We start from the raw sequence: 56,743 nt of genomic DNA, 5'->3' as shown, positions 1-56,743 counted from the left end.
TGGACACGCCGACGATGCACAGCCCCTGGACAAGGTTCGGCGCCGTGATGCCCGCCCCGGCAAGGGCCAGGACCAGCAGCGGCCAGTGCCAGAGGTACAGCGCATAGGAGTTGTCTCCCAGCGACACCAGCGGCTTCCAGGTCAGGAGACGGTCCACGCCGAAGCGGCTGCCGCTTTGTCCGGCGGTAATGATCGCGGCGGCGGCCAGCGTGGGCCACAGCGCGATGAAGCCGGGAAACGAACGGTCCACGGTCAGCAGCAACCCGCAGGACAGCATGGCCACCAAGCCGGCCCAGCCCAGCACGACGCGCAGGATCCTGCCGGGCTTCAGATATGGCAGGGCGAGGGCCAGGAGGGAGCCGAGGGCGAATTCCCAGAGTCGGGCGCCGGTGTCGAAGTAGGCGTGGGCCTGGTTGGTGGTGGTCTGCTGGATCGAGTAGACGAGCGACACGGCGAAGATGGCGCCGAAGGCAGCGGTCAGCAGGGACCGGTAACTAAGCAGGGCGCGGTCCTCGCCGGTCCAGCGCCGGAGTAGTCGGGAAAGAAGAGCCGTGCCGGCAAATACGAGGGGCCAGAGCACGAACACCTGTCCCTGGATCGACAGCGACCAGAAGTGCTGGAGCGGGCTCGCGCCCGAATGGTCCTGGGCGTAGTAGTCGACTGCGCTGTCGGCCAGGAGCCAGTTCTGCCGGTATAGCAGGGAGGCCCACGCCTGATCGAGGATGTCCGGCCAGCGGCTCTGAGGCAGGATGGCCCAGGTGCCGGCGAGTACGGCGAGCACCACCACGACGACGGCGGGCAGCAGTCGCTTGAGCAGGTGCAGCCAGTGGCTCAGGAGCCGCAGGGGGGCGCCGGATTCGACCTTCCGCGTGAAGCTGAGGGTCATCAGGAATGCTGAAATGAGAAGGAAGATGTCCACACCGCCGGAGACCCGGCCCAGCCACACGTGGTACGTGACCACCATGAGGACGGCAAGGGCGCGAAGGCCCTGGACCTCGGGTCGGTAGCTGGCTTTTCGGCTCGCCGGAGAACCCGCATCCGCTGTTGGCGGGGTGGCTATGGTTCGCTCGTTCGACACTAAAAAACCCTTCAGGCCGGCTTCCAAAGGATCAATGTTACCGAACCGTAACTTTCTTTGCCAGTCACAGGGCGCTAGTGGGAGCGCGGGCGGGGGCGTCCACGGGGTGCTTCGTTGGAGTCCTGGGGCGGCTGCGGGCGGCGTTGGACTCCACCGGAGGCGGCGCGGAAGCTAGGCTGGTGCGAGTCTGAGGAGGCCGCTTAGTGATTGTGCAGCTGCGCATTTGTGTTCCGGGTGATTTGTCCGGAGTTGTTGTCGAAAGATGTGCCGATCATCTCGGCGTCGCGGAAATCGCCGTGGACAAGGGCGCCTCGGTCATGCCGCCCGGGGACGTTGTCCAGGTCCTGCTCGCCCGCGAATCCGTGGAGACGCTCATGGAGAAGCTCCAGGTCCTCGACATCCAGAAGCGCGGATCGATTTCGGTCAACCTGCCGGATCTTGTGCTTTCGGACCGGGCCGACCGGGCGGAGGCCGAGGCCCCCGGTGAGGGCGCGGACGCGGTCATCTGGGAAGAGGTGTCGCGCCAGAGCGGCGAAGATTCGCGCCTCACGTGGAGTTTTCTGGCATTCCTGGTCCTGGCCACCCAGCTGGCGGCCATCGGCATCGTCACGGACTCCACAATCGCGATTGTCGGCGCCATGGCCGTGGGCCCTGAGTTCGGCCCGCTGGCTGCGCTGGCTGTGGCTCTGGTCCGGCGCGAGCGACGGCTCGGACGCGACGCGGCGCTGGCCCTCGGCGTCGGCTTTCCGGTCGCGATGCTGGCCGCGGCACTGACCGCGTGGCTGTCCGTGCCGCTCGGGCTGTTTCCCAAGGACGCGCTGGACCACGGTTCTGCGGTTGAATTCATCTACCATCCGGGGCCATACTCGCTGATTGTCGCGGTGCTGGCTGGAACGGCCGGGATGCTGTCGGTGATCAGCCGGCGCTCGGCAGCGCTGATTGGCGTGTTTATCTCCGTCACCACGGTGCCGGCGGCGGGGTTTGTGGCCGTGGCACTGGTCCTGGGCGAGTATCAGAAGGCGGCCGGTTCCGCCCTTCAGCTGTTCCTGAACCTGGTGGGGATTGTGGTGTCCGGCGTCGGGGTGTTGCTTTTCTACCGGGTGGTGGCCAAACGGCGGCCGCCGGAGGCTACGCTGCGGCGCAAGTCTGCGGGCACCCGCCGCTGACGGACTGGCTGACGGCCCGGTGCTGACGGACTGACCGCCAGACTGGCTGGCGGCCGGGCCGGGCCGGGCCGGGCCGGGGTCAGCCAGTCAGTTAGGCAACGGCAGCAGGTTCCTCACTCGGCGGCCCACCCGGTAGCAGCCGAGAACTGAGCCTCAAAGTAGGGCGTGAGGCTCTCCATGTAGGTCCTGGTGACGTGGTTGTCATCCTTGTAGACCATCACGTTGCCGATGACGGCCGGGCAGACCTCGTCCTGGCAGAAGTACTGGCTGAAGTCCAGAAACTTGGTGGCCGGCAGCTGCGCGGCCACGGAGGCATCGGGCGACGCGGGCTGGTAGTTCTCCGCCGTCTTCGATCCGCAGGCTGCGTAGTTGTTGGGGTTCTTCTCCAGGCAGGCCGGGACGGCCTCGTGCATGCGCGGGGTGTCGCGCAACGCCACGACGGGGATGCCGGCGTCGTTGATGGACTTGATCGGCGGAACCCACCCCGGGTCCATGAACTCCGTGGACGTCGGATCCGGGTCGGTCCGGGTGCTGGTTGTCACCACAAGGTCCGGCTTCATGGCCAGCACCTTCTTGAGGGTGTCCTTGTTGAAGTCCAGGCAGCCTTCCGAGAGCCCCGGGGCCGGGCCGACCGTCACAGGGCAGTAACCCTTGGTGATGGCTTCGACCTTCCACCCGTACTTGTCGGCCAGAGTGAGAATGGGGGTCGCCCAGACGTGGGCGTGCGAGTTGCCGATGATCACCACGGTCTTGGCGGCGTTCTGTTTGCCGTTGGTGCAAATGTTGGTGAGGGCCTTCTCATCCGACGTGCAGCCGCCTGCGTAGCGGGGCCATTCATCAGCCGCCGTGGCGAGGGTGGGAAGGAGGGGAGCGGACTTGTCGGCCCCGCCGACGTAGGCCGGGTCCAGCGAACGTGCACCCGGATTATTGACCCAGGCCTGGCTTGACGCCGCGGCAAGGGCGTAGTTGATCTGGAGTTGCCAGGCCGCCAGCGGCACGGCGGCGATGGCCGCGGCCGCGGCAATGGCGATGAGGGCGCGGCGGCGTTTGAGCTCCGGCCACTTCCACCCCCGCCAGGGCTTCTCAACGAAGCGGGTGGTGAGGTAGGCGAGCACCATCGAAACGGCCACGATGATGCTGCCCGTGATCGGCCCCGCGCGGTCCTTGTCCGTCGCGGTCAGCGAGATGACCAGGACCGGCCAGTGCCACAAGTACAACGCGTAGGACATGTCTCCCAGCCGGACCAGAGGCCCCGAGCTGAGGAACCGGTCAACGCCAAGCTTGCTGCCGGTCTGGCCGGCGACGATCACACAGGCCGCGGCCAAGGTGGGCCAGAGTGCCACGAACCCGGGGAAGGAGGCCTGGACATTGAGCAGGAGGCCGCAGCTGAGCATGGCCACAATGCCCAGCCAGCCGAGCGCCAAGCGCCAGCTCCGGGGAAGCCGCAGGGAGGGAAGGGCCAGAGCCACCAGGGTGCCCAGCGCAAACTCCCATAGCCGCGCGCCGGTATCGAAGTACGCTTCCGTCTGCTCCGCCTTGGTGAAGAGGACGGAGTAGATCAGCGAACCGAGGAAAATCAAGGCGAAGATGTAGCACAGCAGCACGCGGTAGCGGAGCCGGAAGCGCCTGGCGACGAGTGCGGCTCCCGCGAAGATGAGCGGCCACAGGATGAAAATCTGCCCCTGGATCGAGAGGGACCAGAAGTGCTGGAAGGGGCTGGCCTGGCTGTGGTCCGAGGCGTAGTAGTCCGTGGCCTGGGACTGCAGGAGCCAGTTCTCGACATAGGACAGGGAGGCCCAGCCCTGCGAGATCACTTCCAGCCAGCGGGTCCGGGGAAGGAACAGGATGCTTGCGGCAATGACGGCCACGATGACGGTGACGGCAGCCGGGACGAGGCGCCGGAAGAGGTGCAGCCAATGCTTGAGCAGGGCCATGGGTCGGCCCTGCTCGTAACGGCCGACGAACTGCAGCGTCATGAGGAAGGCCGAGATCAGCAAGAACACGTCCACACCGCCGGAGACCCGCCCCAACCAGATGTGGTAGCTCATAACCATCAGCACGGCCAAGGACCGGAGCCCCTGAATCTCGGGCCTGAAGGTGGACTGTCGGCCGGCCTGGGGCGCGCCGTCGGATCGGGCAGGTGCGGGTAGGGTTCTTTGCTGTGTCATAGAAAAACCCCTCAAACCGGTAACCAAAACGTCTATGTTATCCAACCGTAATGTTCATGGCCAATCGTCGCGGTGGGCATAGAACTCTATTCAGTCATGCCAAGGTGTGAGTTTCCAGTGAATTGTCAGCATGGAGGCAGCACGTCCCGGCTGAGTCGCGCCTGAGTCGCGCCAGGACTTGGCGCACTTCGGGAGCATTTTCGCGGCAGTCCCCGGGCGCAAAAGCAGGACCCGGGCACAAAAAAGGGACGGCCCGGCAAGTTGCCGGGCCGTCCCCTGTGCGGGCCGAAATTAGTGCTGGTGGCCTGCGTGCTCGTCTTCGTCGGCCGGCTTCTCCACCACGAGGGTTTCCGTGGTGAGGACCAGCGCAGCGATGGAAGCCGCGTTGCGCAGGGCCGCACGGGTCACCTTGACGGGGTCGATCACGCCGGCGGCGATCAGGTCTTCGTACTCGCCGGACTTGGCGTTGAAGCCCTGGTTGACGGCGGATTCTGCCACCTTGGCAACAACCACATAGCCGTCGAAGCCGGCGTTCTGGGCGATCCAGCGCAGCGGCTGGGTCAGGGCCCGGCGGACGATGCCGACGGCGGCAGCCGCGTCACCTTCGAGAGCCTGGACGGCTGCGTCCTCGTCGAGGGCCTTCAGCGCGTGGATGAGGGCGGACCCGCCACCGGCGACGATGCCTTCTTCAAGGGCGGCGCGGGTCGAGGACACTGCGTCCTCGATGCGGTGCTTCTTTTCCTTCAGCTCAACCTCGGTGGCAGCGCCGACCTTGATCACGCCGATGCCGCCGGCCAGCTTGGCCAGGCGTTCCTGCAGCTTTTCCTTGTCCCAGTCGGAATCCGTGCGGGTCAGCTCGGCGCGCAGCTGGGCAACACGCGCGGCTACGTCCTCGGCCGAACCGGCGCCGTCGACGATCGTGGTGTTGTCCTTGGTGACCGTGATGCGGCGGGCGGTGCCGAGCACCTCAAGGCCAACGGAATCCAGGCTCAGGCCCAGCTCCGGGGAGACAACCTGTGCACCCGTGAGAGTCGCGATGTCCTGCAGCATGGCCTTGCGGCGGTCGCCGAAGCCCGGGGCCTTGACGGCGACGACGTTCAGGGTGCCGCGGATGCGGTTGACGATGAGCGTGGACAGGGCCTCGCCCTCGACGTCTTCGGCAATGATGAAGAGCGGCTTGGAGCTCTGCAGCGCCTTTTCCAGCAGCGGCAGGAATTCCTGCACCGAGGAGATCTTGCCCTGGTTGATCAGGATCAGGGCGTCCTCGAGGACAGCTTCCTGGCGTTCCGCGTCCGTGACGAAGTACGGGGACAGGTAGCCCTTGTCGAACTGCATGCCCTCGGTGAGGACCAGTTCTGTCTGTGTGGTGGAAGATTCCTCGATGGTGATCACACCATCCTTGCCGACCTTGCCAAACGCCTCGGCCAGGAGCTCGCCGACCTCGTCGCTCTGGGCGGAGATGGCGGCAACGTTGGCAACCTGCGTGCCTTCGACCGGACGGGCGTTTTCCAACAGGCGGGCAGCGACGGCCTCGACCGAAACCTCGATGCCACGCTTGATCTCGCCCGGGGCGGCGCCTGCCGCAACATTGCGCAGGCCTTCCTTGACCAGGGCCTGGGCCAGCACGGTGGCGGTGGTGGTGCCGTCGCCGGCAACATCGTTGGTCTTGGTGGCGACCTCCTTGGCAAGCTGCGCGCCAAGGTTTTCGTAGGGGTCGTCCAGCTCGATTTCACGGGCGATGGTCACACCATCGTTAGTGATCGTGGGAGCGCCCCACTTCTTGTCCAGCACGACATTGCGGCCGCGCGGGCCCAGCGTGACCTTGACGGTGTTGGCGAGCTTATCGATGCCGGCTTCAAGCGACCGGCGGGCAGCGTCGTTAAACGCAAGCTGCTTTGCCATGGTTTTGTCCTTTCAAGACAGAACCCCGCGCAACTGATCCGTTCATGGCGAAGGATCGGCTGCGCGGGGGACCAAGAGAGTTACTTTACGACGATCGCCAGAACGTCGCGGGCGGAGAGTACGAGGTACTCCGTGCCGCCGGTCTTGACTTCGGTTCCGCCGTACTTGGAGTAGATAACGACGTCGCCGACGGCAACGTCAACGGGAACGCGGTTGCCGTTGTCGTCAAAGCGGCCGGGGCCTACTGCAACAACTTCGCCTTCCTGCGGCTTCTCCTGTGCGGAGTCCGGGATAACCAGGCCTGAAGCCGTGGTCTGCTCGGCTTCGAGCGGGCGGACAACAATACGATCCTCAAGAGGCTTAATAGAGACCGACAAGGACCTCTCCTATTCGTCAGCAAATTCGTGGACTATGAAGCGGTGATGCCATGGCGTACAGACCGTCGTCGCGGTGCCGGCAGCAGCCTGGCTGTGAAGCTTCAGGTGTTAGCACCCTCCTAGGGAGAGTGCTAATGACGACTCTATGTAAATGGTTAGCACTCGGTCAAGGCGAGTGCCAGAAATTCATCTCGGGTGAACAGCTCCCCCGCGCGGGACATGCTCATTCTTTGCTGCAGCCAGTGGACACTTCGGCATCATGCTCCTTGCCCGCGCCAAGCGAGGGACATGTCCAACGGATGAAGGCTGCCCAAGAGGACATGCCCATTCTTTGCTGCAGCCAGCGGACACTTCGGCATCATGCTCTCTGTCTGCACCAAGCAAGGGACATGTCCAGCGCATGCTGCCTGCCCAAGGGGGGCATGTCCACCGGATACTGTCTGCCCAGGAGGACGTGCCCAACAGGTACTGGCTGCCCGAGAGGACGTGGCCAACGGATGAAGGCTGCTCCGTGGGAGATGCCCATTTATTTGCTGCAGCCAGCGGACACTTCGGCATCATGCTCCCTGCCCGCGCCAAGCGAGGGGCATGTCCAACGGGTAGCGGGCACTCAGGAGGGCATGTCCAGTGCATGCGGGCTGCCCGAGAGGACATGTCCAACGGATGAAGGCTGCTCAGTGGGAGATGCCCATTCTTTGCTGCAGCCAATGGACGCTTCGGCACCATGCTCCCGGTCCGCGCCAAGCGAGGGGCATGTCCATCCGGGCCTGCTGGGTCCATGGGGCCCGGCGCGTGCGCCTACTCGCCGGCGAGGTCCTCGAAGTCCACGTCTTCGCCTTCTTCGTCGTCGCGGTCACTGCCTTCGTCGTTCCGATGCCGGTACATCACCAGGGCTCCGCCGCCGGCCAGCAGGACGCCGGCGATGAGGAAGATGATGCCACCGAGCCTGGCCGTGGCATAGGTGTCGCGGATGGCCCGGGCCTCGTCCGTGGCGTCCTGTACGTTCTTGCCGCCGACGGAATAGACCGTCGCGTTGAAGGAATCGAGGAAGAAGATGATCACCAGCAACGCGATGCACACGACGGCGATCACCGCTCCGGCGATGATCGCCGGCCGTGCGTAGCGGGCCAGTCCCTGGTGATGGCTATGGCGCACCCGCCCGCCGTCGTCCCGCCCGCCGTCGTCCTGCCCGTCCACGTCCTGCCCAGCGTCGTCCTGCCCGTCCGTATTCTGACCGCCCGTGTTCTGCCCGGATGTTTCCTCTGACGTGCTGCCGCCTGTACCGCTGTCTTCCATGTCGTCAAGCCTAGTCCCCGCGGTCCGGTCGCAGCGTGCCCGCGGCGCTGAACTACGCTGGAAGGCATGACTGACGCACCGCAGGAACACATTGCACCGATCCTCACGCCCGAGGGCTGGGAGCTGCTGGCGTCGCTGGGCCCGTACCGCGAGGACGAGGCCTTCCGCCTCACCGCGGCGCTGCGCAAGGCCGGCCATTCCCCCGAGCTGGTCTCGGCGGTGCTCACCCAGTCCCGGTTGCGGACCAAGGCCGAGGCCAAGTTCGGTGAGTTCGCCCGGCAGATGGTCTTCACCAAGGCCGGCCTGGAGCAGGCCACCCGGCTCACGGTGGCGGCCCGGCACGCGCAGCGGTTCGTCGAGGCCGGAATCAGCCATGTCGCGGACCTCGGCTGCGGGCTGGGAGCCGATGCCATGGCCCTGGCGTCCATGGATCTCGTGGTCACCGCGGTGGAAATGGACGAGACCACGGCCGCCTGCGCCACGATGAACCTGATCCCCTTCCGCAACGCCACCGTGGTCCACTCCGATGCCACCGCGGTTTCCCTTGAGGGGGTCGACGGCGTCTGGCTGGACCCTGCCCGGCGCACCACGTCCACTTCGGGAACCAAGCGGATCTGGGATCCGGAGGACTTTTCCCCGCCGCTGTCCTTCGTCGAGTCGCTGGCCGGCTCCGGGCGCGCCGTCGGCGTCAAGATGGGGCCGGGCATGCCGCACGATTCCGTGCCGGCGGACTGCGAAGCCCAGTGGGTCTCCGTCGGCGGGGACGTCACCGAGGTGGCGCTGTGGTTCAACGCCGTCCGGCGCCCCGGCGTCCGGCGTGCTGCCCTGGTGCTCGGGCCGCTCGGAGCCGCTGAACTCACCAGCGGCGAGGACTTCGGGGGCGGCCCGGCCGCGCCCGTGGGCCCGGTGGAGGGCTACCTGTACGAGCCCGACGGTGCGGTCATCCGCGCCGGACTCGTGGCCGACGTCGCCCTCCAGCTGGGCGGGCACCTCGTGGACGAGCACATCGCCTACATCTGCGCCCCGGAGTTGCGCGAGACCCCGTTCGCCAAGGCCTACAAGGTCCTGGACGTGATGCCGTTCAACGTCAAGGCGCTCAAGGCTTGGGTCAAGGACCAAGGGATCGGCGTCCTGGACATCAAGAAGCGCGGCACGGCCGTCACCCCGGAAGAGCTGCGCAAGCAGCTCCTGCCCGGCGGAAGACCGGCAGGGTCCAAGAGCAAGGGTAAGAAATCGGCCACCCTGGTCCTCACCAGGATCGGCGAGGACCGGGTGGCCATCTCGGTGGAGCCCGTCTAACTTGGGCGGCCGGGGCTACTGGGCCCGGGTGAACTCCTCGGCGGCCTTGATCTGCTCGTCGGTCGGCCGGATCCCGGTGTAGAGCACGAACTGCTCCAGCGCCTGGATCGTGGCTACCTCGGCTCCCGTGATCACGGTCTTGCCGGCCGCGCGGGCTGCCTTGATGAGCGGCGTTTCGGCCGGGAGGGCGACGACGTCGAACACCACCTTTGCTGCGTCGATGGCCTGCTGCGGGAAGGACAGCGCCTCCGCGTCGGGGCCCCCGGCCATGCCCACTGGGGTGACGTTGATGATCATGTCGGCCGTGCCCGTTCCGGACCTTGCGGAGCCCAGATCCGGGCTCCAGGCGAACCCGTATAGCTCGGCCAGGCCGCGTCCGGTGTCCTCGTTGCGGGCCACGACCGTCACGTCCTTGAAACCGGCATCCCGCAGCGCGGCGACAGTGGCCTTGGCCATGCCACCGGAGCCCAGGACCAGCACCGAGTAGTCCGTCGGGACGGCATTGCGCTGCAGGAGCTGCTCGATTGCCGTGTAGTCGGTGTTGTAGGCGGTGAGCCGGCCGCCGTCGTTGACGATGGTGTTGACCGAATCGATGGCCCTCGCGGAGGGGTCCATGACGTCCACCAGGGCGATCACGTCCTCTTTGTAGGGCATGGACACCGCGCAGCCGCGGATGCCGAGTCCGCGCACTCCGGCGATGGCCTGGGCGAGGTCGGTGGGGGCGAAGGCCTTGTAGATCCAGTTCAGGCCCAGCTGTTCGTACAGATGGTTGTGGAAGCGTGTCCCGTTGTTGCTCGGCCGGGCCGAGAGCGAGATGCACAGGGTCATGTCTTTGTTCAGAATGGGCACAGCTCCATTAAACGCCAGGAGCGGCCCGCTCCCCCGCAGCCCCGCCTGGGCCCGGGCCCGAACCTCAACGACGCCCGGCGCCGGAGCCTCCCCTGACCAGCGCCGTTTGTGAATACACTCACGCATCAGCGGTAACTTTGGCACCGTCCGGGCCCAGCCCCTGCACTAGACTTGGACCACCCGTAGCCCTGCCAGCCGCCTGCCCGGCGCTGTGGCGGGAAATGGCACGCGACACCGCCGGTGCCGCGTGCAGGGGCACGTCCGAGGGTGTTTGCCAGCGCATTCCCGCCAGGACGACGGCCAGGACAGCAGAACAGTGAAGGGACCACATGAAGATCGAGTTCGCTTCATCCAGGCAGTCGACTCTTGGCGTGGAATGGGAGCTGGCCCTCGTCGACGCCGAGACCGGTGAACTGGCCTCCGTGGCGAACCAGGTGCTCCGCGGAGTCGCTGCCCGGCATCCCGAACTCAACGAGGACGACGAGCACCCGCACATCAAGCAGGAGCTGCTGCTGAATACCGTGGAACTCGTCACCGGAGTCTGCACCACCGTGGCGGAGGCGAAAGCCGACCTGAACAGTTCGTTGGCCGCGGTCCGCGAGGTCACCGACCCCATGGGCGTGGAGGTCTTCTGCGCCGGGAGTCATCCGTTCAGCCCGCCCCAGCTGCAGCCCGTGACTGATAAGGAACGCTACGCGAAGCTCATCGACCGGACGCAATGGTGGGGCCGGCAGATGGTCATCTACGGCGTCCACGTCCACGTCGGACTGGACAGCCGGGACAAGGTCCTTCCGGTGCTGGACGGCCTGGTCAACTACTTCCCGCATTTCCAGGCGCTTTCCGCCTCCAGCCCCTTTTGGGGCGGCGAAGACACCGGCTACGCCTCGCAACGCGCCCTCATGTTCCAGCAGCTGCCGACCGCGGGGCTGCCGTTCCAGTTTGCCCGCTGGGAGGACTATGAGGCCTACGTCCAGGACATGTTCACCACCGGGGTGATCGACACCCTGTCCGAGATCCGCTGGGACATCCGTCCCGTCCCGCATTTCGGCACCATCGAGATGCGCATTTGCGATGGCCTGGCCACCCTTGAGGAAGTCGGGGCCATCGCCGCCTTGACCCAGTGCCTGGTCGACGAATTCTCCACGACACTGGACAACGGCGGCACCATTCCCACGATGCCGCCGTGGCATGTCCAGGAAAACAAATGGCGTGCGGCCCGGTACGGCCTGGACGCGATCATCATCCTCGACGCTGAGGGCAACGAGCAGCTCGTCACAGAGCACCTCCGCGAGACGCTCAAGCGGCTCGAACCCGTCGCAGTGAAACTGGGCTGCAGCGCCGAACTGGCCGACGTCGACAAGATCATCCAGCGCGGCGCCGGCTACCAGCGCCAGCGCCGGGTGGCTGCCGAGCACGGCGGGGACTTGCGCGCCGTCGTCCTGGACCTCGTCAAGCAGATGCGGCAGGGTCCGGAAGCCTAGCTCCGGCGCGGGGCGTGGCGTCCACGGGAGCGGACAATCGCAGGCGACGCCGGCGCTAACGGCGCCCCAGCCGCACCAACGTCAGTCGGACGCCTCCTCAGGCGGAGACAGTGGTGACCGGCATCGAGGAGTCAGGGGCAAATCCGATCCCACTCGGCTCCACTCCGGCCATCACCAGCTGCGCCCCGAGGGCTGCGACCATGGCGCCGTTGTCCGTGCACAGCGAGAGCGGCGGCACCGTCAGCCGGATCCCGGCGGCGCTGCAGCGCTGTTCGGTGAGCTGGCGCAGCCGCGAGTTGGCGGCAACGCCTCCGCCCAGGAGGACCTCCGTGATGCCGTTTTCGCGGCAGGCGAGCACGGCCTTGGACGTGATCACATCCACCACGGCTTCCTGGAAGGCCGCGGCGATGTCCGCGACGGGAACCGTCTCGCCGCGGGCCTCGAACTGCTCCACGCAGCGGGCGACGGCGGTCTTGAGTCCGCTGAAGGACCAGTCGTACCGGTGCGGGCCGGGTTCCTCGGCGGTGCCCATGTACTTCGACTGGGTGAGGCCGCGCGGGAACCGGATAGCTTTGGCGTTGCCGGTGCGCGCGAGCTTGTCGATGGCCGGGCCGCCGGGATAGCCCAGGCCCAGGAGCCGCGCCACTTTGTCGTAGGCTTCGCCGGCGGCGTCGTCGATCGTGGAGCCCAGCAGCTCGACGTCGTCGGTGATGCTCCGGATCCGCAGGATCTCGGTGTGGCCGCCGGACACCAGGAGCGCACCCATGTTGTCCGGGAGGGTTTCCGGCGGCGACCCGGCGGGCGGCGTCGACACCGACGTCGCAGTGCCGGTGCCCTGCTGGAGGAGCCCGACACCGACGTGCGCCACCAGGTGGTTGATGGCGTAGAGGGGTTTTCCGGTGGCGACGGCGAGCGCCTTGGCCGCGCAGACGCCCACCATGAGCGCTCCGGCCAGGCCGGGTCCGGAGGTGACGGCAATGGCGTCAATGTCCGCCAGCTGAACGTTCGCCTCCGCAAGCGCCTCCTGGAGGGTGGGGACGAAGGCGTCGAGGTGGGCGCGGGAGGCGATCTCGGGAATCACGCCGCCGAAGCGGACGTGTTCCTCCATGGAGGAGGACACGGTGTTGGTCAGCAGTTCGGTCCCGCGGACAATGCCGACGCCGGTTTCGTCGCAGGAAGACTCGATGCCGAGCACGAGCGGCTGGGTGCGGTTCATGGTCGGCCTGCTTCCTTAGGCTGGGGGCTGAGTGGTTCGCGGGGCAGCTGGAGCCGCATGATCAGGGCGTCGACGCCGTCGCGGTAGTAGCGGGGACGGATGTGGATCTGTTCGAAGCCGAAGCGCCGGTAGAGCTGCTGGGCCCGGGGATTGTCCGCCCGGACCTCCAGCAGCACATCCTGGGCGCCGCGGACCCGGCTTTCCGCGATCAGCTCGGTAAGCAGGGCCGAGCCGATGCCCTTGCCCTCCTGTTCAGGCACGACGGCAATCGTCTGGACGTCCGAGATCGGTTCAATGCACATCAGCCCGGCATATCCCACGATCCGGCCGTGGAACTCCGCGACGAGGTAGCGGCGGGTATCCGTCTGCGCGAGCTCGTCGCGGAACATCTGCAGCGGCCATGCGTCCACCGGGAACAGCCGGCATTCGAGCTCGTGGACGGCGGGGATGTCCGCGGCGTCCATCTCCCGCAGCGTGACCCCGCCGGGCAGAGTGCGCGGTGTGGTGTGGTCAGCGTTCACAGGGCACGCTTCCGGGGTCCGGGCACCTGGGCATCGGACTCGCGGAGGTACAAAGGGGTGGAGTCCAGGAGCTGCTCCCCCGCCGCGAGCCGCGCGAGCGCGAACTGGCCCAGCGAGAGGGCCTCGGGCTGCCGTGTGCTGAATTCGGCGACAGCTTTGACGACGTCGGAGTAAATTCCCGCTCCGGCGCCGTAGACGGGCAGATCCGGAAGATCCGCGGCGAATCCGACGTGCGGGCCGCCGGCAAGGTGCGGCAACTGGGCGTCAGAGAGCGTGTACCGGGCCCAGTACACTTCCTTGCGGCGCGCATCGGTGGCCACGATGAACTCCGCGGCCGAGTCAGTGGATTCGGCGACTTCCAAGGCGATCGCGTCCAGGCTCATGACGCCGTACAGCGGCTTGTCCCAGACAAAGGCGAGGGTGCGGGCGGTGACGATCCCGGAGCGCAGTCCCGTGAACGGTCCGGGACCCACGCCGGTGACGATTGCGTCGACGTCGTGGCCGCTGACGCCGGCCTCGGCCAGGAGGGCGTCGATTCCCGGGGCCAGGACTTCCGCGTGCGTGCGCGTATCTTCGGTGGCGAAACTGGCCAGCACGGACTCCGGCGCGTCATCGGAGACCAGCGCGGCGCTCGCGACGGCCGAGGTGTCGATGGCGAGAATCAGCATCAGGAGTTCCGTTCCGGGGTCTGGGGCAGTGGTTCGGCGGGCGTCGCTTCGAAGCCCGGCAGCGCCGGGGGTTCTGCCCAGCGCGGGCCGAAGCCACGGATCACGACGGTCCGGGGCTCGTCGTCGTCGTCCGTGTCGAAATCCAGCACGCCGGGTTCGACGGCGGGGTCAGCGGCCGTGCGGTCGGCGCCGGCTTCGGAGGGCACACCGGCGCCCGGGGCTGGGGCGCCTGGGGCGCCCGGGGCGCCCGGTGCTCCTCCTCGGGTGCGGTGGAGTTCCACCTCCAGGCGGCTGTCGCTCAGGTGTTCGACCCGGTCGCGGCCCCACTCGACCACGGTCACGGCGCTGTCCATGGTGTTTTCAAGGTCGATGTCATCGATTTCGGCGGCTGATTCCAGCCGGTAGGCGTCCACGTGCACCAGGTCCGGACCGCCCGGCCGGGGTCCCTCGGGCAGGTTGGGGTGGATGCGCACCAGGACGAATGTCGGGGAAATGATGCCGGGCCGGACGCCCAGGCCCTCGCCCAGCCCCTGCGTGAAGGTGGTCTTCCCGGCGCCCAGTTCGCCGGTGAGGATGAGCAGGTCGCCGGTCTCCAGGTCGGCGCCGAGGGCCGCGGCGAGCGCGTGCGTCTCCGCTGCCGTCCGGACCTCAACGCTCCGTTCCCATGCGGGCCCGCTCACGGCCGCTCTTCGCCGGTCGAGGGCTCTTCGTTGATGTAGCGGCGCGGCACCCGCGGGCTGATCCGGGTGACGATCTCGTAGTTGTTGGTGCCGGCGGCCCGGGCCCAGTCGTCGGCCGTGGGTCCGCCGTCGGCGCCGTCGCCGAACAGCACCGCCTCGGCGCCAAGGATGCTCGGCCCTCCGGCTGTGACGTTGCGGGGTCCGAGGTCGATCACCATCTGGTCCATCGCGATGCGACCCACCACGGGGTAGTTGACGCCTTCGACGCGGACCGGGCCTCCGGTCGCGATGCGCGGGACGCCGTCCGCGTAGCCCAGCGGGATGAGCCCGAGGGTGCTGACGCCGTCCGTGCGGTAGTTCAATCCGTAGGAAACGCCCTGCCCGGCGGGCACGTCCTTGCAGTGCGACACCACCGTGCGGACCGTCATGGCCGGACGCAGCCCGAGCTCGGCCGGGCTTTGTCCTTCGAAGGGCGACAGCCCGTACAGGCCCAGCCCCACGCGGACCAAGTCAAAGTGCGTGTCCGGACGGGACAGGGTGGCAGGGGTGTTGGCCAGGTGGCGGACCTCCGGGTCCACGCCGGCGTCCTGGGCGACGGCGAGGATCTGGCGGAACGCGGCAAGTTGTTCGTCGGTTTCGGGCCGTTCGGGTTCGTCGGCGACGGCGAGGTGGGAGAAGATGCCCACGACCCGCAGCAGGCCCTGGTCCTGGTACTCCATGGCTTCACCCACCAGGCTGTCCCAGGCGTCGAGGGTCGCGCCGTTGCGGCCGAGCCCGGTGTCGACCTTCAGGTGGATGCGGGCCGGCCGTTCCTGCTCCCGGGCGGCGGCCACGATCCGGTCGAGTTCCCAGCCCGAGCAGCCGATGTCGATGCCGGCGGCCACGGCGGCGGCGAAGTTGCTGTCCGGTGTGTGCAGCCAAGCCAGCAGCGGCGCCTCGATGCCGGCGGCGCGGAGGGCCAGGGCTTCGGAGATGTGGGCGGTGCCCAGCCAGCTGGCTCCTGCACCGAGGGCCGCCCGGGCCACCTGGACGGCGCCGTGCCCGTAGGCGTCGGCTTTGACCACGGCCATGATCTTCGCCGGTGAGGCCACCGCCGCGAGGTGGCGGACGTTGTGCCGGATGGCCTCGAGGTCGATTACTGCGGAGCGTTCCTCCGCGCGGGCCGGCACTGCCGCCGATTCGGGCAGGAGATCGCCTGTTGCTGCTTGGTAAGTCACTTAACGATTCTAGGGGCGCCGCCGCGGGCCGGATAATCCGCGGGGCCACGCCCACCGCTGGACATGTACTCCGGTCCCATGGGACATGCTCATTCTTCGTACTCAGGACCGGGCACACCGGGTCCATGTCCATGCCTCGGCCTCAGAGAAGGACATGTCCGGTGGCCAACGAGAACCTACCGGACACTGCCCGTGGGACATGCTCATTCGTCGCACCCACGACCGGGCACACCGGGTCTATGTCCATGCCTCGGCCTCAGAGAACGACATGTCCGGTGGCCAACGAGAACCTACCGGACACCGCCCATGGGACATGCTCATTCTTCGCACCCACGACCGGGCACAACGGGTATCTGTCCACGCCACGATCCGGGAGGAGGACATGTCCAGTGACGGCAACCGCCCGCACCGGCACCTCCCGCAGCACCTACGCGTCGGACAGGTGCGCGATGGTCGCCGTCGCCCGCCGCTGCGCCTCGGGCGGAACATCCCGCACGATCTCTTCCAGGAAGCGGTAGCGGCGCAGCCATTGACTGGCCTGCCGTTCCTTCCGGGCGTTGGCCCGCTGCCACCAGTCGGCAATGTCCCCCCAGCCGGGTGCCGCCAGCGAGCCGCCAACCTCCTGAACGGCCAGAGCCGCGCAGAGATTCGCAAACCGCAGCCGGTCCCCGAGCGGCCAGCCGGCCAGGCAGCCGACGATGAAGGCGGCCCCGAAACAGTCCCCCGCGCCTGTGGGATCGTAGGCGGACACCGGCAGCGACGGCACCCACTCCTCTTCGCCCGTCTCGGAGTCCACGGCCATGGCTCCCTGGGGTCCAAGGGTCACGACGGCGACCGGCACCCGGTCGGCCAGCGCGTAGAGGGCCGCCCACGGGTTGTCGTGGCCAGTGAAAGCCATCGCCTCGTGCTGGTTCGGCATGAAAGCGTGGAAGTACTGCAGGTTGTCCAGCCGGGTGGAGGACCAGACACCGGACGGATCCCAGCCGACGTCGCCGAACAGCCGGACGCCGTTCTTATGCGCATCGACGGCCCAGGGCTCGAGTTCCTCCCCCAGCTCCGCCACGGCCGCGAGCGCCGGCGGCGGACAGCCGATCAGCTCGGTGGCGGAGACGGGCGCCGGGTGGCCGTGCGTCACCATGGACCTGTCCTTCTCCACGCTCAGGGATACCGTGACGGGCGAATGCCAGCCCGGCACCCGCCGGGACAGGGACAGGTCCACATGTTCCTGCCCGGCCAGGATCTTCCAGTTGTAGTCGCCGTAGCCGTCGTCGCCGAACGCGGCGGCCAGCCCGGTCCGCAGCCCCAGCCGGGCCGCGGCGATCGCCTGATTCGCGACACCGCCGGGGCAACTGCCCATCCCGTCGCTCCAGATTTCCGTTCCCGGCTGGGGTGCGTGCGGCAGCCCGGTGAAGATGATGTCCTGGAATACGGTGCCGGTCAGGAGCAAGTCGAACCCGTCCGCGGCCGAGCTGCGGACGGCAGACAGCGGGTCAAAGCGCCGCGTCGGGTTCGCGTCCATATACGGCACACTACGCCGTACCGCAGCCGAGCGAAACAGCCGCCTGCAGCGGCCCGACGGCGCCATGACCGGACCGCCAGCAGCGGCCCGACGGCGCCATGTCCAGCACCTCAGTGGCGCCCCCGGCCCGCGCCACACCCGCCGGCACTGGCCCACACCGGCCGCGCCGAGACGTGCGAAGAAGAGCGCGGAGAATAGACTGTCCGCATGCGGCTCACGATCGCCGGCGGGGGCGGGTTCCGCGTCCCCCTGGTCTACCGGGCGCTCTCTGCCGGCCCCTTCGCGGGGCTGGTGCGGGAGCTGGTGCTCTACGACGTCGATGCCGGCCGGCTGGCCGCCATCGAAGCGGTCCTGGCCTCCCTTGCACAGCAGGGTCCGCCCGGTTCCGGGCCGCAGGTCCGTACCGCATCGTCGCTCGCCGAAGCCCTCGACGGCGCCGACATGGTCTTCGCCGCGATCCGGCCCGGCGGCACGGCAGGGCGGACGGCCGACGAGCGGATCGCCCTGGACCTGGGCATTCTGGGCCAGGAAACCACCGGTGCGGGCGGCATTTCCTATGCCCTGCGGTCCATTCCGCCCATGCTGAAACTCGCGGAGGAAATGCGGAACCGCTGCCCCGAAGCCTGGCTGCTGAACTTCACCAATCCCGCCGGCATGGTCACCGAGGCCCTGGTCCCGGTACTCGGGCCCAGGGTGATCGGGATTTGCGATTCCGCCGGCGGCCTAGTGCACCGCGCGGCCCGGGCTGCCGGAGTCATGCTGTCCGAGGGCAGACTCGACGGCGTGGGCTACTACGGCCTGAACCACCTCGGCTGGCTGTGCCGGCTGGAGTCGGGGGGCCGCGATGTGCTCCCGGAACTCCTGGCGAACCCGGCCGCGCTGGCGGAGTTCGAAGAGGGTCGGCTGTTCGCGCCCGGGCTTCTTGGGGGCCTTGGCTGCCTGCCGAATGAGTACCTCTTCTACTACTACGACACCGAACGCGCAGTGGCCGGCATGCGCGGCGCGGCCCTGACCCGGGGGGAATCAATCGCCCGGCAGCAGGCCGAGCTCTATCCCCGTCTCGCAGCCGCCGGGCCCGGGGCCTTTGCGCTCTGGGAGGCCGCCCGCCGGTCACGCGAAGAGGGCTATCTCGCGGAAGCCCGCACCGGGGGCGAACGCCGTGACGAGACCGACCTCGCCGGCGGCGGCTACGAGCGGGTGGCCCTGGCGGCCATGCGCGCCTTGTCCGGGGGCGGCGAGGCCCAGCTGATCCTCAACACGGTCAACACCCTCCAGGCCGACACCGCAGTCAACACTGTCGCTGGGCCGGCCCCGGACAGCCCCGCCGCCGGCCGCGCGGCCGGGTCCGCAGTGCCGGCCGTGTCGGGGCTGCCGGCGGACGCCGTCGTCGAGGTTCCCTGCACGGTGACCCCCGACGGCGCTGTACCGGTTCCGCAGGATCTTCCGGGACCGGAGCAGCTGGCGTTGATGCGGCGGGTCAAGGACGTCGAACGGCTCGTGGTGGAGGCGGCGACGACCGGCCGCCGGGAGTCAGCCCTCGCCGCGTTCGCCCTCCATCCGCTCGTGGATTCGGAGGTCCTCGCCGGCAAACTGCTCTCCGGGTACGAGGCCGCATTCCCGGAGCTGGGCCGCCTGTGGCACCGCGGGCCGTGACGACCGCACCGTAAGTGAAGACCCGCTGGCAGCCCGGCAGCCCGGCAAGGCCGGTCAGCCCGGTTTCTACGGCCAGCCCGGCTAGAGCTTCCGATACATCACGTGGAGTCCCACATAGCCCAGTTTCGGGTGGTTGAAGGCCTCGGGAATGGTGGCGAGCACCTCGAAGCCCATGGACTTCCAGGCGGCGACGGCCCGGACATTGCTTTCCACGACCGCGTTGAACTGCATGGCCCGGAAGCCGGCGTCGCGTGCGGCGCCGAGCGAGTAGGCGCAGAGGGCCCGGGCCAGTCCGCGGCCGGCAGAGCCGGGATGGACCATGTAGCCCGCGTTGGCCACATGGCTGCCGCCGCCGCCCTGGTTGGGGTGCAGTTCGCCGGTGCCCAGGACGGCGCTGGTGTCGGAGGCGACCGCGACGAACGTCTGCCCCGGCGCCTGCTTGAACCAGCGCCCGCGGGCTTCGTCCTCGGTGGTGTCCCGGTCCCAGGTGAAGGTCTCCCCCGCCCGGATGACGGGCTCCAGGATCGCCCAGATGCCCGGCCAGTCCTCCGGTCGGGCCTGCCGGATTGTCCAGCTGCCTGCAGCATCGTGTTCTGTGGTTGCGCTCACAGCCGCCACGTTAGCAGGAGGCCGTGACTCGAGGACGGGGCAGTGAACCGGACGGTGAACGGAACCCGGAACCGTCCTCTGACCGGGCCCGCGAAAGGAACTGTGAAACCGGGCCGCAAAACGAGCTGTGAACCCGCCGCCACTTCAGGAGTAATGTTTTATCGACATGCATTTGGCAGAGAGAAATCTGCAGAGGAAAGGGGAACCGTGTCGCTGATCCGCCGCGTCGCTTTCCTTTCCCTGCACACCTCGCCCATGGAGCAGCCCGGCTCGGGTGATGCCGGTGGCATGAACGTGTACGTCCGGGCGCTGGCCGCGGCCCTTGCCGAGACCGGCGTGGAAGTGGAGATCTTCACGCGGTCCACCGCAGCCGGGCAACCCGCCGTCGAACATCCCTCCCCCGGCGTCTGCGTCCACAACGTCCTGGCCGGGCCGCCGCGGAAGCTGCCCAAAGAGGAACTCCCGGAACTGCTGCACAGCATGGTCGCCGAGATCGACCGCATCCGGCACCTGCAGCCGCACGGCCGGTACGACGTCGTCCATTCCCACTACTGGGTCTCCGGTGTGGCCGGTCTCGAGCTCGCGGAATTGTGGCGGCTCCCCCTCGTCCACACCATGCACACCATGGCCAAGGTCAAGAACCAGCTCCTCGAGTCCGGCGAACAGCCCGAACCGCGACGGCGCGAGGACGGCGAGCAGCAGATTGTCGACGGCGCCGCCCGGCTGATCGCCAATACCGGCACCGAAGCCGCGGAGCTGGTCTCGCACTACAACGCGGACATCGACCGCATCGACGTCGCGCCGCCGGGCGTAGACCTGGCCGTCTTCACGCCGGCGTTCCGGAACCGCGACAGGGCCGGGCATGGCGTGGCCCCGGGCAAGTTCCATCTCCTGTTCGCGGGACGAATCCAGCGGCTCAAAGGGCCGCAGGTCCTGATCAAGGCGGCCGCCCTCCTGCGGTCCCGGCGCCCCGACATCGACCTGCAGCTGACCATCCTGGGGGCCGTCAGCGGCGCGAAGGACTTCAATCTCAAGGCGCTGATCAGCGCCGCCGGAATGGACGACGTCGCCACCCACCACCCGCCGGTCAACGCACCGGAGCTGGCCGGCTGGTACCGGTCTGCCGACGTCGTGGTGATGCCTTCCTACAGCGAATCCTTCGGCCTGGTGGCGCTGGAGGCGCAGGCCTGCGGGACACCGGTGCTTGCCACGAAAGTGGGCGGCCTGTCCCGCGCCGTGCAGGACGGGCGCACTGGGATGCTGGTCGAGGGCCACAAAGCCAGCGACTGGGCGGATGCCCTTGAAGCTCTCTATGACGACCCCCAGACGCGCACCGACATGGGGCGCGCCGCCGCGATCCATGCGCAGGATTTCGGCTGGCAGCGCACCGCCGCAATTACGCTGGAGAGCTACCACACCGCAGTGAGCCAGTATTTTGGTACCCTGACCATCCCGGTGGGCCACACACCCTGAACCGGACCCCTCCGCCGAACCCGGGCCGGCAACACCGGGCCGGGACACCCGCCGACGCCACGAGCCGAAGGACAACGATGTCTGAGACCACCACTGCCGGGAACAACGTACCCAGCGATCTGGAAATTGCCCAGCGGGCCGTCATGAAGCCCATCGGGGAGATCGCGGCGGCTGCCGGAATCAACCCCGAGGCCCTGGAGCTCTATGGACCCTATAAGGCCAAGATCGACCCTTCGAAGCTAAACGTCGCAGCGGGCGCTGCCCCTGGAAAAGTCGTGCTCGTCTCGGCGATGTCCCCCACCCCGGCCGGCGAGGGCAAATCCACCACCACCGTCGGGCTCGCCGATTCCCTGGCCCGGGCCGGGCACCAAGTGATGATCGCGCTGCGCGAACCGTCGCTCGGGCCCATCCTTGGCATGAAAGGCGGCGCCACGGGCGGCGGCTACTCCCAGGTGCTGCCGATGGACCAGATCAACCTGCATTTCACGGGTGACTTCCACGCCATCACCTCGGCCAACAACGCGCTCATGGCCCTCGTGGACAACCACATTTTCCAAGGCAACGAACTGAACATCGACCCGCGGCGGATGACGTTCAAGCGGGTCCTGGACATGAACGACCGCTCCCTGCGCGAAGTGGTGATCGGCCTCGGCGGGCCGGCCCAGGGCATCCCGCGGCAGGACGGCTTTGACATCACCGTGGCCTCGGAGATCATGGCGGTGTTCTGCCTGGCCACGGACCTCAACGATCTGCGCGAGCGGCTGGGCCGGATCACCTTCGGGTACACCTACGACCGCCAGCCCGTCACCGTGGCCCATCTCGGTGTCCAGGGAGCCCTGACCATGCTGCTCAAGGACGCGATCAAGCCCAACCTCGTGCAGACCATCGCCGGCACACCGGCACTCGTGCACGGCGGACCCTTCGCCAACATCGCCCACGGCTGCAACTCCCTCATCGCCACCCAGACGGCGCGCAGCCTGGCGGACATCGTGGTCACCGAGGCCGGTTTCGGCGCGGACCTCGGTGCCGAGAAGTACATGGACATCAAGGCGCGGATAGCGGACGTCGCCCCGTCCGCCGTCGTCCTCGTGGCGACCGTCCGGGCGCTCAAGATGCACGGCGGCGTGGCGAAGGACCGGCTCAAGGAGCCCAACGTGGAGGCGCTGGCCGCCGGCGTCGCCAATCTCCAGCGCCACATCCGCAACGTGGAGAAGTTCGGCATCGTGCCGGTCGTGGCGGTCAACAAATTCGCCACGGACACCGCCGAGGAGCTGGACTGGCTGCTCGAGTGGTGCGCCGCGGAGGGCGTCCAGGCCGCGGTGGCCGATGTCTGGGGCCGTGGCGGAGGCGGCGACGGCGGGGACGAGCTCGCGGCGAAGGTGGCGGTCGCGCTGGACGCCCCGCACGCCTTCCGGCACCTGTACCCGCTGGACATGTCCGTCGAGGACAAGATCCGGACCATCGTGCAGGAGGTTTACGGGGCCGACGGCGTTGACTTCTCGGTGCCGGCGCTCAAACGGCTGGCCGAGATCGAGAAGAACGGCTGGTCCGGGATGCCCGTGTGCATGGCGAAGACGCAGTACTCCTTCACCGACGACGCCACCCGGCTCGGCGCCCCCAAAGGCTTCACCGTCCACGTCCGGGACCTCATCCCCAAGACCGGTGCCGGCTTCATCGTGGCCCTCACCGGCGCGGTGATGACCATGCCGGGCCTGCCCAAGGTCCCGGCAGCGATGCGGATGGACGTCGACGACGCCGGCAACCCCGTCGGCCTCTTCTAACCCGCCCCTTAAACGCCTGTTGCCCTATCACTTATGGCGGCTAAACCGGGGTTTTAAGGGCCATAAGTGATAGGGCAACGGGGGACGGGGAGGTGCGGGAGGGGTTAGCGATCCAGGTCGCCGCGGATGAAGGCCTCGACCTTTTCACGGGCGAGGTCATCGTTGAACTGCTCCGGCGGGGACTTCATGAAGTAGCTCGACGCCGAGACCAGCGGGCCGCCGATGCCGCGGTCCAGGCCGATCTTGGCGGCGCGGATGGCGTCGATGATCACGCCGGCGGAGTTGGGCGAGTCCCAGACTTCGAGCTTGTATTCCAGGGACACCGGGGCGTCACCGAAGTTGCGGCCCTCGAGTCGGACGAAAGCCCACTTGCGGTCATCGAGCCACTGGACGTAGTCCGACGGGCCGATGTGGACGTCCTTGGCTGCGAGCTCAGCCTCGACGTTGGAGGTGACGGCCTGGGTCTTGGAGATCTTCTTGGACTCGAGGCGGTCGCGCTCCAGCATGTTCTTGAAGTCCATGTTGCCGCCGACGTTCAGCTGGTACGTGCGGTCCAGCGTGACGCCGCGGTCCTCGAACAGTTTGGCCATGACGCGGTGCGTGATGGTGGCGCCGATCTGGCTCTTGATGTCATCGCCCACGATCGGCACGCCGGCGGCAGTGAACTTGTCCGCCCACTCCTTGGTGCCGGCAATGAATACGGGCAGGGCGTTGACGAACGCCACGCCGGCGTCGATGGCGCACTGGGCGTAGAACTCGGCGGCCTGCTGGGAGCCGACCGGGAGGTAGCAGACCATGACGTCAACTTTGGCGTCCTTGAGGGCCTGGACGACGTCGACCGGCTCCTCCGGGGACTGCTCGATGGTCTCGAGGTAGTACTTGCCGAGGCCGTCCAGGGTCGGGCCGCGCTGGACGGTGACACCGGTCGGCGGGACGTCGGCGATCTTGATGGTGTTGTTTTCGCTGGCCAGGATGGCGGCGGACAGGTCCTGGCCGACCTTCTTGCCGTCGACGTCGAATGCGGCGACGAACTCCACGTCGCCCACGTGGTACTGGCCGAACTGCACGTGCATGAGGCCGGGAACTGTGGCCTTGGGGTCGGCGTCCTTGTAGTACTGGACGCCCTGAACCAGCGAAGTGGCGCAGTTACCTACGCCGACGATTGCAACACGAATCGGATGTGAAGACACGGAACTCCTTTGAGGAAAGGGTGACCGGCGCGGCCGCACTCTGTTGTACTGCATCAGTTGTGCGGGCGGCAGGCGGACACGGCGCCGTAAGGCGCCCTTAGTAGTCTAATCAACACCGCCGGGACCGCGGTTGTTCCCGCGGCCCCGGCGGAGCGGACTGGTCCGCATGATTACATGACGGGCCGGGCTACTTCTGGGCCCACAGGTTGATGTCGGATTCGACGGCGAACTCATCGATCGCGTCCAGCTCATCGGCCGCGAACTCCAGGTTGTTGATCGCGGCCAGGGTGTCCTCGAGCTGCCGGACGCTGGACGCGCCGACGAGTGCGGACGTGACGGGCGAGCCCTTGCCCTGCTCCCGCAGGATCCAGGCGATGGCCATCTGCGCGAGTGTCTGGCCGCGGCCCTCGGCGATCCTGTTGAGGCCGCGCACGCGGTCCAGCTTGTCCGTGGTGATCATGGATTCGTCCAGGGACTTGTCCTGGGCAGCACGGGAGTCGGCCGGGATGCCCGTGAGGTAACGGTCGGTGAGCATGCCCTGGGCCAGCGGCGAGAACGCGATGGAACCCGCGCCCACCTGCTCCAGCGCCTCGAAGAGGTTGGGGCTGCCGTTCTCGGTCCAGCGGTTCAGCATCGAGTAGCTGGGCTGGTGGATCAGCAGCGGCGTGCCCAGCTCCTTCAGGATCCGCGCCGCCTCAAGGGTCTGTTCCGGGGTGTAGGAGGAAATGCCGGCGTAGAGCGCCCTGCCGGAACGCACGGCCTGGTCCAGGGCGCCCATGGTCTCCTCCATCGGCGTCTCCGGGTCCGGGCGGTGGCTGTAGAAAATGTCCACGTAGTCCAGGCCCATCCGGCCCAGCGACTGATCCAGGCTGGCCAACAGGTACTTGCGGGAGCCGAAGTTACCGTAGGGACCGGGCCACATGTCGTAGCCGGCCTTGCTCGAGATGATCAGCTCGTCCCGGTACGGGGCGAAATCGTCCTTGAAGTGCCGGCCGAAGTTGGTCTCGGCGCTGCCATAGGGCGGCCCATAGTTGTTGGCGAGGTCGAAGTGGGTGACGCCGAGGTCGAAGGCGCGGCGCAGGATGGCGCGCTGGATCTCGAACGGCTTGTCATCGCCGAAGTTGTGCCACAAGCCCAGGGAGATGGCCGGGAGTTTCAGGCCGCTGCGCCCCACGCGGCGGTAAGGCATGGAGTCATAGCGGGTATCAGCTGCCAAATAAGTCATACGTCATATCCTGCCCTAGTTTGTAAGGATCGCGGCGCTGTGGCCGGGGAGGTGGAGGCGTCCGGCGGCCGGCTCCCCGCCCGAAGTCGGGCCGGCACCCGGATCCAGCCGCACGCCGTCGTCGGTCGCCAGGGCGATGGCGCCCGCGCTGACCGGGACGCGCCGCGCCTCGCCGGAGAAGTTCATCGCCACCTCGGTGCCGCCGCGCCGGAACAGCAGCCAGCCCTCTTCCTCGCTGACTACGGTGACGGTGTCCTGGAATCCGGGCTCCGTCAGGTCCGGCGTCGTGCGGCGCAGCGCGATCAGCGCCCGGTACAGCTCCAGGAGCCGGGCATGGTCCCCCTCGGAGGCCTCGGCCCAGTTGAGCTTGGACCGGGTGAAGGTTTGCGGATCCTGCGGATCGGGCACGACGGAGGGGTCCCACCCCATGCGCTCGAACTCCCTGATCCGGCCTTCGGCCGTCGCCTTGCCCAGTTCCGGTTCCGGGTGGGAGGTGAAGAACTGCCACGGGGTGCTGGCCCCGTATTCCTCGCCCATGAAGAGCATGGGCGTGAACGGCGACGTCAAGGTGGCGACGGCGGCGAGCGCGAGCTGCCCGTAGCCCAGGGTCTGGGACAGCCGGTCCCCGGTGGCCCGGTTCCCGATCTGGTCGTGGTTCTGGCTGCACACCACCAGCGCAGCGGGGTGGACCAGGGCCGGGTTGATGGGCCGTCCGTGGTGCCGGCCGCGGAAGCTGGAGAAACTGCCGTCGTGGAAGAACCCGCGTTCCAAAACCTTGGCGAGCGCTCCCAGCGAGTCGAAGTCCGCGTAGTAGCCCGTGGTTTCGCCGCTGACGTTGACGTGGACGGCGTGGTGGAAGTCGTCGCTCCACTGCCCGGCCAGCCCGTAGCCGTTGACGTCCCGCGGGTAGAGCAGGCGCGGGTTGTTCAGGTCCGATTCCGCGATCATGGTGGCCGGGCGGCCCGTCTCCGCCGAGACGGCGTCCGCGAGGGCGCCGAAGTCCTCCAGGAGGTGCACGGCGCGCTCGTCCTTGAAGGCGTGCACGGCGTCCAGCCGCAGGCCGTCCACATGGTAGTCGCGCAGCCACATGGCGGCGTTGTCCAGGATGTAGCGGCGCACCTCGTCGGACTCCGCGCCGTCCAGGTTGACGGAGTCGCCCCACGTGTTGCCCTCCCCCGACTTCAGGTAGGGCCCGAACCGCGGGAGGTAGTTTCCGCTGGGTCCGAGGTGGTTGTAGACCACGTCCTGGATAACGCCAAGGCCGGCGACGTGCGCGGCGTCCACGAAGCGCTGGTACGCCGCGGGTCCGCCATAGCCTTCGTGCACGGCGTACCACTGAACGCCGTCATAGCCCCAGTTGTGGGTGCCGTTGAACCCGTTGACCGGCAGGAGTTCCACGAAGTCGATGCCCAGCTCCGCCAGGTACTGCAGCCTTCCTGCCGCGGCGTCCAGCGTTCCTTCCGGGGTGAAGGTGCCCACGTGGAGTTCGTAAATGACGGCGCCTTTGAGCTCCCGTCCCGCCCACTGGCCGTCCGCCCATTGGTGATGGCCGGCGTCGAACGTGCGCGAGAGTGCGTGCACGCCCTCCGGCTGGCGGCGGGAGCGCGGGTCCGGCAGCGGAATGGAGTCCCCGTCCAGCAGGTACCCGTAGTCCACGTCCCCGGAGGCGGGCGCCCCGGGGACGGTCCACCACCCGTCACCGGCAGTGCCGCCGCCGCTGTCAGTGCCGCCGCCGGGCCGCCGGGTCATGGGGTACTCCCGACCATCGGCAAGCAGCGTCACCGTGCCCGCTTCCGGCGCCCAGAGGTCGAAGCGCGCGCTTCCGTGTGCAGGCAAGGTCATCGTCATGCTCCGTTCCGCTGTCCGGGGAATCAGCTTTTCGGGAAGATCGTTTTCAGGAATACCGTCGCAGGAATACGTCAGGCCGCCGGCACCAGCAGAGCTACAGGGTAGTCCCGCAGGATCTCCCCCACCGCTACGGGGCCGGGGCCGAAGGTCCTGCCGGTCAGTTCGTCGGTCATGGCGGCGGCGAACCGGACGGACGTGTCCTGCCATCCGCCGCGCTGCTCAAGTCCGCGGGGCAGCCGGGTGGCAAGCGTGAGGGCACCCGGGGTTGAGGCGGTTCCGCGGTCAAAGGCGAGCAGGTGCGCTGCTGCGGCGCCGGTGGCGGTAACCGGCACGTACCCGGTGAACAGCTCCGGCCGGTCCCGCCGCAGGCGCAGGGCCCGGGAGGTGACGAGGAGTTTCGCCGCGTCGTCCAGGAACGACGCCGGCCGGTCACCGGCGTCGAGGGCGGCGAGGGCACGCCGGCGCTCACCGAAGTCGAACGGCCGCCGGTTGTCCGGATCCGTCAGCGACCGGTCCCAAAACTCGGTGCCCTGGTACACGTCCGGCACCCCGGGCATGGTGAGCTGGACGAGTTTGGCGCCCAGCGAGTTGACGGCACCGTACGGCGCCAGCAGCGCCACCAGGGACTCCAGCTCAGCCGTCACCTCCGGGGTGTCGAACGCGGCGTCGACGGCGGCGGCCAGCTTCGCTTCGAACGCCTCGTCCGGATCGATCCAGTTGGTCGAGTTCCCGGCTTCGCGGGCGGCTTTTTGCGCGTAGGACTGCAAACGGTCGCGGTCCGCGGGCCATACGCCTGCGACGGCCTGCCACAGCAGGTTGGCCAGGGGCCCGTCCGGCAGGGGCGCCAGCTTCTGCAGCCGCTTCAGGGAGGCCTGCCACTCTGGCGCCAGTTCCGCCAGGACCGAGATCCGGGCGCGGGTATCCTCGCTGCGCTTGGTGTCGTGGGTGCTGAGCGTCGTCATGGACAGCGGGAGCTCGGCCTGGCGGCGGGCCATCCGGGTGTGGAACTCCTCCGGGGCAACGGCGAATTCCGTGGGGTCGGCGCCCACTTCGGTCAGGGTGCCCAGCCGGGTGTAGCGGAAGAACGCGGTGTCTTCCACGCCCTTGGCCATGACCATGCCGGAGGTCTGCTGGAAGCGGAGGCCGAGCTCGGCATCGGGTTCAGGGCCGGCCTCCAGCAGCAGCGGAAGGAGGATTCCGACGGCTTCCCCGAGGTCCGGGCGGCGCCGGACAGCCAGCTCGCAGGCCTCCCGGAGCACGTCGGCCCCTTCGGGCAGGTAGCTGCGGTAGACAGGGAACGCCGCGATGATCTCGGAGAGAGCATCCGCCGCGGCATCCTGGGCCAGCCCTGCAGCAGCCGGAACCAGCCGCGCCAGCCGGAGCATTTCCGAGTGCAGGATCCCGTCGGTGATCCTGCGCTTGGTGCCGCGGATCATGTCGTCGTAGTCGGCAGCCTGCCCGCCGCGCAGTTCGGCGTCGAGCGCGTCGAGCACCCCCTGGCCGGCGGGGTCGACGAACACCCGGTCCACGTCCGCGAGGGCGTCGTAACCGGTGGTGCCCTCGCACTCGAAGCCGGCCGGCAGCACCTCGCCCGGTTCCAGGATCTTCTCGATCAGGAGGTAGCTGCCGTCTGTGGCCTTGCGCAGCCGGTGCAGGTAGCCTTCCGGGTCGGCGAGGCCGTCCGGGTGGTCGATCCGCAGCCCGTCAACGAGTCCCTCCCGGACCCAGCGCACAACTTCAGCGTGGGCTTCATCGAAGACCTCGGGGAGCTCCACCCGGATCCCGGCCAGGCTGTTGACGGCAAAGAACCTGCGGTAGTTCAAGTCCTTGTCCGCCCGGCGCCAGCCGATCAGCTCGTAGTGCTGCCGGTCGTGGACCTCGCGGGGATCATCCCCCTCCGTGTAGCTGCCCTCGGCGAGCGGGAAGCGGTGGTCGTAGTAGCGCAGTTCACCGTCACGGATCTCCAGCGCGTCCACGTCCGAGTCCTCCCCGAGCACGGGGATCCGGACCCGGCCGCCGCCAAAGTCCCAGTCGACGTCGAACGCCTGGGCGTAGCGGGACTGCTGCCCTTCCTTCAGGAGGGACCACCACCATGGGTTCTGGGCCGGGGTCGCGACGCCGACATGGTTGGGCACGATGTCCACGAGCACGCCCATGCCGGCTTCCCGGGCCGCGGCGGAGGCCGCCAGCAGGCCGGCCGCGCCGCCCCGGTCCGGATCGATGGCCGAAGGATCCGTGACGTCGTAGCCGTGGTCCGAACCTTTTTCCGCCGTCAGGATCGGCGAAAGATAGATCCAGTCCACGCCCAGGGACTTCAGGTACGGCACGGTCTGTGCGGCGTCCTGCAGGGTAAAGCCGGGACGGATCTGGAGCCGGTACGTCGAGACGGGCGTCCTCATGAGGCAGGGCCCTTCCTGGACCGCGGCTTCTTGGCCGGGGCCGCCTTGGGGTTTGCGGCCGCCTTGGACGAGCCGCGTTTGGCCGGAGCCGCCTTCGCCGGTGCGGGATCGGCCGGAGCGGGATCGGCCGGAGCGGGATCCTGCTCGGGCGCCGGGTCCGGCTCAGGCGTCGGATCGGCCTGCGAGGCCTCAGGCTCGGGCGCGACCGCGACCTCCTCGGCCGGAGCCTCGGGAGCAGCAGGCGCCGCCGGAACCTCCGCAGCCGGGACCTGGGCTGCAGCGGGTGCAGCCGGAGCCGCTTCCGCGGGGGCCTCGGCCCGGGCGGCCAGGGATGCCGCGGCGGAGTAATCCACCTCAACCTCCGGGCCCGAGTAGGCGCGCAGGACCACGAGGGACTTCGCCGCCAGCTTCAGGGCGGACCCGGCCTTGAGCGGCTGGTCCGTGTCTGCCTGGTCGGCGGTGTCCACCACGACGTCCCAGAACGGCGAGTACTCCTCGGCCGGGAGCAGGAAGTCGACGTGGTCGTCATGGGCGTTGAACGCCAGCAGGAAACTGTCGTCAGTGATCCGGCGTCCGCGGGAGTCCTGTTCCTGGATGCCGTGGCCGTTGTAGAACACGCCGATGGTCCGGCCGAAGCCGCTGTCCCAGTCCTCCGGCAGCATTTCCTTGCCGTCGGTGTTGAGCCAGACGATATCCGGGAGCTTCTCGCCCTCGCCGCGGCGGACGGGGCGGCCGTCGAAGAAGCGGCTGCGCCGGAAGATCGGGTGGTCGCGGCGGATCTTGTTGACCACGGCGGTGAACTCCACCAGCGGCTGGTCCATGTCATCCCAGTGCACCCAGCTCAGTTCCGAGTCCTGGCAGTAGGTGTTGTTGTTGCCCTGCTGGGTGCGGCCCAGCTCGTCGCCGTGCAGGATCATCGGAACGCCCTGGGACAGCAGGAGGGTCGCAATGAAGTTCCGCTGCTGGCGGGCGCGCAAGGTCAGTACGGCGTCGTCCTCGGTCTCGCCTTCCGCGCCGCAGTTCCAGGAGCGGTTGTGCGATTCGCCGTCGTTGTTGCCTTCACCGTTGGCGTCGTTGCGCTTCTCGTTGTAGGACACGAGGTCGCGCATTGTGAACCCGTCGTGGGCGGTAACGAAGTTGATGGAAGCCACCGGGCGCCGGGCAGAGCTCTCGTAGAGGTCGGCCGAACCGGTCAGCCGCGAGGCGAACTCACCGAGCGTGGCCGGTTCGCCGCGCCAGAAGTCACGGACGGTGTCGCGGTATTTGCCGTTCCATTCGGTCCACTGCGGCGGGAAGTTGCCCACCTGGTAGCCACCGGGCCCCACGTCCCACGGTTCGGCGATCAGTTTGACCTGGGAAACGATCGGATCCTGCTGGATCAGTTCGAAGAAGGTGGAGAGCTTGTCGACGTCGTAGAACTCGCGGGCCAGGGTGGACGCGAGGTCGAAGCGGAACCCGTCCACGTGCATTTCCGTGACCCAGTAGCGCAGGGAGTCCATGAGCAGCTGCAGGGAGTGCGGGTGCCGGACGTTGAGCGAGTTTCCGGTGCCGGTGTAGTCCATGTAGTGCTTCAGGTCGCCGTCCACCAGCCGGTAGTAGGCGGCGTTGTCGATGCCCTTGAAGGACAGCGTGGGGCCGAGGTGGTTGCCTTCTGCCGTGTGGTTGTAGACCACGTCCAGGATCACTTCGATGCCGGCCTTGTGCAGGTCCCGGACCATCGCCTTGAACTCCTGGACCTGATGTCCGACGTCGCCGGAGGAGCTGTAGGTGTTCTGCGGGGCGAAGAAACCAATGGTGTTGTAGCCCCAGTAGTTGGTGAGGCCCTTCTCCACGAGGGTGCCGTCATTGACGAACTGGTGCACGGGCATGAGCTCGACCGCGGTGATCCCGAGCTTCTTGAGGTGCTCGATCACGGCGGGATGGGACACGCCGGCATAGGTGCCGCGCTGCTCCTCCGGGACCTCCGGGTGCAGCTCGGTCAGGCCCTTGACGTGGGCTTCGTAGATGACCGATTCGTGGTACGGGATGCGCAGCTGGCGGTCGCCGTCCCAGTCAAAGAACGGGTTGATGACGACACCGTGCATGGTGTGCGGAGCCGAATCGGTGTCATTGCGGGACATGGGGTCACCGAAGTTATAGGAAAACAGTGCCGGGTCCCAGTCGATCTGGCCCTGGATGGCCTTGGCGTACGGGTCCATCAGCAGCTTGCTGGGGTTGAACCGGTTGCCTTTGTCAGGATCGTATTCTCCGTACACCCGGTAGCCGTACTTCTGTCCGGGCTGGACTTGCGGCAGGTAGCAGTGCCACACGTAGCCGTCCACTTCGGTCAGTTCGATCCGGGTTTCGCTCAGGTCGTCAGTCAGGAGGCACAGTTCCACGCGCTCGGCGCGCTCGCTGAAAAGGGCGAAGTTGGTGCCAGTGCCGTCAAAAGTGGCTCCCAGCGGGTAAGCCGTTCCGGGCCAGACTTCCATGTGTACTCCTCGTGCGTGACGAATATTCTCTAGACAGACTACTTGTAAGTAAGATTAGTATTTGTCCGGGCGCACTGAACGCGCCCGATTGTTACAGCTCCCGCATCACCTCCCGCGCCGCATCGGCAATGCCGCTGGCCGTTACCGGTCCCCCGCCGGAGGCCCGCACGCCGGCGCGGCCGTGGATGCTGGCCGCCATCGCCGCGATCGCGGCCCATCTGGCGTCAGGATCGATGCCTTGGTCACCGAAGCGCCCGACGTCGGCACCCACCTGGGCAAGCAGCCCGCCGATAATTCCCGCCAGGACGTCCCCGCTGCCGGCCGTGGCCAGCCACGGGGTGGCTTCCGCTTGGCTGAAGAAGTCCTGAAAGGGGGAGGCAACAAGGGTCGTGGCGCCTTTGAGCAGCACCGTCGCTTCGGTCAGCCCCGCAGCGCGCCGCACCGCGCTGAGCGTGGATGCTTCTACCGCGGAACGGTCCAATGAAACCCCGAGGCGCTCAAGCAATGCGGACAGTTCGCCGGCGTGGGGTGTGAGGATCACTTGCGGGGCCAGCACTTCAGGCAGGGCGGGCAACGCGCCGGCGTCGGCGATCGTCGGCAGGCCCGAGTCTGCGGCGTCGCGGGCGCGCTGCAACTGCTGTTCATCGGAGTCATCCAGTCCGGAGCCAACGAGCCAGGCCTGAACGTGCGTGTCGGCCACGGCGCCTGCGCTGCAAACGACCTCGGGGCAGGATTGCCGGACGAGGTCGGCGACGTCCGGCGGCCCAAGGTAGCGCACCATTCCGACGCCGGCAGCCAGGGCGCCCTTGCAGGCGAGCACGGCGGCGCCGGGGTAGGCGCTGGAGCCTGCGACCACCCCAAGCACTCCCCTGGAGTACTTGTGGGCCCGCCGCTCCGGGCGCGGGAGGAGAGCCGAAAGGTCTCGGGCCTCAAGCCGTCGCAGGGCCGGCCATGGCAGCGCTAATTCGATTCCAATCGGTATGACCCGCACGCGGCCTGCTGAGTCGGCACCGGGGTCCGCGAGCAGACCGGCCTTGGCGGCACCGAATGTGACCGTCAGATCGGCGGCGAGGACCGGCGCGTGCGCCTCTCCGGAGTCCGCGTCGACGCCGCTGGGGATGTCGCAGGCCACCACGAGGTCCGGCCGGGAGCGGCTCAGGGCCTCGATCAGCGCGGCGGCCGGGCCGCGCAGTCCGCCCTGGGCGCCGGTTCCCAGGATTGCGTCGATCACGACGTCTGCGCCGCCGGCCATCGCGGCGAGTTCGGCCGCGTTATCCCCGGTGAGGGTCACGGCGTATCCGCCGGCCTTCCGGAAGGCCGCCAGCCCCGCGTCGTGGGCGTCGCCGGCGGTGAGCACCGCCGTCGTCCGCATGCCGCGGCCGGCCAGCAGCGCGGCGGCGAAGAGCCCGTCGCCGCCGTTGTTGCCCTTGCCCGCCAGCACGGCCACGCTGGAGCCGTACAGCCGCTGACCGCGGCCGCGCAATGCGCTGATGACGGCGTTGGCGAGGCCGTAGGCGGCCCGCTGCATGAGAACAGCGCCCGCACCGGGGCCCAGGGCGTCGTCGAGAAATGGTTTCTCGGCTTCTCGTACCTGTGTTCCGGTGTAGGCGCTGATCATGGTTTCAGTCCGTTCGCGGTGCGGTCGCTGGGGAATGCCTGGCGCGCAGGCTGGTCCTGGCGGGCGGCCGGCTCAGCCTTCCGCGATCACGGTCGCGGTGGCGATCCCGCCGTCGTGGCTCATCGACAGGTGCCAGCGTTTGACGCCCTTCGACTCCGCCACGGCCAGCACCGTGCCTTTGACCTGGACCGTGGGGCCGTTCTGGTCCAGCCCGATCCAGCAGTCCTGCCAGTTCATGCCGGCCGGTGCCCCGAGCACTTTGGCCACGGCTTCTTTGGCGGCGAACCGTGCGGCGAGGGACCGCGTGTTCAGTTCCCGCTCGGCCGGGACGAACAGCCTGTCGCGCAGCCCGGGGGTGCGCTCGAGCTGCCGCCCGAACCGCTCAATGTCTACGACGTCTACGCCAATGCCAACGATCATGGCGTTATTCTACGGTCACGCTCTTGGCCAGGTTGCGCGGCTGGTCCACGTCGTATCCCTTGGCTGAGGCGAGTGCGAGGGCGAAGATCTGCAGCGGAACCGTTGCGAGAAGCGGCGCCAGGAGCGTGGGGGTCTCCGGGATGTAGAAGACGTGCTCGGCATACGCCTTGACGGCCTCGTCCCCTTCTTCCGCGATCACGATGGTCCGGGCACCGCGGGCGCGGACTTCCTGGATGTTCGAGACCACCTTGGAGTGCAGCGAGTCGCGGCCGCGCGGGGACGGGACCACCACGAAGACCGGCTGGCCTTCCTCGATCAGTGCGATCGGGCCGTGCTTGAGCTCGCCGGCGGCAAAGCCCTCGGCGTGGATGTAGGCGAGCTCCTTGAGCTTCAGGGCACCTTCCATCGCTACCGGGAAGCCGACGTGGCGGCCCAGGAACAGCACGGACTTGGCGTCGGCCATGGACCGGCCGAGTTCCTTGATCTGGGCCTCGTTGTCCAGGATGTGCTGGATCTTGGCCGGAATCTTGCCGAGGTCGGCCAGGATGTCCTTGATCTCGCCCTGGAACTTGTTACCGCGCAGCTGTGCCAAATAAAGGCCCAGCAGGTAGGCGGCGGTGATCTGGGCGAGGAACGCCTTAGTCGAGGCCACGGCGATCTCCGGTCCGGCGTGTGTGTAGAGCACGGCGTCGGATTCCCGCGGGATGGTGGATCCGTTGGTGTTGCAGATGGAGACCGTCTTGGCGCCCTGTTCCTTGGCGTAGCGGACGGCCATGAGGGTGTCCATGGTCTCGCCCGACTGGGAGATGGAGACAATCAGGGTGTTCTCGTCCACGATCGGATCCCGGTAACGGAATTCGTGCGAGAGTTCGACCTCGGTGGGGATCCGGCACCAGTGCTCGATCGCGTACTTCGCCACCTGTCCGGCGTAGGCGGAAGTGCCGCAGGCCAGGACGATGATCTTGTTGACGTTCTTGAGCAGTTCCGGGTCAACCCGGAGCTCGTCGAGCGTCAGCCGGCCGTGGATGTCGGAGCGGCCCAGCAGGGTCTGCAGCACGGCGTCCGGCTGGTCGTGGATTTCCTTTTCCATGAAGGACGGGAAGCCGCCCTTTTCCGCGGAGGCCGGGTCCCAGTTGACGTGGTATTCCTTGCCTTCGGCGGGGGCGCCATAGAAGTCCGTGATCTCCACGGAGTCGGCGGTGATCGTGACGATCTGGTCCTGACCGAGTTCCACGGCACGCCGGGTGTAGTCGATGAAGCCGGAGACGTCGGAGCCGAGGAAGTTCTCGCCGTCGCCCAGGCCCACCACGAGCGGAGAGTTGCGGCGCGCTGCGACCACTACGTCCGGCTGGTCGGCGTGGACGGCCAGGAGGGTGAAGGCGCCTTCGAGCCGCTGGCAGGCAAGCTGCATGGCCCGGGTGAGGCCGCCCTTGGCAGCGTCACCGCCGATCTGGTTCCGGTAGATGTCGCCCAGCAGCGCGGCGGCCACCTCGGTGTCGGTCTCGGACTGGAAGATGACGCCCTTGCGCAGGAGTTCCTGCTTGAGTTCGGCAAAGTTCTCGATGATGCCGTTGTGGATCAGTGCCAGCTTGCCGCCGTCGGACAGGTGCGGGTGGGCGTTCTGGTCCGTCGGGCCGCCGTGCGTTGCCCAGCGCGTGTGGCCGATGCCTGTCAGCGATTCGGGCAACGGGCTGGTCTCGAGCTCGGCGATCAGGTTGCTCAGCTTGCCCGACTTCTTCCGGGAAGAAATGGTGCCGTCGGCAACCACTGCAATTCCCGCTGAGTCGTAGCCGCGGTACTCCAGGCGCCGCAATCCTTCAAGGACAACGTCCAAGGCATTGTGTCCAGCATTTACCCGGCCATCTGAGTGGCCCACATATCCAACGATTCCACACATGGGGTCAAGCCTAGCGGGTTTCCGGGAGGAAGGACGTGGGACAGGGCCGTGCGGACGCTTCGACGCGGGGCCGGTGCTGCGCCGGTGGTGCGCCGTGGCAGGGCCGCCGCGGGCCCGCGGCGGCCCCGTTCCGGCTCCCACCGGGCCGTCCATTTCGCTCTCGGCGTCGTGAGGGGCAGAATCTCTAGGGTGACTTTGCAACGCAATGAAGCGACCGGGGAAGGTGTCTCCCCGTTCGTGGAGCTGGACCGGCAGACCTGGTCCCGGCTCGCTGCCCAGATGGAGCAGCCCCTTAATGAAGAGGACGTGGTCCGCCTTCGTGGCCTCGGGGACCCCCTCGATATCAAGGAAGTGCGCGAGGTCTACCTGCCGCTCTCCAGGCTCCTGCACCTGTACGTGGAGGCCGCCGGCCAACTGCATGCCGCCACCACAACGTTCCTTGGCGAGACCACCCAGCGCACGCCGTTCGTGATCGGTGTTGCCGGTTCGGTGGCCGTCGGCAAGTCCACCATCGCCCGCGTGCTGCGGGAAATGCTCCGGCGCTGGCCGGGCACCCCCAACGTGGAGCTCATCACGACGGACGGGTTCCTCTATCCCCTGGCTGAGCTCAAGCGCCGGCAGCTGCTGGAGCGCAAGGGTTTCCCGGAGTCGTACGACCGCCGCGCTCTGCTGCGTTTCGTGAGCGAAATCAAGGGCGGCGCCGAGGAAGTCCGGGCGCCGTGGTACTCCCACGTGACCTATGACATTGTCCCGGGCAAGGAAGTGGTGGTCCGCCGGCCGGACGTCCTGATTGTCGAGGGACTGAACGTCCTGGCCCCGGCCCGGGCACGGCAGGACGGCCGGCAGGGCCTCGCTCTGAGCGATTTCTTCGACTTCTCCATCTACGTCGACGCCAAGACCTCGTATATCGAGGAGTGGTACGTGGACCGCTTCCGCAAGCTGCGGAGCACCGCCTTCGCGCAGCCGGAATCCTACTTCCACCGCTACGCCACGCTCTCCGATGCCGAGGCTGAACAGACCGCGCGCGAGATCTGGAAGCGCATCAACGAGCCCAACCTCGAGGAAAATGTCCTCCCGACCCGGGGCCGGGCGCAACTGGTTCTGACCAAGGATGCCGACCACTCCATCCGGCGGATGCTGCTGAGGAAGGTCTAGCACACATGTGCTACGACGGCGGGGGCGAATCGATCGGACGGCAATCGGCCGGACCGGATTCGCCAAGCCGCCGGGCGTTCAACCGCCTCCTGATGGCAGGCACCGGTCTCACGGCCCTGAGCGCCTGCACTCCGGCCCCGGCATCCGCGCCCGCTTCAGCACCGGCCGGCATACCGGCACCGACGCCGGGGCTCAGCCCGGGCATCGGCACCGGGGCGCCGACAGCTGCGACGTCGAGCTCTCCGTCGCCAAATGCGCCGTCGGCGGCACCCGTTCCGGAAAGCACGACGGCGGCGGCCACGCCTCCGACGCCGGCGGCCGCACCGTCGTCGAAGGCAGCGCCGTCGAAGGCACCGCCGTCGAAGGCACCGCCGTCGGCCTCAGCGCGGGGGCCGCAGCATTCACTGACGGACCCCGGCAGCCCGTGGGTAATCGTCAACAAGCACCGGCCGCTCTTCCCCGCCACCTTTGTGCCGCCGGACCTCGTCCGGCCGTCCGTCCGCTTGGCCACCTCCGGCGAGGCGGCACTGCTGAATAGCACGACGGCGGCAGCGGCGGAGAAGATGTTCGCTGCCGCGGCTGCCGACGGCGTCATTATCACCCTGGCCAGCGGGTACCGTTCGTTCAGGACGCAAACGGCAACATACGGCAGCTACGTGCGCACCCGGGGCCGGGCCGAGGCCGACACCGCTTCGGCGCGGCCGGGCTACTCCGAACACCAGACCGGCTGGTCCTTCGACATCGGCGACGGCGGCGGGGCATGCAGCTTCCAGCCCTGCTTCGCCCAGCAGCAGGCGGCGGTCTGGGCCAAGGCCAACGCGCACCGCTTCGGCTTCGTGGTCCGCTACCCGTGGATGCTCCACGAGATCACGGGCTACTACTACGAGCCCTGGCACCTGCGCTACATCGGCGTCGCGGCTGCAACGGACATGTCCACCCGTGGAATTGCCACCTTGGAGCAGTATTTCGGCCTGGAAGCCGCACCGGGGTATCTCTAGAGGTATTAAGGAGTGCCGACACAGCACACGGCCGCGCCGATTTTCCCCACTTTTGCCACCACGACGGCGGTACACGCCGGCGCTATCGGCCGACACGCCGTCGAAACCCGGGCAAGTGGGGAAACCAGGCGCCAGAACCATTCCCGACGGCCTAGTCGGCGACGAGTTCCAGGGCGAGCTCGGTCCGGACTACCTGGGCCAGTCGCTCCGCGACGTCCTGGGCTGTCTGGTGGTCTCCGGCTTCCACCATCACGCGCACGACGGGCTCGGTGCCGGAGGGGCGCAACAGCACGCGTCCGGTGTCGCCAAGTTCTGCTTCGGCGACGGCCACGGCAGCGGCCACTGTTTCGTCACCCTTCACGCGGGTGCGGTCCACGCCCCGGACGTTGATAAGGACCTGGGGCAGCTTGGTCATCACGGTGGCCAGCTCCTTCAGCGGGCGCCCGGTGAGGGCCACCTGGGCTGCGATCTGCAGGCCGGTCAGCACGCCGTCGCCGGTGGTGGCGTGGTCGGCGAAAATCACGTGCCCGGACTGCTCGCCGCCAAGGCTGAAACCGCCGTTGCGCATTTCCTCGAGGACGTAGCGGTCCCCCACGCCGGTTTCACGCAGGCTGATACCGGCCTCGCGCAGGGCGATCTTCAGGCCGAGGTTGCTCATCACGGTGGCCACCAGCACATCGTCCTTGAGCTTTCCGGAGGCCTTGAGGGCCACGGCCAGGATCGCCATGATCTGGTCGCCATCCACTTCGTTGCCTTCGTGGTCCACGGCGAGGCACCGGTCGGCGTCGCCGTCGTGCGCGATGCCAAGGTCTGCCCCGTGGTCCAGGACGGCGCGCTGGAGCGGGCCGAGGTGGGTGGAGCCCACCCCGTCGTTGATGTTGAGTCCGTCCGGTTCGGCGCCGATGAGGATCACGTCAGCGCCGGCGTCCTTGAACACCTGCGGGGAACAGCCGCTGGCTGCACCGTGGGCACAGTCGAGGACCACCTTCAGGCCCTCCAGACGGTGCGGAAGCGTGCCGAGCAGGTGCACGATGTAGCGGTCCTCGGCGTCGGAGAAGCGCTGGATCCGCCCCACCTCGCCGCCGACGGGCCGGAAGGGTTCCTTGCCGAGCTGCTCTTCGATGGCATCCTCGACGTCGTCGGGCAACTTCTGGCCGCCGCGGGCGAAGAACTTGATGCCGTTGTCCGGCGCTGGATTGTGGGACGCGGAGATCATGACACCGAAGTCGGCGTCGAGGTCCGCCACGAGGTAGGCGGCGGCCGGGGTGGGAAGCACACCGGCGTCGTAGACGTCGATCCCGGAACTGGACAGCCCCGCTTCCACGGCGGCGGCGAGGAACTCACCGCTGGCCCGCGGGTCCCGTGCCACCACGGCGCGCGGCCGCTCCCCGCTCGTGTTGCGGTCGTGGCCAAGCACGACGGCTGCGGCCTGCGCCAGCTGCAAAGCGAGCTCGGCGGTCAGCAAACCGTTCGCCAGGCCCCGGACTCCATCTGTTCCAAATAATCTAGACATCGGGTCAAGTTTAGTCGATGGCCAGCCGCGCGCGGTGGCACGCCCGTTTCGATGCCCCTTCAGACCCACCTGCGGGCGGGCTGAACCAGCCCAATTCCGGCTGGAGGGGCGGTCGACTACTTGGTTTCGTACTTCTGTGTACTCTACTTTTGCCAAAACTCTCGCGTCGCTTCCAGCGTCCATTTATGCTTCGAGACATGACACCTAGCTCTGGGGGCTTGGCGCTCGAAATCGTTGTACCGGTCTTTAACGAACAATTGGTACTCGAAAACAGCATCACTAAGCTCGCGACGTACTTAACGCAAGAAATGCCATTGACGTGGCAAATCACCATTGCCGACAATGCGAGTACTGATGGTACTGCCGCTATTGCGACGCGATTGGCTGTCCAATTGCCTAACGTCGTTTATCGCAGGCTTGACGTTAAGGGCCGCGGTTTCGCCTTGCGCGACGCCTGGGCCGCATCTTCGGCCAAAGTGCTTGCTTACCTGGACGTTGACCTCTCGACGGATTTGGCGGCGCTGCCACCGCTGGTAGCTCCCCTGCTGTCCGGACATTCGGATATTTCCATCGGGACCAGGCTGCGCCAGAGTTCCCGGGTGAGCCGTGGCCCAAAGCGCGAGTTCATTTCCCGGTCATACAACTATCTGCTCAAGCGGACCATGCAGGTAAATTTCTCCGACGCGCAATGCGGGTTCAAGGCTATCCGCGCCGAAGTAGCCCGGAGGCTGCTCCCTCACGTCGAGGATAACGGATGGTTTTTTGACACGGAATTGCTGATTATCGCGGAGCGTTCCGGTCTTCGAATTCATGAAATTCCTGTGGACTGGGTTGATGACCCCGACAGCAGAGTCAATATCCAACAGACAGCGTTGGATGATCTCCGCGGTTTGGTTCGCGTTGCCGGCTCGCTGTTGAACGGGAGCATTCCAGTTCAGGCGATTTACGCCGAACTGGGACGCAGGCCCATCGTTCCTCCGGGGCGGCCTAGCTTCTTCGGCCAGGTGCTCAGGTTCGGGGTGGTCGGCGCAGCTTCCACCATCGCGTTTGCCTTGCTCTATCTGGTCTTTCAAGCAGCCTTTGGCGCGCAACAGGCAAACTTCCTGGCGCTGCTTCTGACTGCCGTTGGAAACACCGCAGCCAACCGCCGGTTCACTTTTGGCATCAGTGGCCCGGCACGGCTGTTCACGCAGCAGTTCCAAGGGCTCATGGTCTTCCTGTTGGCGTGGACTATTACGTCGTCGTCGCTGACCGTTCTCCATGCCGTCAATGTCGACGCTGCTCCCAGCCAGGAACTCCTCGTCCTCACGGGGGCGAACGTGCTCTCCACCCTCCTACGGTTCGTCCTTCTTCGCATCTGGGTCTTCCGGGTCCGACACGCCGATGAGCTGTCTTTCAACCTCCCCCTCGCTCCAATCAGAGGGCCAGCACAGTGACGCTATTCACGGAGTTGTGGAGTGCCATGAGTGGGCCGGCGCGAGGTGTCCCTGACACAATCATCCCGGCGTCCGTGGACTCTGAAGCCAGAGCTTCCTCACTGCCTGCCCAAATGCGAGCTGCAATTAGAATCATCTGGCGGGGGCCCACGGACCACCCGCGCTGGGAGCGCCCAGTACTTCTCGGGCTGTTGCTGTGTGCAACGCTGGTGTACGTCTGGAAGCTCGACCAAAACGGCTGGGCCAACGCCTACTATTCAGCTGCAGTCCAGGCCGGTCAGCAAAATCCGGCTGCCTTCTTTTTCGGTTCCTTGGACTGGGGCAACTCAATCACCGTGGACAAGCCGCCACTCAGCCTGTGGGTCATGGGTGCCTCCGTTTGGCTGTTCGGCTTGAACTCCTGGGCACTGCTGCTCCCGCAGGCCCTCCTGACACTTGGAAGCACCTGCCTGGTCTATGCGTTGCTACGCAGGTCTTTTCCGGCCTATGTTGCACTGCTGGCCAGCGGAATCATGGCGTTCACACCCGTTACCGTGCTGATGGCGCGCTACAACAACCCCGATCCTTTGATGATCTTCCTGATGTTGTCGGCCCTTTACGCCGGTGTCCGAGCAACAGAACGGGCCACGCCCAGATTGTTGTTTCTTGCGGCGTTTCTGCTGGGCTTTGGGTTTCTGGCAAAACAGCTCCAAGCATTCCTGGTTCTCCCCGCGCTCGTCTCAGTGTTTCTCGCCTTCGCCCGTGTTCCTTGGAAGAGGCGGTTGCTCACCGTCGGCGCCGCCGGCGCCATCCTCCTGGGCGTCTCGTTGGCGTGGCCATTGGCTATCGATCTAACACCAGCCGATCAGCGTCCGTTCGTGGGTGGATCCATGCATAACAGCATGCTTGAGCTGACCTTGGGCTACAACGGCATCAATCGCGTGGTTGAGGCCGAGGAAGACCCAGCCGCTACGTTGCTCCCCGAGGCGCTTCGAGGCACGGCATCCGACGCTGGCTTCCTCAGGCTGTTGAACAAGAATTACGGCCAGGAGATTGGCTGGCTACTTGTTCCGGGCCTCGTCAGCCTTCTTGTTGTCTCGTGGCAGCTCTTCCGTCGGAAGTTCACCAGACAGCAGTCGATCCTTGCCGGAGGCGCTGCCATATGGATGTTCACTACTTACGCCATGCTGAGCTTCATGGGGAACAGCTTCCATTCGTACTACAGTTCCTCGCTCGCTCCGCCGCTGGCACTCTGCATCGGCATCGGCGCCTACGTGGCCATCGACCTGCGGAAGCAGGCGCCGGGCCGTATCCTCGTTGTGCTTGGGCTGGTTCTCAGCGGAGCGTGCTCCTATGCCATGTGGGGGCTGAGCGTCGCCATGCCGTTGATGATCGGAAACGCGCTACTGGTCCTCGTCCTTCTTTCTGCTGCCATGTTGGCTGTCCCAGCCCCGTGGCCGCGACTTGAGCTGATAGCTGGCGGGCTCGCCGCGGCAGGCCTCCTGATTGGACCGGTGTCCGCCGCTCTCGTGACTGCCGGGACGCCGCAGTCCGGTTCCAACCCGCTGTCAGGTAGCGTCACCAGAGGCGACAATACGCTGAGTCACTTCCTGGAAGGCGTCAAGCGGGGGGACCCCGCGTGGGCCACGGGGATAGCGATCGGCAACGCGCCGAGCGTGAAACTTTCCAAAGCCCTGACGTCTGCCGATCCGGCTTGCACTTGGGCCGCCGCGACGTATCCGGGCCAGACTGCGGCTCGCTTTCAGCTGGAAACGGGTCGCGCAATCTTGGCGCTGGGCGGATTCGCAGCAGTTGATCCAAGCCCCAGCGTTGAGCAGTTTCAGCGCTTGGTGGCAGCCAAGCGTGTCTGTTATCTGGTTGAGCAGCCGGCGCAACTCGAAATTCCAGGTAACGGTGCCGATCTTCTGGCTATCCGGAACTGGGTCCGAGGGAACTTCGCGCCCGAGGACATGGACGGAGTCACCGTATACCGGCTCGCCAAATGATGCGCTGGTCTATTACTGACAGTTCGGGATGGCGACATATTCAGGCACGAGCAATGCCTCGGGACCGTATTCTTTCCAACTCATTCCCGTCGGAGTGGACGCCTTCAACGTCACAGTCCCAGGGTCGGAGTCGGTGTCCAACGGTGTTCCAGCAGCCGGCCGGTGCGGCGTATCTGGAGACCGCCAGCGCACATGACCAATACCGGTTCACCCGCCGGTGGCCAGTCCGCGCTCCTGACTATGGGTCAGACCTGCACCACCTACAACGGAAACCAGGAGATCAACAATCTGCCAGCGGGCCAGTACGTCCTGGAATGGTCCGGGACCAACAACGCCTCCGGCCCCACTCCATCAATTTGAGCTGATGCTATGGAATCCAAACGGCTATTTGCCAAACCCATCGTGCGTTCCTGGGCGAAGATCGGGGTGCTACGGGCCTATTTTGAGTCGGAGCTGCCCGAAGCCGCGGCGGTGGAGGTTCTGGAGCGGGCCAGGGCTTCTCTGGAACTGCCGGCCGCCGGTACCGGACTGGGCGGTGTAGCCCCGAGCCCGTTGGGAGCCGTCACTGCGATCCATGGAATAGTCTCCGCGGCCGAAGCACATGGACTTCTTGCCGCCCTCGCCTCCGGCCTGGAAGCCCAGGGTGTCCACGGCTCCCTTCGGCCTCTTCCCAACGAGGACCTGCTCGTCGGCGCCCCGAATCTGGATACGTTCGGATTCACCGCCGGGGTGTGCTTGCCTGGACAGATGGGCCCGGAAGAGTTCAGCCGGCGCATCGTCCCACCGGAGGTGATGGATGCCGTCATTGAAACTGCGCTTGGATGGTGCCAACTGTCGTCGGGCACGCATTACGTCGGCACCGCCTGGTCTTATGTGAAGTGCACCGCGGAACAACGCAGGGCTCTCCTGGCCACGGGCTCGACTCCAATCAACTTGGACTCGATGGCCTGCGTCACGGGATCGGATGAGATCAGAAGTGTTGAGTTCGGCGATCGCGGCACCGTCTATTTCGGACGTCTGGATCCGGACCGCAGATTGGAACCGGCGGTCGCTGATCGGAGAGAGCTCCTCGCATCCCAGGCGGACCAGGCTGACCAGGCAGAGTACGGCTGCATCAAACGATCAAGGCTGGGAACTGCGCTCTGGGACGTCTTCCACGACTACGACTGGCCCGCCCGGCCGCACCTCAGGTACGCGAGCGTCGGCCGCACCCTGATGAAGAGCCTTGTTCCGGATGCCTTCGGTGTCCAGCTACTCGGCCCCGAACACCGTTTACCCGCACCGCTGGCGCCCATTTGGAAGGCAGATCCCGCCGGTACCGCTTCAACCATCCTTCAGCACATGGACCTCCCGGCCTGGTTTGAAGGTCCCCTTCCCGAGCCTGAGACACTGGAGGAGGCCCGGAGATCCATCAAACCGCTCCTCATGACAACCGCACAGGCCGAGGAAGTCAGATCAAAAGGCTAATCCCTTCGGCCCAAACCATGGTGCTGGAGTCAGCCTACTGGCTGCAACGAGTGCGAATTCACCGCCAGATAGCTGTGCGATTCACAATCCGCGTCGAAGGAAGCACTTTACGCGACCCGATGCAGCTCAAACCTAGACCGGATCAATATCGGACTTCTCGAAAGCCAGCCGGGCGAGTCCCGCCTCAGAGGCCTCCCACTTGGGATAGCCCTGCATCGACTCGGCGCCTCGGGGCGGGGTGGTCAGATAGGCGGTAATGCCCCGCGCCTCGACTTCCTCCACGAGGATGCGAAGCATTGTCTCGGCCATGGCCCGTGGTAGCTCACCCTTCGTATCCAGATATGCGACTGGACCATCGCCTGTGAGGTAGACAGGCGAATAGTAGTTCGCTGTGTACTCTCCGGTGACGGCCATCTCCGCGGCAGTCAGCTCATTGCCGTTGCCGTCAACGCGCATGCACCGCCCTACGGCAACGTGGAGCGCCTCAGCAGCTTTGTCCGTTTCGTCTGAGACGACGAGGAAAAACGGCGAGGGTCCCCACCAGCCATCAAGGGGCTCCTCATAGGCTTCGCCTTGACTGTCAAAAATGTCCGGATCGACCGTCACGTTTGCCATGCTGTCCCCTTGATGAGTGCCACTCGAAACTGCTCGTAGTCAGCGTCAACGTAGCACGTCGGTGCGGCGTTCGTCCGTATCAGCGCTGGTCAAGAACCCGCGAGATGAGGACCCTTGAATCAGGCGTTCTGGCACCGTTTGTTCGACGCGGCGGCCTGAATCACGACTGCTTCGGACCTGAACGGCGAAAGCCCGCCCCGCCGGGTGGCGGAACGGGCTTTCGTGCAAGCGCGAGAAGCGCTTGGAAGCGGGTTTAGCGCTTGGAGTACTGCTGAGCCTTGCGGGCCTTCTTGAGACCGGCCTTCTTGCGCTCGATCACGCGAGCGTCGCGGCGCAGGTAACCGGCCTTCTTCAGGGTGGCGCGGTTGTTCTCGGTGTCGATCTCGTTCAGCGAACGGGCGATGCCGAGACGCAGGGCACCGGCCTGGCCGGAGATGCCGCCACCGTGGATGCGGGCAATGACGTCGTAGGCGCCGTCAAGATCGAGGATCTTGAAGGGCTCATTGACGTCCTGCTGGTGCAGCTTGTTCGGGAAGTAGTTCGCCAGCTCGCGGCCGTTGATGGTCCACTTACCGGAGCCCGGCACAACGCGAACGCGTGCAACGGCTTCCTTGCGACGGCCAACTGCAGCGCCGGCAACGGTCAGTGCCGGGCGTTCCTTCTTCGGCGCAGCTGCTTCTGCAGCACCGCTCTCCGAGGTGTAGCTGGTCAGGTTTTCCTCAGCCTCAACGGCTTCGGTGGTCAGTTCTTCGTTCTGAGCCACGATTCTCCTTGATTAAAAGTTGGTTGGTGGCCAGGACTACTGGGCGACCTGGGTGATTTCGAAAGTCTTGGGCTGCTGGGCGGCGTGGGGGTGCTCGGCACCGCGGTACACCTTGAGCTTGCCCAGCTGCTGTGCAGCGAGGGAGTTCTTCGGGAGCATGCCCTTGATGGCCTTCTCCACGGCGCGGACCGGGTTGGATTCCAGCAGCTCCGCATAGTTGACGGAGGTCAGGCCGCCCGGGTAACCGGAGTGGCGGTATGCGCGCTTCTGCTCCAGCTTGGCGCCGGTGAGGGCAACCTTTTCAGCGTTGATGATGATGACGAAGTCGCCCATGTCCATGTGGGACGCAAAGGTGGCCTTGTGCTTGCCGCGCAGCAGGATTGCGGTCTGGCTCGCGAGACGACCAAGGACAACGTCGGTGGCGTCAATGACGTGCCACTGGCGGTTGATATCGCCGGGCTTCGGGGTGTACGTACGCACGGTGTTTGCCTCGTTCTTGTTCTGGCGTTCTTGTTTTAGGCGTCACTCAAGGTGCACCTACTATCTATGCGCTACCGGAACAGAGGTGAGGGCTCTATGTAACCAGTCATCCTGAGGTCTCGAATGTGCACGTTGAGTAGCTATCCTGCAACCGGATTCTCAAGCGGGCACGCACCATCGAGTAGGACACGCACAACGACTACCAAGAATAGCCTGCCGCGGGGTCTTGGGTCAAAATGGGGTGTCCGGATGCTTCCTGCGTGCTCGCTGTTCCGCATGCTGTCCCGTGCCGGCCCGTCCCATCCCTGGAGGAACCGTGTCCGATCCCGCCGCTGCCGGCACCGCCTCACTGCTGTTGGCTCAGCCGCTCGGTTCCGTTGCTGACGTTCTCTTCATAGCCGGAGTGGGTCTCGCGGGCGCTTGCCTTGGCCTGTTGGCCGACATCTTCATCAAGCGCGCACTCCCCCGCCTTGCCGGCAGCCCTACAGTACGCACAGGAATTACGACGGCGGCGGTCACTTTTGCACTCTCCGCCCTGCTGGCTTGGCGCTTCGGATTTTCGCCGGAGCTTCCCGCGTACATCGCGCTGGCAGTAGCCGGCGTCCAGCTCGCACGGGTCGACTTCATCCACCATCTGCTGCCCAATCGGATGGTTCTGCCCCTCCTGGGGGCCGGACTGGTGCTACTCGGGGCCGCCGCTGGGGTGTCCGGCGAGGTCGGAAACCTGCTGCGGGGGATCGCCGGCGCCTTAATATTGTTCGTTTTGTACCTTTTTCTGGCCCTGACCAGCGGAAACGGCCTCGGCATGGGGGATGTGAAGCTGGCGGCACCACTCGGGCTGTACTTGGGCTACCTAGGCTGGTCCCACTTGTTCTACGGGGGAGCAGTGGGCTTCGTCGCAGGTGGCGTCGCCTCCACGGTCCTGGTCCTCAAAAACCGCGGAAACAAGCCAAAGGAAGTGCCCTACGGGCCTTCGATGCTGGCCGCCGGCCTCGCAGTGATCCTGCTGCTCCCCTAAGTGGCACCAACAGCACCACGTGCGCGGATTAAGTAAGGCCGCTTATCAAAACAAGTAGTAGAGCCCTGCCCCTACTTGGAAACTGAGTACACCCCCGTTTGAGGGTAGGTGATACCCATAATTTCCCTCCGGAAAGTCGAGTATCGAACCTCATTGCCGCGCCGTTTGCGCCCGTGCAAATGTTGTTCCAACGAAGCTCCAGCAAATAAGCAATCGGGGATTTGCCGGATATTCGTTTACCACTCATAACTCTGGAAAAGGACAAACTAAAATGACTGGTCTCATGGTTTCAATGCTCGCTTTCGTCGCCGGCGTCAAGGACAAGCTCACTTCCGAAAAGGGAGCGACCGCGACGGAATACTCGCTCCTCGTGGGGCTCATTGCCCTCGGCATCGTAGTCGGCGTCGGCGCTTTCGGCACTGCTCTCAACACCTGGTTCGACTCTCTCGGCAAGACTGTCGCCGGCTGGAAGTAGCCAACCACCTCAATCGCAGGTCTCAGCAACTCCCAGTGTGCCGCGTCCGTGTCTCGCGGGCGCGGCACACTTCTTAATCATCCAGCTGCATCTATCCCTGGGGGGATCCCATGAAGCGCAGCAGTTTACCGTCGCCCCGATCACGGGGCCGGGGCCGGCAGCGTGGCGCGGCAGCCGTCGAGTTCGCCCTCGTCGCCCCCGTTCTTCTCGCCCTCGTCGGCGGAATCATTGAATTCTCCTACACCTACAATTTGCAGATTTCCGTCACCCAGGCAGCCCGCGAAGCGGCCAGGTCTATGGCCATAAGCAACGATCAGAGCCTGGCGCGAGCGGCCGCCGTGGCCGGAGCACCAGGGCTGAGCCCGGCCGGGTTCACGTACACGTTCACGGGCGCTTGCCCGAAAGGCAGCGCTGGCAACGCTCAGGTCAACGTTGGCTACACCGCCAACTCTCTGACCGGGATTTTTGGCAGTTCCGTCACTATTCAGGGGACGGGAGCCATGCGATGCGGCGGCTAAGTACAGTGACCAAAGCGGACCACCGTGAGCGCGGGGCTGCCGGCGTCTTGGTCGCCGTCATGATGCTGGTGCTGATCGGCGCGGGAGCGTTGGCAGTCGACACCGGACAGATCTACGCTGAGCGGGCGCAACTCCAGAACGCCGCAGATGCGGGCGCCATGGCCGCCGCGCAACAGTGTCATAAGGCCGGCACCTGCACGGTCGCGCAGGCAAAGCTCTGGGCGGAAGAACTCAGCGGGGCGAACTCCAACGATGGAGCCACCGCCGTAGATTCCGTAGACCTGTCCGTTCCGGGCCAAGTCACGGTGGTCACCTCTACCCTCAACGGCAGCAACGGCGCAGGTTTCTTGACGAAGATGTTCGCGAGTGCGCTGAACGCCCCGCCAGTCACAGTCAGGGCCGGCGCCACTGCGGTCTACTCGCCTCCCGGTGGAGCGACCAGCTTTCCGCTCGCCTTCTCCGATTGCGTGTACGACCTTTCAGGGGCCGTCGTGACGGGCGACGTTCAACTGATTCAGTACAAGCCTGGGCGGGGGAGCTGCACCTCCACCTCCGGGCACGTCATTCCGGGCGGCTTCGGCTGGTTGAATCAGAACGGCGGTACCTGTAAAGCAACGACCAACGCCAGCGGCAATGCCGGCAGCGACCCGGGTGCCGACTACGCCTCGGAATGCGACCCCATCCTCACTTCTTGGGAGAACACCATCCTCGCCGGCGGCACCGTGGAAGGGACATTTCCGGTCTACGACGACGCCGGGGGCGTTGGCAAGAACGGCTGGCTCCACATCCGCGGCTACGCAACCTTTAGGATGCTCGGCTGGAAGTTTTCGGGCAACGGGGACCCGCAAGTCTTCCGTCCTGGATCCTGCAGCGGCAACTGCCGCGGCATCATCGGTCAATTCGTCAAATTTGAATCCATTGATTCCGTAGGAGAAACTCCGGGCACCGGCGCGGACCTTGGAACCGTTGATATCCGGTTAATCAAATAAGAAATTTCTAAGGGGTAATCATGAAAACACGCCTGCTGGGGGGCATCGCCGCATTACTTGTGGCAATTGTTGGAACCGTATTGCTGGTCACCTACGTTCAAAATGCTGATAAACGCGCGCTGGGCAGCACTGAGACTGAAAACGTCTATGTTGTCCAAAAGACCATTCCTGCTGGTGCCTCCGCGGAGACGATCGCCGGCTCCGTGGTCGAGAAGTCCGTACCGAAGCTCGCCATTGCCGAAAACAGCGTGACAGACCTCTCGTCCCTCGGCTCCAAGGTCTCCGCCGTAGCTCTCATGCCGGGAGAGCAACTTCTTTCCTCGCGGTTGGTGGAGCAAACCGCGTTCCTCGGCCCGTCGCGGGTCCAAGTCCCCACGGGGCTCCAGGAACTCACGCTTAAGCTTCCCATTGAGCGCGTTGCCGGCGGCATCCTGAAAGCCGGGGACACCGTGGGTATCTTCCTCTCGGTGGAAGACGCCGGCGCCGGCCAGGCCGGAGGCAAGGCGAGCAAGACCCAGCTGAGCTTCCACAAGGTGCTCGTGACGGCGGCGCAGTTCAGCGACGGAGCAGCCACCCAGACCGGCACCTCGGACACCGCGTCCGGCGCCAGCCAGGTCTCATCCACGACCAACAGCAAGCCCCAGGGCGACGGCACTTACCTCATCACCGTGGCCAGGAACTCCGCCGACGCGGAGCGGATTGTCTTCGCTGCAGAGTTCGGCAAAATCTATCTGTCCAAAGAGCCGGGCGATGCAGTCGAATCCAACACGGGCGCAGTGGACACAGCAGGGCTGTTCCGATGAGCCGCTACGTACTCATCACCCCAAACAGCGACTTCGAGCGTCTTGTCCAGCTGGCCGTGACCGGAATGCACGGCGCACTGCACGTCTTCCAAGCGGACTATCTGCCGGAAGGCCCGGCAGATATCATTCGCCAGATGCAGGGAGAACCTCCGGAGGTCTTGATCCTCGGACCCGGCCTTCCTGTAGAGGGTTCCCTCAAACTGGCCTCAGTGATGGACCTTCAGTACCCCGAAATCAGCGTTGTCCTGGCCGCTACTGCCACCCCTGAGACTGTGCTGCAGGCCATGCGGGCAGGTGTCCGGGACTTCCTGGATCCCGGCGCAGATACCGACACCATCCGCGTCATGCTTGAGCGGGCCAGCCTCGCAGCGGCAGGCCGGCGGCGTGGGCTCGCCCCCCAGACGTCGGAACACGCTGACCATGGCGGCGCAGGCCGCGTCATCGCTGTGATGTCGCCCAAGGGCGGCGTAGGCAAAACCACGGTGGCGACCAACCTCGCCGTCGGGCTCGGCAAGACGTCTCCGATGGGCGTAGTGATCGTCGATCTCGACCTTCAGTTCGGTGATGTGGCCAGCGGCCTGCTTCTGGAGCCGGATTTCACCATCACGGATGCCGTGATGGGAGCCGCCAGCCAGGATTCGATGGTCCTGAAGACCTACTTGACCGTTCACCCGGCCGGCATCTACGCCCTGTGTGCCCCACGAAGTCCGATCGAGATGGACCGGATCACGGCCGCCCATGTCTCCCACCTGCTGGATCAGCTAAGGCAGGAGTTCCATTACATCGTGGTAGACACGGCGCCAGGTCTGGGAGAGCACGTCCTGGCGACGCTCGAACAGGCCACGGACGCTGTCTGGATCTGCGGAATGGACGTTCCCAGCATCAGGGGAATGCGGACCGGTTTCCAGATCCTGGAAGAGCTCAATCTGGCCCCCGAACGCCGTCACATCGTCTTGAACATGGCGGACCGACGGGCGGGCCTGACCTTAAAGGATGTCGAAGCAACAGTTGGTGCCCCGGTGGATGTGGTGCTGCCGCGTTCCAAAAACCTTCCTTACTCCACCAACAAGGGAGTCCCCGTTCTCCAGGACGGAAGCAAGGATGCGGCGTCCAAGGGACTGCGACAACTGGTGGAACGCTTCAAACCCGGGTGGGAAGCAAGACCACACAAGCAACTGCACAGAAGGGCGGTTTTCCAGTGAGCCTCACCGACCGATTCGCACAACTGCGGGGGGAATCCCCCGCAGGAAAGTCACCTGAATTGCAGCCTGCCCCGGTCGACGTCTTCCAGGCCCCATCGACACTCGGCCGCATCCACGAGGCAAAGACCTCTGCGGAATCGCGCAGCGACGTCGTGGACGTCCAGCAGACCGCCTCGATCGCCAGCGAGGCCCTCAATGCGCTCAAGGAGCGAGCCAGCCAGGCCCTTTTTGAACGGCTCGGGTCCAGGATCACCGATTCGTCGATCGGTGAGGCTGAACTCCACCAGTCGGTCAAAGACGAACTCAAAGCCGTCGTCGATGAGGAACAGATTCCACTCTCGGGCCAGGAACGCCAACGGCTGATCCGCGAGATCATCGATGATGTCCTGGGGCACGGACCCATCCAAAGGTTCCTGGACGACCCCGCCATCACAGAAGTCATGGTCAACCGCTACGACCAGATCTACGTGGAACGCGACGGCCAACTGCACCTGACGGACACGAAGTTCACCTCGGACGAAGCCCTCCGGCGGGTCATCGAGCGCATCGTGACAAACGTGGGCCGGCGGATCGACGAGTCCTCGCCGCTGGTGGACGCCCGGCTTGCCGACGGGTCACGTGTCAACGCCATCATCCCGCCCCTGGCGGTCAACGGACCGGCTCTCACAATCCGGAAATTTGGCCGCGATCCGCTGACCGTCAACAACCTCATCACGATGGGCAGCCTGTCCCCCGAGATGGCGGAACTGCTGCAGGCCTGCGTGCAGGCAAGGATGAACATTATTGTTTCCGGAGGCACCGGCACGGGCAAGACGACGCTGCTGAATGTGCTGTCGTCGTTCATCCCGGCGTCGGACCGGATCGTCACGATCGAGGACGCCGTGGAACTGCAACTCCAGCAGGATCACGTGGTCCGGTTGGAAAGCCGGCCGCAGAACATCGAGGGCAAGGGCGAGATCTCAATCCGCGACCTCGTCCGGAACTCGCTGCGCATGCGCCCCGACCGAATCGTCGTTGGCGAAGTCCGCGGCGGGGAGTGCCTGGACATGCTCCAGGCAATGAACACCGGCCACGACGGCTCCATCTCCACCGTCCACGCCAACTCCCCCCGGGACGCCATCGCCAGGCTCGAAACGCTGGTCCTGATGGCGGGCATGGACCTCCCGCTGCGGGCCGTCCGTGAGCAGGTGGCCTCGGCCGTCAACCTGATCGTGCACATCTCGCGGCTCCGCGATGGCTCCCGCCGCGTCACCCACATCACTGAAGTCCAAGGCATGGAAGGAGACATCGTCACCTTGCAGGATGCGTTCGTCTTCGACTACTCGGCAGGGGTGGATAGCAGCGGGCGGTTCCTCGGCAAGCCGGTACCCACCGGCGTCAGGCCCCGGTTCACTGACCGGTTCGCCGATCTCGGGATTGCCATCTCCCCGGCAGTCTTCGGCGCGCAGCCGGCAAGGGGGCGGTAGCCATGCTCCCTGAGCTCTCCCCCCTCACTTTCGTGGGAGGCCTCCTCCTGGTCTACGCTGCGCTGGCGATTGTCTTCACATTCGTCTTCAAGTCCCGGTCTGCGGTTCCGCTGTCCCGTCGGCGTCCTGACGCTGCACCGCAGACTTCTTCTCTCACCAGGCTCACCGACCAAGCGGTCCACGCCCTGAACAAGGGCGTCCGCCGCGGAGGCGCCGGGATACTGAACAGGGACAAGCTCGACGCCGCCGGTCTCAAGAAGGGCCCTGGCGACTACCTGCTGATGGCCGGCGCTTTGACCTTCGCCGCAGTGGTGGCCGGGTTCCTGATGGGCGGGGCGTTCTTCGCGGTCCTGCTGCTGGTGCTCACCCCGGTAGCCCTGGTGTTATCCCTGAATGTCGTGGTCTCCCGGCGGAGGAGGAAGTTCGATGAGCAGGTTCCGGACACGCTGCAGATGTTTACCGGTGGCCTCCGGGCAGGGCATAGCCTCTTGCGGGCCATCGATGCCGCGGCGCAGGAAAACGAGGCCCCTATGGCCGAGGAACTGAACCGGGTGGTCAACGAGACAAGGATCGGCCGGGATCTAGGCGAATCACTCGACGAGGTGGCACGACGGACTGACAACGAAGACTTTGGCTGGATCGCCCGTTCAGTGGAGATCCACCGGGAAGTCGGCGGCGACCTTGCCGAAGTACTGGACCACGTGGGGGAAACCATTCGGGACCGGACCCAGATCCGCGGCCAAGTCCGGGCACTGAGCGCTGAAGGACGTATTTCAGCCATCGTCCTCATGGCGCTTCCAGTGGTCATGTTCGCGGCGCTGACTTTCCTCAATCCCTTTTATGCCAGGGTGTTCACGAGCACATTGCCTGGATATCTGATGATCGCCGCAGCGGCGGTCCTGCTGGCTATTGGTGGCTTCTGGCTCAGCCGGCTCATCAAGCCGAAGTTCTGAAAGGAAGGCGAACCTCATGGACATGATTGCCTACGCCGCGATTCTGGCGGTTACCGCACCGCTGTCGGTGATGACCTGGTGGGTCGTCACCGGGGATCATGCAGGGTTGAGAAACATCCAATCCAACCTCGGTAACCACCCACAGACCAACGGTCCGAAGCTGGGCTCCAAGGGACAGCTCACGGCTTGGAGTCTGAAAGTGACGCCCAAGGGCTACACCGGCTGGCTGGACAAGCAGCTCGCCGGAGCAGGCCGTCCCAAGGCCTGGCCGTTGGGCAGGATCGTCACGGTAAAGCCGTTGCTTGCGCTGGCCGGAGCGGTAATCGGCATTCTTGCCTACGCTTCTGATGCCTCGGCGCTAAAGTTAGCCCTGATGTTCGGACTCCCTGTCCTGTTCTACTTCCTGCCTGACATCCTGATCCGGAACTACGCTGAAAAGCGCCGAGCCGAAATCAAATTGGAACTGCCAAACGCTCTGGATCAAATGCTGATTTCCGTCCAGGCGGGCCTAGGGTTCGAAACTGCCATGGCGCGCGCCGGCGAGACTGGCAAAGGTCCCCTGGCGGACGAACTGATCAGGACACTGCAGGACATTCAGGTGGGGCGTTCCCGCAAGGAAGCGTACCTGGCCATGTCCCAGCGCGTTGACGTCCCGGACCTGCGGTCCTTCGTCAGGGCCGTCGTGCAGGCAGACACCTACGGCATTGCGATCGCCAACGTCCTGAAGTCCCAAGCGCAGGTCATGAGGGTCAAACGGCGCCAGCGGGCCGAAGAACACGCGATGAAGATGCCGGTGAAGATCCTCTTTCCTCTCATCTTTTCAATCCTTCCCGCGATGTTCCTCATCGTTCTCGGCCCGACAGTGCTGAGCATCATGGACATGTTCGCGGGCCGCTAGCCTCACGGCCCTTCCTAGGAGCTGAAATGACCACAAGCGAATCGAACTTGCAGCTACGACACCGTGAAGTCTCACATCTCCTGTCTACAGACGAAGAAGGAGCGACGGCCACCGAATACAGCATTCTGGCGGGCTTCATCGCCATCGCCATCGTGGCCGGAGTCGGAGCTTTCGGAACCGCCCTGGACTCGTACATCACCGGACTCGGGACCGGAGTCAAGGTAGCTCTCGGCATCCCTTAGAGCATCCCAGCAGATGCAGACCCATATTCCGGACCCCCTTGGACCCAGAGCCGAGGGGGTCCTTCGGCGTGCTGGGCGCAAGATGGGCGCAGGGAATGTACAGGAAACGTGCAGTTTGGGAAGCCTTAGCACAGGATGCGTCAAAGGCCAATCACCGGCGTGTCGGTGCTTGCTACGTTTCCCTCAGCGCTGGTGCAGGACCAGCCGCCCAACTCGCTCAGGAGTTAACAATGCGTTCCTTTCTCTCCAGCTTCGCAGCCCGTCTTCGCCGAGATCAGCGCGGCGCCACCGCCGTCGAGTACGGCATCATGGTCTCCCTCATCGCAGTCGTCATCATTGTTGCCGTGACCCTTCTTGGCGGCACTTTGAAAGAGACTTTCAACTCGGTCCAGTGCAGCGTCAAGGGCGGCGTCTACACCGCGGCCACTACCGGTGCTACCCCGACGGCAGGCAGCTGCTCGAAGTAACTCTCGCCAGGGCCCTAGCTGCTGGCTGGGGCCAATGCCAACTCGCTCAGGAGTCACCCCATGCGCACTTTTCTCTCCGATTTCGCATCCCGCTTTCGCCGTGACCAGCGCGGCGCCACCGCCGTCGAATACGGCATCATGGTCTCCCTCATTGCCGTCGTCATCATCGTCGCCGTGACGCTTCTCGGCGGCACCTTGAAGGAAACCTTCAACTCCGTCCAGTGCAGCGTCAAGGGCGGCGCCTACACGGCAGCCACCACTACCGGCGGCGTGACCACGGACGGTACCTGCTCGAAGTAGCACCCCAGCACGACCCACCGGACAGGGTTGCGGAAGGCTTCGGCCTCCCAACCCTGTCCGCATCAGGCGCCAGCGGCCAGCGAGATCCAGAGAGGCGGTCCCCCATGTCCAAGACGTCCGAACGGGGCGCAGCCGCGGTGGAATTCGCGCTCCTGGCTCCGGTACTGATCATGCTGCTGCTGGGCATCATGGAATTCGGCCGCGCCTACAATGTCCAGATTTCACTGTCCAGCGCCGCTCGCGAAGGCGTGCGCGTGATGGCAATAGGCAACGACACCACGGCCGCGCGGACCGCGGCCAAGAACGCGGCCACGGCGCTCCAGCCCCCGTTGGCAGACGCCAACATCAGCATCAGCCCCGCTGTGTGCACCGCCGGCGCGCAGGTCACATTTACCATCAGCTACACCCTCGCCACCATGACCGGCATCGCCGGGCCATTCCCGCTGCAAGGCAAAGGGGTCATGGTATGCGGCGGCTAGCCGGACTGACCCCGGCAGGAGACAGCGAGCACGGGGCCATCAGCGTCCTTGTCGCAATCCTCATGGTGGTGCTCCTGGGCTTTGCAGCCCTCGCTGTCGACACCGCAGTCCTCTACGCAGAACGGACTCAGTTGCGGAACGGTGCCGATGCCGCGGCCATTGCCGTTGCCCAGAAGTGCGCGAAAAACATCAATGATCCGGACTGTTCCAGCACATCCACGCTTGCCGCCAGTCTCGCGAACAGCAATGCCGGGGACGGGCTGAGCAACGTGAAGTCCCTCCTGCTGGACAAGAACGCGCGAACCGTCACAGTGGTTGCCGGCGCCCAGGAAGCGGGCAAGCAAGCCAACAACGTCTCGCTGTTCTTTGGCCGAGCCCTGGGCTTCAACAGCACCGAGGTCAATGCCCCATCGACGGTCAAATGGGGCAGCCCGGTTGCCGGGACAACGGCCTTTCCCTTGACGTTTTCCGTCTGCCAGGTCAAGGGGCACGTCGACGGG

Annotated in this window: 52 protein-coding genes (2 of these 52 only partly in view); 26 read left to right on the top strand and 26 right to left on the bottom strand. The window is 66.1% G+C overall.

The genetic code is table 11. From position 1 onward, the window contains the following. Window positions 1-1,078, bottom strand: partial view of an acyltransferase family protein gene (locus ABD243_RS20870; protein ID WP_425547271.1) — the 5' portion only. The gene continues 1,007 nt to the left of window position 1, outside the view; 1,078 of the gene's 2,085 nt are visible here — the first part of the coding sequence; it begins with the start codon at window positions 1,076-1,078; its stop codon lies off the left edge, out of view. A gap of 203 nt (window positions 1,079-1,281) precedes the next feature. Between ABD243_RS20870 and ABD243_RS20865 the strand changes: the two genes are divergently transcribed. After that, window positions 1,282-2,244: a DUF389 domain-containing protein gene (locus ABD243_RS20865; RefSeq protein ID WP_344368293.1), complete on the top strand. Its 963-nt coding sequence runs from the start codon at window positions 1,282-1,284 to the stop codon at window positions 2,242-2,244. 113 nt (window positions 2,245-2,357) lie between these two features. Here ABD243_RS20865 and ABD243_RS20860 read toward each other — a convergent pair whose 3' ends face one another. The 4 genes from ABD243_RS20860 to ABD243_RS20845 all read right to left on the bottom strand — a co-directional run bounded on the left by ABD243_RS20860 (window position 2,358) and on the right by ABD243_RS20845 (window position 7,987). Next, complete coding sequence (locus ABD243_RS20860) at window positions 2,358-4,412, bottom strand: acyltransferase family protein (protein ID WP_344368292.1); 2,055 nt, start codon at window positions 4,410-4,412, stop codon at window positions 2,358-2,360. Window positions 4,413-4,703: 291 nt separating this feature from the next. After that, the gene (groL, locus tag ABD243_RS20855; protein WP_091252087.1) at window positions 4,704-6,314 is read right to left on the bottom strand and encodes a chaperonin GroEL; all 1,611 of its coding nucleotides are present in this window, start codon (window positions 6,312-6,314) and stop codon (window positions 4,704-4,706) included. An 80-nt stretch (window positions 6,315-6,394) separates the two neighbouring features. After that, entirely contained in the window at window positions 6,395-6,691 is a 297-nt protein-coding gene (gene groES / locus ABD243_RS20850; protein WP_028275747.1) for a co-chaperone GroES, read from the bottom strand. A 798-nt stretch (window positions 6,692-7,489) separates the two neighbouring features. Continuing rightward, window positions 7,490-7,987, bottom strand: a complete 498-nt coding sequence (locus ABD243_RS20845) for a hypothetical protein (RefSeq protein ID WP_344368291.1) — start codon at window positions 7,985-7,987, stop codon at window positions 7,490-7,492. 66 nt (window positions 7,988-8,053) lie between these two features. On the opposite strand from ABD243_RS20845, the gene ABD243_RS20840 reads away from it, so the two are divergent. Next, a complete protein-coding gene (locus tag ABD243_RS20840) occupies window positions 8,054-9,286 on the top strand; it encodes a class I SAM-dependent methyltransferase (protein ID WP_344368290.1) in 1,233 nt (410 codons plus the stop codon). 15 nt (window positions 9,287-9,301) lie between these two features. Here the strand turns inward: ABD243_RS20840 and ABD243_RS20835 are convergent, their stop codons facing one another. After that, window positions 9,302-10,135 (bottom strand): shikimate 5-dehydrogenase, encoded by an 834-nt coding sequence (locus ABD243_RS20835; protein ID WP_344368288.1) that lies wholly within the window; start codon window positions 10,133-10,135, stop codon window positions 9,302-9,304. A gap of 329 nt (window positions 10,136-10,464) precedes the next feature. On the opposite strand from ABD243_RS20835, the gene ABD243_RS20830 reads away from it, so the two are divergent. After that, entirely contained in the window at window positions 10,465-11,616 is a 1,152-nt protein-coding gene (locus ABD243_RS20830; RefSeq protein WP_344368287.1) for a glutamate--cysteine ligase, read from the top strand. 97 nt (window positions 11,617-11,713) lie between these two features. On the opposite strand, the gene tsaD is transcribed toward ABD243_RS20830, so the two are convergent. The 6 genes from tsaD to ABD243_RS20800 all read right to left on the bottom strand — a co-directional run bounded on the left by tsaD (window position 11,714) and on the right by ABD243_RS20800 (window position 17,437). Next, window positions 11,714-12,832, bottom strand: a complete 1,119-nt coding sequence (tsaD, locus tag ABD243_RS20825; protein WP_344368285.1) for a tRNA (adenosine(37)-N6)-threonylcarbamoyltransferase complex transferase subunit TsaD — start codon at window positions 12,830-12,832, stop codon at window positions 11,714-11,716. Continuing rightward, complete coding sequence (gene rimI / locus ABD243_RS20820; RefSeq protein ID WP_116765330.1) at window positions 12,829-13,296, bottom strand: ribosomal protein S18-alanine N-acetyltransferase; 468 nt, start codon at window positions 13,294-13,296, stop codon at window positions 12,829-12,831. The genes tsaD and rimI overlap by 4 nt, the downstream gene beginning before the upstream one ends. A gap of 53 nt (window positions 13,297-13,349) precedes the next feature. Continuing rightward, on the bottom strand, window positions 13,350-14,021 hold the full coding sequence (gene tsaB / locus ABD243_RS20815; protein WP_344368284.1) for a tRNA (adenosine(37)-N6)-threonylcarbamoyltransferase complex dimerization subunit type 1 TsaB: 672 nt from the start codon (window positions 14,019-14,021) through the stop codon (window positions 13,350-13,352). Next, window positions 14,021-14,701: a tRNA (adenosine(37)-N6)-threonylcarbamoyltransferase complex ATPase subunit type 1 TsaE gene (gene tsaE / locus ABD243_RS20810; protein ID WP_344368282.1), complete on the bottom strand. Its 681-nt coding sequence runs from the start codon at window positions 14,699-14,701 to the stop codon at window positions 14,021-14,023. The genes tsaB and tsaE overlap by 1 nt, the downstream gene beginning before the upstream one ends. Next, window positions 14,698-15,918, bottom strand: a complete 1,221-nt coding sequence (gene alr / locus ABD243_RS20805) for an alanine racemase (RefSeq protein ID WP_344368281.1) — start codon at window positions 15,916-15,918, stop codon at window positions 14,698-14,700. The genes tsaE and alr overlap by 4 nt, the downstream gene beginning before the upstream one ends. Window positions 15,919-16,345: 427 nt before the next feature. Beyond that, window positions 16,346-17,437 carry a carbohydrate kinase family protein gene (locus ABD243_RS20800; protein WP_344368280.1) on the bottom strand — a complete coding sequence of 364 codons (1,092 nt, stop codon included), beginning with the start codon at window positions 17,435-17,437 and terminating at the stop codon, window positions 16,346-16,348. 207 nt (window positions 17,438-17,644) lie between these two features. Here ABD243_RS20800 and ABD243_RS20795 point away from each other — a divergent pair, with 207 nt between their 5' ends. After that, window positions 17,645-19,090 (top strand): family 4 glycosyl hydrolase, encoded by a 1,446-nt coding sequence (locus ABD243_RS20795; RefSeq protein WP_344368278.1) that lies wholly within the window; start codon window positions 17,645-17,647, stop codon window positions 19,088-19,090. 81 nt (window positions 19,091-19,171) lie between these two features. Here ABD243_RS20795 and ABD243_RS20790 read toward each other — a convergent pair whose 3' ends face one another. Then, a complete protein-coding gene (locus ABD243_RS20790) occupies window positions 19,172-19,699 on the bottom strand; it encodes a GNAT family N-acetyltransferase (RefSeq protein ID WP_344368277.1) in 528 nt (175 codons plus the stop codon). A gap of 207 nt (window positions 19,700-19,906) precedes the next feature. On the opposite strand from ABD243_RS20790, the gene mshA reads away from it, so the two are divergent. Further along, a complete protein-coding gene (gene mshA, locus ABD243_RS20785; protein WP_116765060.1) occupies window positions 19,907-21,172 on the top strand; it encodes a D-inositol-3-phosphate glycosyltransferase in 1,266 nt (421 codons plus the stop codon). Window positions 21,173-21,249: 77 nt separating this feature from the next. Then, window positions 21,250-22,953 carry a formate--tetrahydrofolate ligase gene (locus ABD243_RS20780; protein ID WP_344368276.1) on the top strand — a complete coding sequence of 568 codons (1,704 nt, stop codon included), beginning with the start codon at window positions 21,250-21,252 and terminating at the stop codon, window positions 22,951-22,953. Between the two features lie 104 nt (window positions 22,954-23,057). Here ABD243_RS20780 and ABD243_RS20775 read toward each other — a convergent pair whose 3' ends face one another. The 8 genes from ABD243_RS20775 to glmS all read right to left on the bottom strand — a co-directional run bounded on the left by ABD243_RS20775 (window position 23,058) and on the right by glmS (window position 36,021). Then, a complete protein-coding gene (locus ABD243_RS20775; RefSeq protein ID WP_344368275.1) occupies window positions 23,058-24,143 on the bottom strand; it encodes an inositol-3-phosphate synthase in 1,086 nt (361 codons plus the stop codon). Window positions 24,144-24,330: 187 nt separating this feature from the next. After that, window positions 24,331-25,368 (bottom strand): L-glyceraldehyde 3-phosphate reductase, encoded by a 1,038-nt coding sequence (gene mgrA / locus ABD243_RS20770; protein WP_344368273.1) that lies wholly within the window; start codon window positions 25,366-25,368, stop codon window positions 24,331-24,333. A 15-nt stretch (window positions 25,369-25,383) separates the two neighbouring features. After that, window positions 25,384-27,210, bottom strand: a complete 1,827-nt coding sequence (gene treZ, locus ABD243_RS20765) for a malto-oligosyltrehalose trehalohydrolase (RefSeq protein ID WP_344368272.1) — start codon at window positions 27,208-27,210, stop codon at window positions 25,384-25,386. A gap of 77 nt (window positions 27,211-27,287) precedes the next feature. Beyond that, a complete protein-coding gene (treY, locus tag ABD243_RS20760) occupies window positions 27,288-29,615 on the bottom strand; it encodes a malto-oligosyltrehalose synthase (protein WP_344368271.1) in 2,328 nt (775 codons plus the stop codon). After that, window positions 29,612-32,086 carry a glycogen debranching protein GlgX gene (gene glgX, locus ABD243_RS20755; RefSeq protein ID WP_344368270.1) on the bottom strand — a complete coding sequence of 825 codons (2,475 nt, stop codon included), beginning with the start codon at window positions 32,084-32,086 and terminating at the stop codon, window positions 29,612-29,614. Before glgX ends, treY begins: the two co-directional genes overlap by 4 nt. Before the next feature lie 91 nt (window positions 32,087-32,177). Continuing rightward, window positions 32,178-33,704 (bottom strand): NAD(P)H-hydrate epimerase, encoded by a 1,527-nt coding sequence (locus ABD243_RS20750; protein ID WP_344368269.1) that lies wholly within the window; start codon window positions 33,702-33,704, stop codon window positions 32,178-32,180. 72 nt (window positions 33,705-33,776) lie between these two features. After that, window positions 33,777-34,124, bottom strand: coding sequence for a holo-ACP synthase (locus tag ABD243_RS20745; protein WP_024366340.1), 348 nt, complete (start codon window positions 34,122-34,124; stop codon window positions 33,777-33,779). Window positions 34,125-34,128: 4 nt separating this feature from the next. Further along, window positions 34,129-36,021: a glutamine--fructose-6-phosphate transaminase (isomerizing) gene (gene glmS, locus ABD243_RS20740; protein ID WP_344368268.1), complete on the bottom strand. Its 1,893-nt coding sequence runs from the start codon at window positions 36,019-36,021 to the stop codon at window positions 34,129-34,131. Window positions 36,022-36,210: 189 nt separating this feature from the next. Between glmS and coaA the strand changes: the two genes are divergently transcribed. Beyond that, window positions 36,211-37,176 (top strand): type I pantothenate kinase, encoded by a 966-nt coding sequence (coaA, locus tag ABD243_RS20735; RefSeq protein WP_091252054.1) that lies wholly within the window; start codon window positions 36,211-36,213, stop codon window positions 37,174-37,176. A gap of 10 nt (window positions 37,177-37,186) precedes the next feature. On the opposite strand, the gene ABD243_RS20990 is transcribed toward coaA, so the two are convergent. Then, the gene (locus ABD243_RS20990; protein ID WP_425547269.1) at window positions 37,187-37,771 is read right to left on the bottom strand and encodes a hypothetical protein; all 585 of its coding nucleotides are present in this window, start codon (window positions 37,769-37,771) and stop codon (window positions 37,187-37,189) included. Here ABD243_RS20990 and ABD243_RS20985 point away from each other — a divergent pair. Next, window positions 37,740-38,174: a M15 family metallopeptidase gene (locus ABD243_RS20985; protein WP_425547268.1), complete on the top strand. Its 435-nt coding sequence runs from the start codon at window positions 37,740-37,742 to the stop codon at window positions 38,172-38,174. The two genes, ABD243_RS20990 and ABD243_RS20985, sit on opposite strands and share 32 nt — an antisense overlap. 151 nt (window positions 38,175-38,325) lie before the next feature. Here ABD243_RS20985 and glmM read toward each other — a convergent pair whose 3' ends face one another. After that, window positions 38,326-39,687: a phosphoglucosamine mutase gene (glmM, locus tag ABD243_RS20725; RefSeq protein WP_344368266.1), complete on the bottom strand. Its 1,362-nt coding sequence runs from the start codon at window positions 39,685-39,687 to the stop codon at window positions 38,326-38,328. Window positions 39,688-39,905: 218 nt separating this feature from the next. Between glmM and ABD243_RS20720 the strand changes: the two genes are divergently transcribed. The 4 genes from ABD243_RS20720 to ABD243_RS20705 all read left to right on the top strand — a co-directional run bounded on the left by ABD243_RS20720 (window position 39,906) and on the right by ABD243_RS20705 (window position 44,575). Beyond that, on the top strand, window positions 39,906-41,123 hold the full coding sequence (locus ABD243_RS20720) for a bifunctional glycosyltransferase family 2/GtrA family protein (protein WP_344368265.1): 1,218 nt from the start codon (window positions 39,906-39,908) through the stop codon (window positions 41,121-41,123). A gap of 209 nt (window positions 41,124-41,332) precedes the next feature. Further along, on the top strand, window positions 41,333-43,108 hold the full coding sequence (locus ABD243_RS20715; RefSeq protein ID WP_344368264.1) for an ArnT family glycosyltransferase: 1,776 nt from the start codon (window positions 41,333-41,335) through the stop codon (window positions 43,106-43,108). Between the two features lie 192 nt (window positions 43,109-43,300). Continuing rightward, window positions 43,301-43,468 (top strand): hypothetical protein, encoded by a 168-nt coding sequence (locus tag ABD243_RS20710; RefSeq protein ID WP_344368263.1) that lies wholly within the window; start codon window positions 43,301-43,303, stop codon window positions 43,466-43,468. Between the two features lie 9 nt (window positions 43,469-43,477). Continuing rightward, window positions 43,478-44,575, top strand: coding sequence for a hypothetical protein (locus ABD243_RS20705; protein WP_344368262.1), 1,098 nt, complete (start codon window positions 43,478-43,480; stop codon window positions 44,573-44,575). A gap of 132 nt (window positions 44,576-44,707) precedes the next feature. On the opposite strand, the gene ABD243_RS20700 is transcribed toward ABD243_RS20705, so the two are convergent. The 3 genes from ABD243_RS20700 to rplM form a co-directional block, all read right to left on the bottom strand. Next, window positions 44,708-45,190, bottom strand: coding sequence for a hypothetical protein (locus tag ABD243_RS20700; RefSeq protein WP_344368261.1), 483 nt, complete (start codon window positions 45,188-45,190; stop codon window positions 44,708-44,710). A gap of 253 nt (window positions 45,191-45,443) precedes the next feature. Beyond that, window positions 45,444-45,953, bottom strand: coding sequence for a 30S ribosomal protein S9 (rpsI, locus tag ABD243_RS20695; RefSeq protein WP_018773707.1), 510 nt, complete (start codon window positions 45,951-45,953; stop codon window positions 45,444-45,446). Window positions 45,954-45,989: 36 nt separating this feature from the next. Then, complete coding sequence (gene rplM, locus ABD243_RS20690) at window positions 45,990-46,433, bottom strand: 50S ribosomal protein L13 (protein ID WP_015937805.1); 444 nt, start codon at window positions 46,431-46,433, stop codon at window positions 45,990-45,992. A 316-nt stretch (window positions 46,434-46,749) separates the two neighbouring features. Here rplM and ABD243_RS20685 point away from each other — a divergent pair, with 316 nt between their 5' ends. The 14 genes from ABD243_RS20685 to ABD243_RS20620 form a co-directional block, all read left to right on the top strand. Beyond that, window positions 46,750-47,451 carry a prepilin peptidase gene (locus ABD243_RS20685; RefSeq protein WP_344368260.1) on the top strand — a complete coding sequence of 234 codons (702 nt, stop codon included), beginning with the start codon at window positions 46,750-46,752 and terminating at the stop codon, window positions 47,449-47,451. 283 nt (window positions 47,452-47,734) lie between these two features. Further along, window positions 47,735-47,926: a Flp family type IVb pilin gene (locus ABD243_RS20680; protein ID WP_344368259.1), complete on the top strand. Its 192-nt coding sequence runs from the start codon at window positions 47,735-47,737 to the stop codon at window positions 47,924-47,926. 110 nt (window positions 47,927-48,036) lie between these two features. Then, window positions 48,037-48,444 (top strand): TadE family protein, encoded by a 408-nt coding sequence (locus ABD243_RS20675; protein WP_344368258.1) that lies wholly within the window; start codon window positions 48,037-48,039, stop codon window positions 48,442-48,444. Next, window positions 48,432-49,433, top strand: coding sequence for a pilus assembly protein TadG-related protein (locus ABD243_RS20670; protein ID WP_344368255.1), 1,002 nt, complete (start codon window positions 48,432-48,434; stop codon window positions 49,431-49,433). The genes ABD243_RS20675 and ABD243_RS20670 overlap by 13 nt, the downstream gene beginning before the upstream one ends. Before the next feature lie 20 nt (window positions 49,434-49,453). Further along, entirely contained in the window at window positions 49,454-50,236 is a 783-nt protein-coding gene (gene cpaB / locus ABD243_RS20665) for a Flp pilus assembly protein CpaB (protein ID WP_344368254.1), read from the top strand. Further along, the gene (locus ABD243_RS20660) at window positions 50,233-51,438 is read left to right on the top strand and encodes a CpaE/TadZ family protein (RefSeq protein WP_344368253.1); all 1,206 of its coding nucleotides are present in this window, start codon (window positions 50,233-50,235) and stop codon (window positions 51,436-51,438) included. The genes cpaB and ABD243_RS20660 overlap by 4 nt, the downstream gene beginning before the upstream one ends. Window positions 51,439-51,590: 152 nt before the next feature. Then, the gene (locus ABD243_RS20655; protein WP_425547272.1) at window positions 51,591-52,904 is read left to right on the top strand and encodes a TadA family conjugal transfer-associated ATPase; all 1,314 of its coding nucleotides are present in this window, start codon (window positions 51,591-51,593) and stop codon (window positions 52,902-52,904) included. A gap of 2 nt (window positions 52,905-52,906) precedes the next feature. Continuing rightward, entirely contained in the window at window positions 52,907-53,857 is a 951-nt protein-coding gene (locus ABD243_RS20650) for a type II secretion system F family protein (RefSeq protein ID WP_344368250.1), read from the top strand. 16 nt (window positions 53,858-53,873) lie between these two features. Continuing rightward, the gene (locus ABD243_RS20645; RefSeq protein ID WP_344368248.1) at window positions 53,874-54,755 is read left to right on the top strand and encodes a type II secretion system F family protein; all 882 of its coding nucleotides are present in this window, start codon (window positions 53,874-53,876) and stop codon (window positions 54,753-54,755) included. A gap of 26 nt (window positions 54,756-54,781) precedes the next feature. Further along, complete coding sequence (locus ABD243_RS20640) at window positions 54,782-54,997, top strand: Flp family type IVb pilin (RefSeq protein WP_344368247.1); 216 nt, start codon at window positions 54,782-54,784, stop codon at window positions 54,995-54,997. A gap of 230 nt (window positions 54,998-55,227) precedes the next feature. Then, the gene (locus tag ABD243_RS20635; RefSeq protein WP_344368246.1) at window positions 55,228-55,464 is read left to right on the top strand and encodes a Flp family type IVb pilin; all 237 of its coding nucleotides are present in this window, start codon (window positions 55,228-55,230) and stop codon (window positions 55,462-55,464) included. A gap of 60 nt (window positions 55,465-55,524) precedes the next feature. Beyond that, a complete protein-coding gene (locus ABD243_RS20630; protein WP_344368244.1) occupies window positions 55,525-55,764 on the top strand; it encodes a Flp family type IVb pilin in 240 nt (79 codons plus the stop codon). Window positions 55,765-55,868: 104 nt separating this feature from the next. Then, complete coding sequence (locus tag ABD243_RS20625; RefSeq protein ID WP_344368243.1) at window positions 55,869-56,243, top strand: TadE/TadG family type IV pilus assembly protein; 375 nt, start codon at window positions 55,869-55,871, stop codon at window positions 56,241-56,243. Then, on the top strand, window positions 56,231-56,743 hold the beginning of the coding sequence (locus ABD243_RS20620) for a pilus assembly protein TadG-related protein (RefSeq protein ID WP_344368241.1). It continues 525 nt past the right edge of the window; 513 of the gene's 1,038 nt are visible here — the first part of the coding sequence; it begins with the start codon at window positions 56,231-56,233; the stop codon falls past the right edge of the window. The genes ABD243_RS20625 and ABD243_RS20620 overlap by 13 nt, the downstream gene beginning before the upstream one ends.

Origin of the sequence: Arthrobacter humicola (genome assembly GCF_039531445.1) — a bacterium.
Taxonomy (GTDB): domain Bacteria; phylum Actinomycetota; class Actinomycetes; order Actinomycetales; family Micrococcaceae; genus Arthrobacter; species Arthrobacter humicola.
Note: the sequence above shows the minus strand (reverse complement) of the source record. Positions and strands in the feature narration are given on the sequence as shown.

Excerpts from the sequence above, each read along its gene's own strand:
- ABD243_RS20860 (WP_344368292.1), bottom strand. The coding sequence starts at position 4,412 with ATGACACAGCAAAGAACCCTACCCGCACCTGCCCGATCCGACGGCGCG.
- groL (WP_091252087.1), bottom strand. The coding sequence starts at position 6,314 with ATGGCAAAGCAGCTTGCGTTTAACGACGCTGCCCGCCGGTCGCTTGAA.
- ABD243_RS20845 (WP_344368291.1), bottom strand. The coding sequence starts at position 7,987 with ATGGAAGACAGCGGTACAGGCGGCAGCACGTCAGAGGAAACATCCGGG.
- ABD243_RS20840 (WP_344368290.1), top strand. The coding sequence starts at position 8,054 with ATGACTGACGCACCGCAGGAACACATTGCACCGATCCTCACGCCCGAG.
- ABD243_RS20830 (WP_344368287.1), top strand. The coding sequence starts at position 10,465 with ATGAAGATCGAGTTCGCTTCATCCAGGCAGTCGACTCTTGGCGTGGAA.
- tsaD (WP_344368285.1), bottom strand. The coding sequence starts at position 12,832 with ATGAACCGCACCCAGCCGCTCGTGCTCGGCATCGAGTCTTCCTGCGAC.
- rimI (WP_116765330.1), bottom strand. The coding sequence starts at position 13,296 with ATGGACGCCGCGGACATCCCCGCCGTCCACGAGCTCGAATGCCGGCTG.
- tsaB (WP_344368284.1), bottom strand. The coding sequence starts at position 14,021 with ATGCTGATTCTCGCCATCGACACCTCGGCCGTCGCGAGCGCCGCGCTG.
- ABD243_RS20800 (WP_344368280.1), bottom strand. The coding sequence starts at position 17,437 with ATGGACGCGAACCCGACGCGGCGCTTTGACCCGCTGTCTGCCGTCCGC.
- ABD243_RS20795 (WP_344368278.1), top strand. The coding sequence starts at position 17,645 with ATGCGGCTCACGATCGCCGGCGGGGGCGGGTTCCGCGTCCCCCTGGTC.
- ABD243_RS20780 (WP_344368276.1), top strand. The coding sequence starts at position 21,250 with ATGTCTGAGACCACCACTGCCGGGAACAACGTACCCAGCGATCTGGAA.
- mgrA (WP_344368273.1), bottom strand. The coding sequence starts at position 25,368 with ATGACTTATTTGGCAGCTGATACCCGCTATGACTCCATGCCTTACCGC.
- treZ (WP_344368272.1), bottom strand. The coding sequence starts at position 27,210 with ATGACCTTGCCTGCACACGGAAGCGCGCGCTTCGACCTCTGGGCGCCG.
- treY (WP_344368271.1), bottom strand. The coding sequence starts at position 29,615 with ATGAGGACGCCCGTCTCGACGTACCGGCTCCAGATCCGTCCCGGCTTT.
- glgX (WP_344368270.1), bottom strand. The coding sequence starts at position 32,086 with ATGGAAGTCTGGCCCGGAACGGCTTACCCGCTGGGAGCCACTTTTGAC.
- ABD243_RS20750 (WP_344368269.1), bottom strand. The coding sequence starts at position 33,704 with ATGATCAGCGCCTACACCGGAACACAGGTACGAGAAGCCGAGAAACCA.
- ABD243_RS20745 (WP_024366340.1), bottom strand. The coding sequence starts at position 34,124 with ATGATCGTTGGCATTGGCGTAGACGTCGTAGACATTGAGCGGTTCGGG.
- glmS (WP_344368268.1), bottom strand. The coding sequence starts at position 36,021 with ATGTGTGGAATCGTTGGATATGTGGGCCACTCAGATGGCCGGGTAAAT.
- ABD243_RS20985 (WP_425547268.1), top strand. The coding sequence starts at position 37,740 with ATGTTCGCTGCCGCGGCTGCCGACGGCGTCATTATCACCCTGGCCAGC.
- ABD243_RS20990 (WP_425547269.1), bottom strand. The coding sequence starts at position 37,771 with ATGACGCCGTCGGCAGCCGCGGCAGCGAACATCTTCTCCGCCGCTGCC.
- glmM (WP_344368266.1), bottom strand. The coding sequence starts at position 39,687 with ATGTCTAGATTATTTGGAACAGATGGAGTCCGGGGCCTGGCGAACGGT.
- ABD243_RS20710 (WP_344368263.1), top strand. The coding sequence starts at position 43,301 with ATGACCAATACCGGTTCACCCGCCGGTGGCCAGTCCGCGCTCCTGACT.
- ABD243_RS20705 (WP_344368262.1), top strand. The coding sequence starts at position 43,478 with ATGGAATCCAAACGGCTATTTGCCAAACCCATCGTGCGTTCCTGGGCG.
- ABD243_RS20700 (WP_344368261.1), bottom strand. The coding sequence starts at position 45,190 with ATGGCAAACGTGACGGTCGATCCGGACATTTTTGACAGTCAAGGCGAA.
- ABD243_RS20680 (WP_344368259.1), top strand. The coding sequence starts at position 47,735 with ATGGTTTCAATGCTCGCTTTCGTCGCCGGCGTCAAGGACAAGCTCACT.
- ABD243_RS20675 (WP_344368258.1), top strand. The coding sequence starts at position 48,037 with ATGAAGCGCAGCAGTTTACCGTCGCCCCGATCACGGGGCCGGGGCCGG.
- ABD243_RS20670 (WP_344368255.1), top strand. The coding sequence starts at position 48,432 with ATGCGGCGGCTAAGTACAGTGACCAAAGCGGACCACCGTGAGCGCGGG.
- cpaB (WP_344368254.1), top strand. The coding sequence starts at position 49,454 with ATGAAAACACGCCTGCTGGGGGGCATCGCCGCATTACTTGTGGCAATT.
- ABD243_RS20660 (WP_344368253.1), top strand. The coding sequence starts at position 50,233 with ATGAGCCGCTACGTACTCATCACCCCAAACAGCGACTTCGAGCGTCTT.
- ABD243_RS20650 (WP_344368250.1), top strand. The coding sequence starts at position 52,907 with ATGCTCCCTGAGCTCTCCCCCCTCACTTTCGTGGGAGGCCTCCTCCTG.
- ABD243_RS20645 (WP_344368248.1), top strand. The coding sequence starts at position 53,874 with ATGGACATGATTGCCTACGCCGCGATTCTGGCGGTTACCGCACCGCTG.
- ABD243_RS20640 (WP_344368247.1), top strand. The coding sequence starts at position 54,782 with ATGACCACAAGCGAATCGAACTTGCAGCTACGACACCGTGAAGTCTCA.
- ABD243_RS20635 (WP_344368246.1), top strand. The coding sequence starts at position 55,228 with ATGCGTTCCTTTCTCTCCAGCTTCGCAGCCCGTCTTCGCCGAGATCAG.
- ABD243_RS20630 (WP_344368244.1), top strand. The coding sequence starts at position 55,525 with ATGCGCACTTTTCTCTCCGATTTCGCATCCCGCTTTCGCCGTGACCAG.
- ABD243_RS20625 (WP_344368243.1), top strand. The coding sequence starts at position 55,869 with ATGTCCAAGACGTCCGAACGGGGCGCAGCCGCGGTGGAATTCGCGCTC.